We start from the raw sequence: 52,483 nt of genomic DNA, 5'->3' as shown, positions 1-52,483 counted from the left end.
CTTTCCAATATCGGGAATTTCAGGTATGTGAATATATCCTATGAAATGGCAGATACTGTCCTAAGAGAAGATGGTACCTATCCATTAAATGCCAGAATATTACTTTCCCCTCTCAATAAAAGGGCCGTCAGGGCAGAACTTCAGGGGGTAACTAAGTCTAACAGTTTTGTTGGGCCGGCACTCATTTTGAATTACCAAAACAGGAATATCTTCAGGGGAGGGGAGATTTTCAATTTAACAGGGAAGTTTGGTTATGAAACCCAGGTAGCTTCCGGTACCAGAGAGGCTTTGCAATCAATAGAGTTTGGGTTGACTGGTTCATTGGTATTTCCCCGTGTCATTTTCCCCGGGCCATGGTCGGACCGATTCAGGTTTTCCATACCCAAAACCAGGATTAGCTTGGGTTATGAATACCAAAATAGGACAGATCTGTATCTGCTGTATTCTTACAATGCTTCATTTGGATACTTCTGGAATGTGAACAGGTATGTTTACCATGAATTCAATCCAGTCAGTTTAAGTATCGTCAATTTGGCCAGGACTACACCTCAGTTTGACGAGATATTAAATGCCAACCCCTTTTTGAGACGGAGTTTTGAGCAACAGTTTATCTCTGGGATTAATTATACCTTTAACTTTAATCAACTGGTTGATCAGGATAGGAAGAATGCCATATTTTTCGGGGCCACTGTTGATTTTGCAGGAAATTTATTTAAAGGTTTAAATACCGCATTGGGATCGGAAAATCCCAATTCGATTTTCGGTTTGGAATTTGCCCAATACATTAAGGGAGATATAGATTTGAGGTATTACCGAAGATTCAGCCAAGAGAACATTTTGGTCAGCCGGGTTTTTGCAGGGTACGGAGCGCCACTTGGCAATTCCCTTTCTTTGCCGTTTGTTAAGCAGTATTTTTCGGGTGGGCCGAGGAGTGTCAGGGCATTTAGGATCAGGTCATTAGGTCCTGGAACATTTGTGCCCCAAAGCATTGGCACAGGAGGCTTTTTTGATCAGGCAGGCGATATCAGGCTGGAGGCTAACTTGGAGTACCGCTTCCCTTTCAATAAATATTTGAAGGGTGCTCTTTTTATTGATGCCGGTAACGTATGGTTATACAATGAAAATGAGGCCCTTCCCGGAGGTAAATTCACCAATTCTTGGGCAGAGGAATTGGCTGTAGGTGCCGGATATGGCATCAGGGTAGATGTTCAGTTTTTTGTTTTGAGGTTGGATATTGCTGTTCCAGTCAGGAAGCCCTGGCTTTTGGAAGAAGGTCCATGGCAGGACCGGCTCAGGCTGGGGGATAGGGATTGGAGAAGGGATAATCTGGTCTTGAATTTTGCGATTGGGTATCCTTTTTAAATTTCTCATTTTCCGACAATTCGCTTCAAAGTTTCTCCATGGATTTGTTTTTCATTGTCTTGCAAAGTTTCTTGCATAGGTAAGTTGAAATCTATATTCCTCGAAACTCCGGATGCATGATGAACAGTTTTTTAAGAAATACAGCCCAGGATATTTTAAAAAATCACAAGACATTACAAGATCTTGTCATAGTGCTTCCCAACCGCCGAGCGGGCCTATTTTTCAAACAGCATTTGGGCAGCTTGATCGATTCGCCCATTTGGATGCCCGAGATCAAAACTATAGAAGATGTTTTTTATCAGTTGGCTGCACAGCGTCCTGCAGATGAACTTAGCTTGATTTTTGAATTGTATAAAACCTATCAAAACCTAAACCCCGTAGCAGAAAGCTTTGATCAATTCTATTTTTGGGGGGAGATGATTTTAAAGGATTTCAACGACGTGGACCAGTTCATGGCCAATGCCGAAAAGCTTTACCTTCATCTGTCTGAGATCAAAGAAATTGAATCAGACCTTAGCTTTCTTTCCCCTTCCCAAATTGAACTGATCAAGCAATTTTGGAATGCCTTTCAAAGGCAAGACAGAAGGCATCAGGAAAAATTTCTCAGGTTTTGGCAGTTGCTAGGCCCATTATATAAAAATTATCAGGTAGCCTTGGACGTTTCAGAGCTGTCCTATCCCGGAAAAATTTACCGCAAGGTGGCCATGGGGCTAGAGTTACAAGCAGTGCCAGAGAAAAAGTATATTTTTGTTGGGTTTAATGCCTTTACCACCACAGAGGAAAAACTGGTCAAATATTTTATTTCTGAATTCGGTGCAGAGATTTATTGGGATATTGACGCTTATTATCTTGAGGATAGGCATCAGGAGGCGGGTATGTTTTTTAGGGAGTATCAAAAGGATAAAATCTTCGGACCCACATTTCCTGAAATTATTCCCAATCATATAGAGGTCAGGCAGGCCAATATAAAGACCTATGCCACCCCATTGAAGAGCAATCAGGCCAACCTTGTGGGGGCGATCTTGGAAAAGGTGGATCCTCAGGAAAATTGGGAGGAGACGGTTGTCATCCTGCCGGACGAGCAGTTGCTTTTTCCTGTTTTGCATGTACTGCCAGATCGTATCAGCAAGGTTAACGTAACTATGGGTTACCCCATACGAAATGCCCCCGTTTATGCTTTTTTGGAAGCGGTTTTAGAAATGCAGCGCTTTGTCAAAATGGATGGGGAAAATGTCCTCTTTTATCACCAACAAATTAAGAATCTGCTTTCCACGATCTATCTGAAAACTGCAGCACCAGAATTTGCCACGAAGCTGCTTCAGATAGTTCAGGATCAAAACATGATTCATATTCCGCTTCCCATGTTACAGGAAGGTGGGGGATTGTATCAACTGGTATTTCAGAAAGTAGAGGCAGCAAATCTCTTTTCCTATTTGGCAGATCTTATTCGGGCATTGGCCGAACATTTGGAAGAAGAACCTTTACAGCGTACCTATCTTTTTCAATGCTTCAAACAATTGATCAGATTCAGGGAAGTCTTGGAAAAACAAGAAATTCAGCGCTTGGATATGGAGTTTATGATCCGGCTTTTCAGACAGATTTTCAGGGAAGTAAAGCTTCCCTTTGAAGGAGAGCCTTTGCAGGGACTGCAGCTGATGGGGGTTTTGGAATCCCGTAACCTGGATTTCAGAAGGGTGATCATCTGTAACATGAATGAGGACAGTTTTCCTCCATCAGGGGGACTGAATTCTATGATTCCTTTCAATATCCGAAGGGCTTTTGGACTACCGGTACAGGAGCAAAATGATGCCATTTACGCTTACACTTTTTATCGACTGCTGCACAGTGCAGAAGAAGTACACATGATTTATGCTACAGCTTCAGATCAGGGCAAAGCAGGGGAAAAAAGCAGGTATATTCAGCAAATGCAGATAGAAATGGGATTGGACCAAAAGGACGAGGTGGTTTTTGTCCCTATCGATCTTAAAGCTACAGGAGAAATCAATATAGAAAAAACACCTGAAGTTTTGGCCCAATTGGAGCGGTATATAGTTCGGAATGATGGTAGCTCGGTTACATCATTTTCCCCTTCCGCCATCAATATGTTCATTGATTGTCGTTTGAAGTTTTACCTCAGATACTTGGCAGGATTGGAGGAAAAAGAAGAGGTGAAAGAAGAAGTAGATGCAGCTGTTTTTGGAAATATTGCCCATTACAGTATGGAATTTCTTTATCAAGGGTGTATTGAAAGGAAAAAAAGACAGGTTTTAGTCCATGAGGATTTTGATGACCTCAAGAAAAACTGGGTATACCCAGCAATTGAAAAGGGAGTAAGGAAATTTTATAAACTGGAAGACGATAAAGATACCCGTCTTAACGGTCAAATCGCTATCGTGAGGGATGTTTTACATCGGTACATAATTCGCTTATTGGACATTGATCAAGCCTCTGCACCAATTCAAATCTTGTCTATGGAGAAAGAACACCGGGCGAGTTTTGAGGTAAAGGCAGCTTATGGTGACTTCAAAGTTGCATTGAAAGGCTTTATAGACCGTGTGGACCTGCAGCAGGGCAGTATACGTCTGATAGACTATAAGTCAGGAGCAGACAAGAAAGATTTTGCCCAGGTAGAGGATCTTTTTGATGCTAACCTGAAAAAGAGAAACAAAGCAGCCATGCAGACCTTGTTTTATGGATTGCTCTATCAATCCATGTATCCGGAAAACACCCTTCCCCTAAAGCCAGCACTATTCAATTTCAAAGAAGTTTTTAAGGAAGATTTTAACCCATACCTTCAGGAGAAACAAGCCCGTAAAACAGGGGTTGAAGTAAATGATTACAAAGATTATCAGGAAAATTTTGAATACCATCTCAGTGAAAAGCTTTCAGAAATCTTTAACCCTTCCCTTCTTTTTGATCAGACGGAAGATTTGGATAAATGTAAAAATTGTCCCTATAAAGAAATTTGCGGGAGGTAGAGATCCTAACTAAAAATCAGTTTTCTGAATTTCAAGCCTTTCTTCCTGACTATATTCACTGACCCGTTCACGGGCAAGCAAGAAGGCAATGACGTAGGTTTTCATCCCACAGTCATCGGCGCCTAGTTCTTCAGCCAACTTAGGGTCAAATAGTGATGTATCTTGGGGAAACCCAGCTAAGGAAAGCAAAAAAAGAGCAAATGATAAAACTGTTTTTTTCCTGTCGAGGAATAAGGTGTTTGAGGCGATATATATGGGGATATTTTAGCCGCCGGACCTTTTTCTTCTGCCTGTATTTTCTTGTTCGACCTGTACAAACTGGTAATCGTCCTCTGCAAGTATCTGTCGCGCACCTTGGTCAAAAACGATACTCTTGTAATAAATCGGGAGCAAGTAGTCCCCATTTTCATCCATGAGCCCATATTTATCACCCACTCTTACAAGTATCCGATTTAAATCCTCCCTTCTAAGTTCCTCATATTTTGGGGAAACGATTTCTTTTCCGTCAGGGGCTATCAAACCGAATTTACCGTTATCCTCTGAAATAAAATAATTATCTGTCCCTAGGGAAATCCGCTCGTATCCATTTTCCAAAAGTAAGGAACCTTGCCTATCCAAAATATTCTGCCTGTTGCCAAGTCTGACCACCGCAAGTCCCCTTCTGAAATCAGAAACAGAGTTAAATTGAGCAGGGGAAATGATTTGCCCCTGTCTGTCTAATATTCCCCATTGCCCATTGAGGCGATAGGAAGCCAATCCCTCATTGAATTTCTTCACCTCGTCAAATTGGGCCGGAACTACCCATTTTCCAGATTTGTCAATAAAACCGTATTTACCACCTTTCAAAGCAGGATAAAGGCCTTCATTACCGGGTAGGATCTTTTCCACATCTGCAACAGGGTTGACTTCCCAACCTTGCTGACCCAATAGTCCTAATTTATTGTCGCGCATCCATACGTTGTAATGCTTTTCCCCCACACCTTTTACCTTTTCCATGCCCACTTGGTCCAGAAGGATGCCATCATTTTTCATTACCCTTCTGAGCTTCCCATGTATGTATTCCAGCATTACCCCATCTTCAAGTGTAATTTTATGGTAGGAAGAGTAGCTGATATTGGCCTTACCTTCCCGTCCTTTGATCAGCATGTATTGATTGCCATCATAGGCATAAAAGTAATCCTCTTCCAGATGGACAATGTGGTCAATGACCGGTTGAAGTACATAATTTCCCTCCCTATTAATCATGCCATAGCCTGTCGATTCCTTGGAAATTATAAAATTCTCATTGATTTGCTCCAATTTGTCATAAAGCTTGTCAGGATTATCGGATAAGGGTAAAAAATAGCCTTGGGCTGTCTGTGCGATTACTTGGCCATTGATGGCAAGGGTTGCCTTTTCAAAGGTTCCAAGAAAGATTGTTTCTCTGTTGGAATGGTCATATATCCAGTACTGATTTCCTTTTCTTCCCAGTAATCGGGTAAAGAAAGTCTGAATTTCATCATATTCTCCCAGAAGTATTTCTTCTCCATATTCATGGAATGCTCCGAGTCCATCGCGCCCTTTGACAATAATCCAGGGCTGATCGTAGAAATATACTTTTTCTCCATTTAGGTCTATGAAGGGCTTATATTCCTTGCTCAGCAATTTCACCTCATTGTTGGCTGTACTTATCCTCACAGATTCGCTTAGGATGGCAATCTGATCAAACTCCAAGCGTGATTTGAGTTTTAGGTTTTGATCGTATACTTCGTATGTCTGTCCAACTGTTTGGGTGTTAACGCTAATTGACAAGGCTGCTAGAAGGGCAGCACCCACGCACCATTTCTGCTTCATAGTAATTTAATTCTGGCATAAATTAAATGGATTGTTGACGGATTTCAAGGTTGGATTACATTTTATTTTAATATTGTTGGCTGAAATCCAATTTCACTAAGCACTTGTCGAAAAAAAACTTTCCTTTCGCCGATTTTACCTTGGCACTCCTGTTTTTTTTGGGAATAGTAACCATTGGCTACTTATTTCCAAGGGAGGCTTTTTTCTACAATCTTTCAGCCATTGTCCTTTGTTTTACCATCTATTGGTTGCTTTATCAAAAAGTGAAAAATAAGCTTTTCACTTTTAAGAATGTTTTAGCTATGGCCATTGGGTCCAGGTTGATCTTACTTTTTGCTGTTCCTTCACTTTCGGATGATTTTTATCGGTTTCTTTTTGATGGGCATTTGTTAATCCAGGGTTTTAACCCTTATGTTCAGCTTCCTGCCACATGGGTACAAGAACAAGGGTTGGAATCAGGAGCGTATTTATACGGTTTGTGTGAAGGGATGAATTCACCCAATTATTTCTCAGTTTATCCTCCTATGCACCAGATTTTTTTTGGATTGGCAGCATTATCAGGAGAATCTTTGATTGCCAATTTGATTGTATTAAGGCTGGTGTTAATAGCCTTTGACCTAATAAATATATTCCTGATCTATCAATTGCTTCAGCTTTGGAATTTGCCAAAACAAAGGGTACTGCTTTATGCCTTAAATCCTTTGGTGATTTTGGAATTGACTGGCAACCTTCATTTTGAAGGAATGGTTTTAACGGGGCTTTTGGCAACAGTGTATTTCTTTGAAAAACAGAGGATTGGTAAAGCCTCAGGTGCATGGGCTTGGGCAGTAGGTATCAAATTGACACCGCTGATGATGGGGCCAATCTTACTGAGACAAGCTTTTAAACAAAGGTTTGCCATCTCTTTCATAGCTTTGTCGGCTTTGTTTATATTTTTGGCCTTAGGCCTATTGTTGATAAATAAAAGTTATCTGAATTTCTGGCAGAGTTTAAGGCTATATTCCAGTAGTTTTGAGTTCAATGCCTCCATTTATTACCTGATCCGCTGGGTATCCGGATTTTTTATGGATTATAACCCCATTGTTTATGTGGGACCTTTCCTTACTGTATTGGCTGCTTTATTGATCTTAGCCTTGAGTTTTCTTTTCAGGTTGGAAAATGCTAAGGATTTGGCTGTGGGGATGGTTTGGATTTATCTGCTTTACTTGTTGCTTCAGACTGTGGTGCATCCCTGGTATCTGATTCCGGCCTTTGGCTTGAGCGTGCTGACAGGAAACCGGGTGTTTTTGGTCTGGAGTGGATTGGTGTTTTTGTCTTATGGGGCATACCAGTATAAAGAGGTAATAGAGTCTATTTATCTCCTAATAGTTCAATATGGTTTGCTGTTTTTCACAGTTATTTTGGAGGCGAAAAGAATTTTAGCCTTTAAAAACTGATTTGAATGGAAGTAAAGCTTAGTATATTTGTGAGCAAAATCATCCAAAAATGAAAATCCCAAGGACATTAACCCTTTATTTAGCATTTCTTATTTTATCAATTTCCTGCTCCACTCGGGACAAGCAGGCCGTTAACATTATAGAAAAGTCTATCGAAGCCCATGGAGGGATGAAGGCGTGGGAAGAAGTACAGTCCATTGCCATGGTAAGGGATATATGGATGTTTGATGAAGCCGGCAATACCGAATCTTATGTAAGGCAGGAAAATGAATTTAGACTCCAACCCTTTTTTGAAGCAAAAATGAACTGGGAAAGGGACAGTATACCCCATCGCGTTCATTTTGACGGGGTTACAACCCGCTATGTTATGGGTGAAAATGAGATCCTCAATGAGGGGTTTCTTCAGAGTAAGAAGAGAGATCTGGATGCTGCTTTTTATGTGCTGAGCAAACCTTTTGACCTCTTGGAAAAAGGAAAACATCTGGAATATCAAGGCAGAGAAGAGTTGGCAGGAGGGATTCCTGTAGAGACGGTGAAGGTAATTGATGGGGACCCTTCTGATCCCAGGACAGATATTTGGTGGTATTACTTTGATCCAAAAACCTTCGAAATTGTGGCTTACAAAGTAAAAACCTCGGACCATTACAGCTTGGTCTACAATCAAGGTTGGGATAAATCTACCGGGCTGCTGCTTCCCGCTAGAAGGGAAAGTTACCGGGTGGATATAGAAGGGAACCATTTGTATCAAAGGGCCATTTATGGATATGGAAAGTATGAAGTGGTCAGGTAAAAACATCTTTTATATCAAATATTTTCACAGCTAAAAGCATCTCTTTACATGAAAAAAATACCGTTGTTTATAGTTTTGGCTTTTATTTTGATCTCTTGCAATCAGGTAGATAAAGAAGCTCAGCGAATTGTGGATGCCGCAATTGCTGCACATGGAGGAGATCGATTTGAAAAAGCCCAGATAAGTTTTGATTTCAGGGAAAGACACTATCAGATATTCAAGAACCCCAATAGGTTTGAATACAGCCGTGAGTTTACGGATTCTACAGGTTTTGTCAGGGATGTACTAAACAATGATGGCTTTGTCAGGACGGTCAATGGTGTAGAAGTGGATTTGCCAGAGGACAGGGTTAGTGCTTTTAGCAATTCCGTCAATTCAGTGGCTTACTTTGCCTTTTTGCCTTATGGGCTGAATGATGCTGCGGTCATTAAAACTTATTTGGGTGAAACCGAGATTGCTGGAAAAGTCTATCACTTGGTACAGGTAACTTTTAAGGAAGAAGGGGGAGGAGAGGATTATGATGATGTTTTCCTGTATTGGTTTGATAAGGACTCCTATCAGCTGGATTATATGGCATACTCTTACCATACCGATGGAGGTGGGGTCAGGTTCAGGAAGGCCATTCATCAACATCAAGTCAATGGTTTGATTCTATTGGATTATGAGAATTACAAACCAAAGGAAAAAAACACGCCAATTGAAGAAATGGAATCACTTTTCAAATCCGGAGAATTGGAATTGCTTTCTGAAATTCTCCTTGAAAATATTGAGGTAAAGTATTGAAAATTTTAGGATTAATTTTTTGTTAATCTTCTGAATTGCAGGCAAACCCAAAAAGGTTTGCCTTTTTTATGTAAATTTTTACCCATACAAAATAATAATGATGGAAAATCAATATTTTCACCTTTTCTTGTACTGATTAACCCAATCAAAATTAAACACTTTACCCATGAAGAATAACCGCAGAGATTTCATCAAACTGGCAGGACTGGGCCTGGTAGGAGCAAGCATCCCTCATTTATCCCAAGCTGAAAAACCAGAAGAAGTATGGAGATTAAGCCAGAGAAACCATCAGCAAAAATTCAATATGTGCGGCTATGCAGCACCCAAGCTGCAAACAGTCAGGGTAGGAGTGATAGGTTTGGGCATGCGTGGTCCTGGTGCAGTGGATAGACTGAGCAAGATTGAGGGAGTGGAAATCAAGGCACTTTGTGACCTGATACCGGAGCGGGTGGATAAAATGAAGGCCAAACTTTCAGGGACTTCGCATAATCCAGAAGGGTATTCAGGCTCAGTTTATGCTTGGAAGAAAATGGTGGACCGTAATGATTTGGATTTGATATACATTGCCACACCTTGGGATTGGCACACACCAATGGCAGTTTATGCCATGGAGGCAGGAAAGCATGCAGCCGTAGAAGTTCCTGCAGCCAAAAATTTGGAGGAATGCTGGCAATTGGTAGAAACTTCAGAAAGGACCAAAAAGCATTGCATGATGCTGGAAAATTGTTGTTATGACTTTTTTGAATTAATGACCTTAAGTATGAAACGTGACGGTTTCTTTGGAGAAATCATCCATACAGAAGGTGCCTATATCCACGATTTGTTATGGCTCAATTTTATGAAAGATACGGAAGGGGGATATCAGGACATGTGGCGTTTGAGAGAGAATTTTAGAGATGGAAACTTATATGCTACCCATGGTTTGGGACCAATATGTCAGATCATGGATATCAACCGGGGAGATCAGATGGATTACCTGACTTCCTTGTCTTCCAATGATTTTCATATGGCAGCCAAAGCCAGAGAATTGGCAGAAAAAGATAATTTCTTTGGGCCCTATGCAGAGAAAAAGTATGGGGGAAACATGAACACCACCATCGTAAAGACCAAGAATGGCCGTTCTATCATGATCCAGCATGATGTAACCTCTCCAAGACCCTATTCGAGATTGCATACGGTAAGTGGTACTGAAGGATATGCCCAGAAATACCCCAATCCAAAAGTTGCAAAAGGTCATAGCTGGATGAAGGAAGAAGAAATGAAAGCCTTAGAAGAAAAATACACGCCGGAAATTGTAAAGAAAGTAGGGGAGCTGGCCAAGCAGATAGGCGGCCATGGTGGCATGGATTTTATGATGGATTGGCGTTTGATCGATTGCCTTAGGAATGGATTACCTTTGGATCAGGATGTATATGATGCAGCCCTTTGGTCTGCCGTTTCACCATTGAGTGAGTGGTCTGTGGCCCATAGGTCCAATTCTATAGATATTCCTGATTTTACAGGTGGAAGCTGGAAAACCAATAAGCCCGTAGAAATCACTTTAAAAGGAGGGGGAACTACTAAGGTGATTGTGTAAGTGTTTTGACCTTTGGGGTTTCCAGAACCCCGAAAGTCTTTCAGATAAGAATAAACTTTTGAAAATATTTTGACTTTACTTATTGAAAGGAAAACCTTTGAGGTCTTTTTCTGGCCTCAAAGGTTTTACAACTCCTCAAAAGCCGGTTTCATATTGCTCCAAAAGGCGTCCAAAGCAATGATCCTTGGCTTTAGAAAGGAAATGATATCTGGCCAGTCATTTGGTTCCATGACGTTTACCCCGGCTTTTACTTTTTCTATGTAGGAAATGGTTTTTCCAAATTCATCTTGACCATGCAACTTCCAATTCCAGATTTCTCCCAACTCGGCCTCTAAAATCACTTTAAATTCTTCAAACTGCTCATAAAACAATTGCTGGAGCTCCTCATCCGCATGGGTGATTTCTATACCTATAGCGGCACATTCCCGCTCTGCTTTCATCCTGAAATAAATATCTTTCACACCAGTTTTGTAATTCTGCCAATTGGTCCTAAGGCCCTCCGCGTTGGGAACGGGCTTCATGTATTGTCCAAAAGTCGTCCAGAAATCTTTTCTTATTTTTGATTTTTCTGCCCTGCTGTACATGCAATTGAATCAATAACTTTTAGGACCATCCAAGGGGGTAACCACAATGTAGTCTGCTGTACCAAGATACTTTTCTTCCAATTCATGCACATTTTCCTGTTCTACGGTATTGATGGTCATTAGGGGCAATTCAGGGAATTTTTGCCTGATGTACCAAACAAAACAATTCCTTCGTAATTATTGGAATGGTAGGAGCCATTGATGTGCAGTATAGGTAGCCCTTTTTGTATGGGCTCAAAAAGAGAGTAGGCCATAGTGGCGTCTTTGATGGCCTGTGCCTCTACCATAAAATCCATATTCATAGTGGAGCCATGCATCATATCAGCCATGGCTTTGTAGCCAGGAAGGTCTTTGTCAACCGTTACAGGCAAAGGCGCAATAAATTTTTTGGCCTCATTGGACAAAGTCTCCAGTCCTTCAAGTCCTTCTCTACTGACAATGGATGCATATTTTCTCGGGATATTTGAAGCAATAAAGGGTATTCCATTAGATTTGGCAAAAAGCATAAGTGGCTTATAATCTGTCTGATAATTATTCCAAAGCTTGGCTTCTGCCTCAAAATTTCTATCGGTAATTCTTCCGGCAAACCACTCGTCAATTGTCAATTGATCATCCCGCTCAAAAAACTCACTGGCCAGAACCATGCGATCTTTTACTAGATGCATTTCCTTCAAAAGTCTAAGTTGGAGCCAATGGGCCAAGCCATTGTTATGCAGCTCTCCAAAGAACACAAGTTGGTGCTGAGTGGCTATTTGCGCCATAGCTTCAAATCTCACGGCTCTACCTTCTTTATCAAAAATTTTAAAAGCAGCTGTTTGTGAATATGCTGAAAAACTGATGAATGAACTTAATAAAAAAGCATACAATATTTTAATCATAATCTTCAGGATATTTGACTGTCACCACAGAATAATTGACTACCCCCCCAAGGGCAGGGTTATGCTTTTTGATGATGATTTTTACTGACTTAATGGATGGATATGCAATGAGGATATCCTTGATCATTAAGTGGGCTAAATGTTCCAATAGCTTGACTGGTTCCTGCATATGGGATTGGGCAATTTTATAAAGGCCTACATAATCTACCGTATCCTCCAAAACATCTTCCAGCATGGCTTTTTTGAAATCAGTTTCGACATGTATATCAACCGTAAACCTATTGCCTAATTTTGTTTCTTCGGAATATACACCATGATAGGCATGAAATTCAATCCCTTCTAATGATACTTTTCCCATCAGTCTAGCTGGTCAAAAAAAGACCCTTCTTTTTTATTTTTTTGATTATTATCTTCTTCTTCATCTTTCTTCCCTTCGACCTCCTCTGTATTTCCATCTTCGATGGTATCTTTGGGTTTAGAAGTTGGTTCATTTTCTGCTTGGGCTACTGCTTGCTCCGTTTCAGTTGGCCCTACAGCTTCAACAGCTGACTCTTCAGATACGTCTTCAGTGTTGTCGGCTTCTTGTTCCATTTCAATAGGAGTAATGGTGGTAGAAGACACCTCTACAGATTCTGTTTGACTCTCTTGGGAAAAAGAGGAAAGTTTGCTGACTGGGTTGCCATCCAAGTTTTCCAATAAAGCATTGATGCTGTCCAGAGCGGATAATTCCAAACCTTGTTCCGCATTACCTACTGTTTCCTCCAGTTCATTTGTAATGCGTTTTAGATTTTTGATGACCAGAAGCCTGTTATTTACCAAAGCTTCATAATCTCTAACAGCACTTTTGATGTTTTTCTTCAATGCGGCCAAGGTCTCTTCTGCCTTCATTTCTGCATTTTCCAACATTTTCTGTGCTTGCACCTTGGCCGCATTTACCATGCTATCAGCATTCTGATGGGCGTCTTTGAGCATATCTTCCGCCGCTTTATTGGCTTCCTCAATGATGGCAGCACCTGTATCTTCTGCTGTTTTTAAAGTTCTGAAAAGGGAACCTTCTACATCTTTTAGTTTTTTGGCTTCCTTTTCAACAGTCTCTAACCTTCTTTCCAATTCATTTTTTTCCTGGATAAGGTGATCCCATTCATCGGACAGACTTTTTAAAAATTCGGTAACTTCTTCTTGATTATATCCCCTGAAGTTTTTTTCAAAGGATTTTTCCCGGATATCATTAGCTGTATATTTCATGCTCATTAAAGTTCAATTTGCCAAATAGAAATATTTCTGTCGTCACTCACTGATACAATCTGCTGGTTGTAGCTGCTCCAAAGTACCTTGTTGATGGAGGTCCCATGTCCCGCGTGCCTTGCCTTATCGATTACTTTTAAAAGCTTAAGAGAGTTACTGTCCCAAACTTTGATCGATTTATCCATGCTGCAGGTCACAAAATAGTCGCCGTCTTCCCGAAAGGAGAGGTAATTAATGGCAAACATGTGCGCTACAATGGACTCCTGAAGTGAGTAATTTTTGGTTTCCCAAACATTTAAATGTGCATCTCTTCCTCCAGACACCATAATGGATTTATTAGGCGAATAACTCAGGGCAAAAACAGAATTGTTGTGGGCTTCAAGGTTATGGATGGGGCTATGGTCCGAAAGGTTGAAGATTTTGATGGAGTGATCGCTAAGGCCCGCAGCCAGTTGCCTCTTACTGGGGTCAATGGCAAATACCCGTACACTTTTCTTTCCGATTTTGATGTGCTTTTTTACGGATTGCTGTTCAATATCAATCACAATGATAATCCCATCTCCTGTACCTACATACAATTCATTTCCGATAGCTTTAATGTCAAATATAGATTGATCTGTTATTTTAAGAGACCATATTTCTTTAGATTTTTCCAGATCTATGACATGAATTCCTTCAAAGTTGTGTCCAATGAAGAGTAGGTTCCTTTCTTTATCCACCTCTAAGGCATAAACCGAATGGTCAACTTTGGCAATGAGTCTCCCGTCCTTGGGTTTGTCCAAATCCCATTCCACCACCATGCCATCTCCCGAACCCGTATAAAAAAAACGCGGATCAGGCCCTTCGACCAGTGCGTAAATGCAATCGTTGTGGCCTGATAAGGTATGCAGTTTATTAACTTGTATTTTTGACATAAATTGCTGTGATTAGCGCTCAAACCCATATGGGCCTATGCAAACAAAAATAGAAAAAATAAGTCCTTTATCAGCCTTAGCGGTTAATAATATTCAAGAAGTATCCCAAAATGGCGTTGATTTTTTGAGCTTTAGGGAGAAATTATCCTTTGCCAATATTTCCAGAATGGATAAAAAGGTAGAATGGAAAGGCGCTAGAGTAGCCATTAAATCAGCTCTGGATTGTATTTCAATCCCTTATCCGGGCTTTTTTAAGGATGAACATGGTAAATCCCATCCCATGGATGGCTTTGGTTATGTTTCCCTATCTCATACCCGTGGTATTGCAGCGGCAATCTTCCACAAGGAAATGCCAGTAGGCATTGATTTGGATTATATCAGAGAAAAAGTAATCCGTTTGGGGCCAAAGTTCCTTGATCCAGTTGAGATGGATTTTCTTAATAATGATCCTGAACTTTATACTGTAGCATGGTCTGCAAAAGAATCTATTTTCAAGTGCCAAGGAAGACGGGGAATTAGCCTAAAGTCCAATATTCTACTGGAACCATTTTCATTGCAGGATAAAGTGATTAAAGGTAAAGTATACCAATCCGAACATTCAGATCATTTCTATCAGGTAAAAGTGGAAAAAGAAAACGATATTGTATTGACTTATACCATTTGGTAGGGTCTTTGTAATAAAGAAGAACAGCATTCAATCTCAATCATGAAAAAATTGACCATAACCCTTTTATTTGCCCTCTTGACAGGCTTTCAGGTATCGGCCCAAAGGGCGGAAAATTTTCGGCTGAAAGATGCCATATCCGGATCAGAGTTTGAATTAAGTAGCCATGAGGAAGCCAAGGCAGTTGTTTTGATTTTTACTTCCCTGAATTGTCCTTTTTCAAAACTCTACGAAGAGCGCTTGGTGGCCTTGCATCAGCAGTTTGCCGATCAAGGTTTTGTGTTTGCATTGATTAACCCACATGTCAGGGTAGAGGAAGAAGAGACCGTTGAAAATATGAAGTTGAGGGCTGCAGAAAGAAAAATGAATCTCCCTTTTTTGATGGATGGGGATCAAACCGTTACCCGACAGTTTGGTATCACCAAATTACCTGAAGTTGTTGTTGTTAACCCAAGCCCAACAGGTTTTGCTATAGCTTATAGAGGCGCTATAGATAATAACCCACAAGTAGCCGCAAACGCCAGTTTAAAATACTTGGAGGGGGCACTTACTTCCATCATTAACAGGAGAAATCCAAGCCCTGCATCCACAAGGCCTGTGGGTTGTAATGTGCGTTTTTTGAGGCCTTGAAATTAGGGACTTACAATAGCCAATAGCTCCTTTACTTCTTCCACCTTTTCCACTTCTCCCAGTTTTTCAAAGGCAACTACCATATTTCTTAAAAAACGGGCCACAATATCTTCACTGGAACAAGGCTCAAAGTATTCTTCTCTAGATTCAATTTTCAGGTGTTCCAAGTAATTACTGATGTCTTGCCTACTGAAAACCAATCCTTTGTTGAATGCATTGATGTAAAAGGTGATGTCCTTGGATTTATAGGTGAGGACAAATAGATTGGGAAGATTGACGCCGTAAATTGGGAGGCCAAGTTTTTTACCCACTAGGAGGTAGATGGCTGCCAGGCTTATCGGGTTTCCTCTTTTCGTATCAATGACATTGCTCAGCATGCTGTTTCCCGGTGAATGGAAATTCTTGGTATTTGCTGAAAACCTGAGCTGATTAAACAATACACCGTTGATGATACGTACCTGTTCGTGGGGTTGAAGGTCATTTCTGAAAGCCGTCCATACTTCGAAATAGATTTGATGCATATCGGCATTCAATTTCTCAAATTCCAAGTCAGGATATTGGTAGGTATTTAAAATCCATAGCCCTGTTAGTAGGTCTTGGTCCGGTGATTTTTTCCAATCCTTTAATCTATGCTTTACCAAATCAAACTGAAGAAAATGCACCAATTCCTCAATTTCTTTTTGGATTTCCGGGTTAAAACTATCTTCCCATTTTTTCTCCAGGAGCGGAATAATGTCACTCCCCAAAGCAATGATTCTGTCCCGGACATGGCTTTTTACTTCCATATCCGTGTCATCCAATAAAGAAATCAGGGCATTCAGCTCCTTTGCTGTTAATTTTTCCATACCTCGCAGTGTCACTTAATTTACAAAAATAACAGGACAAGACAGCTGCTTTGTTCCTTATTTTTTTCAAGTTTGAATGATTCCAACATTGAACTTCTCTGTGATGGGGGAGTGATTGGCCGCTTCGATTCCTGTGCTGATTACCTTTCTGGTTTCCAATGGATCGATCACACCATCCACCCATAGTCTTGCGGCTGCATAATAAGGGCTTAATTCTTCGTTGTATTTATCTGTGATTTCCTGCAACAATTTATTTTCCTCTTCCGGGCTGATTTCTTTACCTGACTTTTTGAGGGATGACACTTTGATCTGTAAAAGTGTTTTGGCAGCAGATGCCCCGCTCATCACAGCCATTTGCGCAGTAGGCCAGGAGAAAATCAGTCTAGGGTCATAGGCTTTTCCGCACATGGCATAGTTGCCGGCGCCATATGAGTTGCCTAGTATTATGGTGAATTTTGGCACTACAGAATTGGCCATGGCATTGACCATTTTAGCACCATCTTTGATAATACCCCCATGTTCAGCTTTACTTCCGACCATAAAACCTGAAACATCCTGTAAAAAGACCAAAGGTATTTTTCTTTGATTGCAGTTCATGATAAATCGTGCCGCTTTATCGGCTGAATCGGAGTAAATGACGCCTCCCATTTGCATTTCTCCTTTTTTGGTCTTCACAATTTTCCTTTGGTTGGCAATGATGCCTACTGCCCAACCATCAATTCTTGCGGTGGCGCAAATGAGTGTTTTGCCATAATCCTTTTTGTATTCTTCATACTCAGAGTTGTCTACCAGACGGCTGATGACATCAAGCATATCGTAAGGTTTTACCCTATCTGAAGGAAAAATACCATAAAGCTCTTCTTCATTTTTGAGTGGCTTCTTTGGTTCAGCCCTATCAAACCCGGCCTTTTCAAAACTTCCAATTTTGTCAAAAATATTACGGATGGCATCCAGACACTCTTGGTCTGTTTCGTACTTATTGTCTGTCACCCCAGAGATTTCACAATGTGTCGTTGCCCCTCCTAAAGTTTCATTGTCCACATTTTCACCTATGGCTGCCTTTACCAAATATGATCCGGCCAAAAAGATAGACCCGGTTTTGTCCACAATCATGGCTTCATCGGACATGATGGGAAGGTAGGCACCGCCTGCCACACAACTGCCCATGATGGCAGCTACTTGAATGATGCCCATAGATGACATTTTCGCATTGTTGCGGAACTGTCTTCCAAAATGTTCTTTATCAGGGAATATTTCATTTTGCATGGGAAGAAATACACCGGCACTGTCCACCAAATAGATGATGGGCAACCTGTTTTCCATGGCTATTTCCTGTGCTCTGAGGTTTTTTTTGGCGGTCATGGGGAACCAGGCGCCAGCTTTTACCGTCGCATCATTGGCTACAATCATGCACATTTTTCCGGAAACATGGCCTATTCCTGTCACCACACCAGCAGAAGGACAGCCACCTTCTTCCTGGTACATGCCATCTGCGGTTAAGGTACCAATTTCCAAAAAATCAGATTGGGAATCTATCAAATATTGAATTCTTTCTCTTGCGGTCAATTTGCCTTTTTCATGTTCTTTGGCAATCCTTGCCTTTCCGCCTCCTAATTTGATTGTTTCCAATTTTTTGTGGAGCTGAAAAAGTAATTGTTTGTTTTGGTCTTCGTTCTTGTTGAATTCAATGTCCATAAAGTTATTTGGGTCTAGTTTTCGGTGATGCTAAAATAAGTCTTTTAGGGGAAGGTAAAAACACAAAATTAATGGATGGGATTTTTTGTGAAAAACCTTTCCTTGATGCTTTTCATGATAAAATACCCCAGTACTGCACTTAAGATGCCTACCATTGCCCCAACAAGAATATCTCCGGGGTAATGCACGCCCAGATATATTCTGGTGTAAGAAAAAAATACAGCCCAGGCAAATAACCATTTCAGCCAAGGATATCTGAAGGCCAGGGTAAGTGTCATGATGGTGGCCACCCCGAAGCTGTTGGAAGCATGGGAAGAAGCAAAGCCAAACTTTCCACCACCACAGTAACCATAATTGTGCACCATACCTTCCAATAATGGTTCATGACAAGGCCTCAATCGCTCAAAAAATGGCTTCATTAGGCCAGAAGCCGTTTGGTCAGCAAATAAAATGGTTAGCCCGACAGCCATAAAAACCCACCAGGCATCTTTTTTATAGGTTTTCAAAATAAGATAGGAAAGAAAAATATACAGGGGGATCCATGGTCCTGTCTTGGTTAACAAAAACATGATTGGATCAAAGAAATCTGAATGGAAGTTATTATTTAAATATAGAAATATCTGCTGATCTATTTGACCAATTTTTTCCAACATAACTCAATCTAATTAAAGGTTGATCCAGTCAATTTCTTTTTTCAAATAATCCAGGGTTTGGGCCTCTTTGGAACCTAATTCAGGAAGATGCATATATTCCCAATTGGCCATAGGCGGCATACTCATCAAGATACTTTCTGTTCTGCCGTTGGTATCCAAACCGAATTTTGTGCCTGCATCCCAAACCAGGTTGAATTCCACATACCTGCCACGTCTCAACGCTTGCCATTTCTTTTCTCTCTCTCCATATGGCAAGGTTTTATTTTTGGCCATAAAATGCCGGTAAATTTTTGGAAACAGGTAACCTACTGATTTAACAAACTCATAGATATTTTGCATTTCCTGAGGGTCTTCGCTTACCAATCTGTCAAAGAAAATTCCTCCGATTCCTCTGGTTTCATTGCGGTGTTTGATGAAAAAGTAGTCATCTGCCCACTTCTTAAATTTGGGATAATAAACAGGATTAAATTGATCGCAGGTATTTTTTACTTCCCCATGAAAAAATTTGGCATCTTCTACATTGACATAATGAGGAGTCAGGTCTATACCCCCACCAAACCATTTGACGCCTGTACTCATTTCAAAATACCTGATGTTCATGTGAATGATAGGCACCATAGGACTTTCGGGGTGCAGGACTATGGATACGCCTGTGGCAAAAAAGTCAGCTTTCTCCAGCTTAAGTTTGTTCAGGATTTTTTCAGGAGTGGGGCCAGAAACTGCTGAAAATGCTACTCCGCCTTTTTCAATGATATTTCCATTTTGAATGATTCGTGTCCGCCCACCACCTCCCTCAAGCCTGTCCCATTTGTCTTCCCTGAATTTGCCTGTCCCATCTTCCATCTCCAATTCCTGACATATATGGTCCTGAATGGCCATAAAATCTTCACTGATTTTAATTTTATCCATTTGTCTCAATCTTTATCCGGTTGCGGTTTAATCTTCAATCTCCAAAGCTTCCAAAATCTCAGCCAGTTCGTCAAAATCCTTTAGTCCAGGTTTGATTTCATCACCCCCTTCCATGGCGATTCCTTTGACCCCGGTGTACGCTACCAATTCCAAAACGTTTCTGGATTCAAGACCAAAGCCTAACAGCAATTCACATTTTTCTGCAAGTGTTTTGATTTTGTCCTTTATTGCCTCGTCGATTTTTAAGTTGTCCGAGGTCAATAATAAAGTGACGTTGAAATTACTGTAACTGTCGGCTTTGGCAATCAGGGCATCCAATTGCGCCACATCTTGGATCTTTTCTTTCAAAATGATGCCATATCCTGAATTAACCAGCATTTTGAGATGCATTTCCTCTTCAATTTGTATATAATCAATTCCTTCATAGGATTTGATTTTTTCTAGTATGTTCTGTGGATGGGAGAATTCAAATTCAGCGACAAAAGCAACTCCTGAAAGCCAATCTGTGATCTCTTTGAATTTTTGTGCTGAAGTAAAATTTTTGTTTTCTTCTTCCAGGCTGAAACCCATCAGGTTGACCTGCATGCCTGAGCAATATCTGGCATCGGAGAGGTTGTTTACTGAAGATATTTTGACAAAAGTTTTAAGCGCCATAGTAAAGATTATTGATTTTGTGAGCGCTAAGGTAAAAGATTTCAATCTAAAAACGTATTTTTAGCCCTTAGTAAGGCAATGCTTATGCGCTATCAATTATCATTCAGTATTTTTCTTTTTATCTGTTTATTTGTTTCGTGTAGGGAGGTAGAAAACCCGAGGACAGATTTTGGAAGGGATTATCAACCACTTGAAGTCGGACTTTTCTGGATTTATGAGGTGGAGGAGACCATTGTTTTTGGCGAAAATGACAGTCAAACAGAGGAATATTTTATCCGGGATGTCATCGAATACAGTTTTTTTAATGTGCAGGAAGAAGAGGTTTTTGTTGTCAGGAGGGAAAGGTCGCAGGACAGGAGCAGCTGGGAACAGTTTTCGGGATATTCCCTTCATTTCAGGGGAAATGCATTGATCAGGAACTTGAGTAATCAGAAAATAGTTAATCTTGTGCTTCCTGTTCAGGTGGGCAGGAATTGGGATGCCATGGTGTATAATAATCTCCCCTCTGATATTTTTGAAATAGCATTTATGGGTGATGCCACCGTTGGGGAGCAATTTTTCCAGAGGTCTGTAAAAGTACTTCAGGAGGAAGATGATGATGAAATTACCTTTAGGGACAACCGCTATGAAATTTATGCCAGAGGTGTAGGTATGATAGAGCATTATTATGAGGTTTTTACTTATTGTAGTCGGAATGATTGTTTGGGGCAAATGATCAAAGATTCTGGACGGAAGACCCATCTCAAACTATCAACTTATGGTAGGATTTAAATTGAAGCTTCTTGTATGGGTATTTCTTTTTTGTTTGCCTTTTAGCGGCCAAGCGCAGGACAGGTATGCCGTTCATTATAAATACAAACCACAGACTTTTCACAGTTTAGAAGCTCCCCAAACCTTCTTGTCCCAATCATCCATAGATAGAAGGATGCGCTATGGTATAGCTTTGGACAGTTTGGATCTGCCTGTATCTGAGCAATACATAACCATGATTCAACCCCTGGTGCAGGAAGTACTTTATCACAGCCATTGGTTGAATGCTTCAGTCGTGGTAGCCAATCAGGAAGCTGTTTTGGCACTGCAAGGTTTTGATTTTGTAGAATCTGTGGTATTAGCGGCGCAGGGCTTTGTTGCTGAAGGAAGATTAAGAAATCCATTAAATGAAAAGGCAGGGCTCAGGTTCAATTTGAGGAATAAATTAAATAAAGAGGAAACGCTATTTGAATTTCAGAATGCATTATTAGGTGTCCAGGAAATGCATGAGGCAGGATATACAGGAAAAGGCCTGACTATTGCGGTTTTTGATGCAGGTTTCCCTGGTGTAGATAGGATTGCCGCTTTTTCCCACCTGTTTGACAACAATCAGATCATTGGCACCAAGGATTTTGTCCATGTATGGAATGATAATGTATATTCCAAAAATCAGCATGGAACCAATGTGCTTTCGCTCATGGCCGCTAATGACCCCGGTCTATTGCAGGCTGCTGCACCGGATGCACAGTATATATTGTGTATTACGGAGGAAGTGCCTACGGAATTTCGGGTAGAGGAATACAACTGGGTCAAGGCTGCGGAGTATGCCGATAGTCTCGGCGTGGATATCATCAACAGTTCCTTGGGTTATTGGGATTTTGATGATCCCGAAATGGATTATTCCTTAGAAGACATGGATGGGGAGACAGCCTTGATCAGTAGGGGAGCGACAATTGCAGGTCAAAAGGGTATAATGGTGGTGACCAGTGCTGGAAATTATGGAAATAGAGGCCTGTCAAGTATTACGGCCCCTGCTGATGCCAAAGGCATATTGAGTGTGGGCGCTACCAATATGGGAATGTCCAGGGCATCTTTCAGTTCACAAGGTCCAACAGTGGATGGACGGATCAAACCTGAACTGGTGACTTTTGGACAGCAGGTTTGGCTCTTGCGTAACTCAGGGAATTTATCCACTGCCAGTGGCACTTCTTTTTCAGCGCCACAAATTGCTGCTTTAGCTGCAGGATTATGGCAAGCCAAGCCGGAACTCAATAAGGATCAGTTGATCGAATTACTTATAAAAAGTGCCACCCAGGCCAATCAGCCTGATAATTTTCTAGGCTATGGCATCCCCAATTTTGTCAGGGCTTATTATGGTCCAATATTGAATATTCAACATCCTCAGGAAATGGGTGAGTGGAAGGTTTATCCTAACCCCATAGCAGGTACCCGACTCAACGTAAAGTTTGGTAATCATAAATCAGGCGATTTTTCTCTGATGGATTTACAAGGTAAACTTCTCCAAAAAGTGCAGGTGGATAGAATTAATAGCCAAGAGCCATTTGAAATCCTAATCCCATCGCTGCCCTCCGGAGTTTATTTGGTAGAAATGCAATCCGGATCAGAAATAAAGCGGACAAAGTTGATGAAAAGATAGGCTTCGAAATCTATTTTCTTTTTTTTGCATGCAAATTCAATAGCTACCCTCATGTCAGTCAAAATAGCGCCTTCCATTTTAGCGGCAGACTTTGCGAATCTTCAGAAAGAAGTCGAAATGCTTAACACATCATCGGCAGATTATATACATGTTGATATCATGGACGGGATGTTTGTTCCCAATATTTCTTTTGGATTGCCGGTAACAGAGGCCATTCACCGTCATGCAGCAAAGCTCTTGGATGTGCATTTGATGATTTTGGATCCGGACAGATACCTTCCGGCGTTTAGAAAGGCTGGTGCAGAAGTACTCACTGTACATATAGAAGCTTGTAATCACCTCCATCGTACGGTTCAATATATCAAGGATCTAGGGGCGAAAGCTGGCGTAGCCCTGAATCCTCATACCCCTGTAGCAGCATTAGAAAATATTTTAGACGATTTGGATTTGGTATGTCTGATGTCTGTGAACCCTGGGTTTGGAGGTCAGAAGTTCATTCAAGGGACCTACGATAAAATAAGGAAGTTAAGACAAATGGTGAATGAAAGAGGGCTATCCACCATGATTGAAATTGATGGAGGCGTCAATCAGACCAATGCTCCGCTACTCATGGAAGCAGGTGCGGATGTATTGGTAGCCGGAAGCTTTGTGTTCACTTCCCCGGATCCTATCCATACCATTAAAAATTTAAAAGGGTTGTAAAGCTATCTGAGCGCATCAATCCGGAAGCTTCTTGAAATGTGGATTAAGGAATTGAAAGGCTCTTGCCTATTTTTTATTAGAATGTCATTCTGAATCCCATTCCTCCAGGTCCCATGCTGAGTCCTTCCAAAAGGCCGGGTAATTTCTTGCCATGCTTGTTATGGACCATGAATTTGATCAGATCAAAACTCATCAAAAACGCACCCTGTAAAATCACGGATTGTCCAAAACCACTAAGCCTGGGGTTGTCGGTTCTCCTTCCCCGTTCCAGCATATAAAGTCCTCCTGCCATGTAAGCCACATCCAAGGCAGCATTCACTAATAGAATTTTTTCAATGGATTGTTGGCTTTGAATGGTTCCCCAAAAATCTGTGCCGGGCTCTTCTTTCAAGGCTGAATAATACCCAACGCCTGCAATCAGCAAGTTTACAGTGTTCCAGTAAGCATTCATTTGATGGAACCCTTGAATTTCTCCGGTCGTTCTTCCGGCCATGACACCTCCCCAGACTATGTTGCCAATTGCCCAAGAGCCCAAAATGACCATTCCCTGCTTATTGTATTGAATTCGAGTCTGATTGAAATTCCTAATTAAATCTTCTTTGGATTGGGCATAAAGGCCGTTTGTGCACAGGATCAATAAAAGTAAAAAAAGGGGTGATTTTGGGAGAAGGTTTTTCATTTTTTTGGAGTTTAAACTAGTAACTTTAAAAATAGGATACCTGTTTCTTATACGTTATAATTTCAGTTTTTTGCTTGCTTATCAATGAGTTGAAATTTATATGGCTTAAACTTTAGCTTTTAAGAATAAGGTGACAATTCGGCTCCTAAAATCAAAATTGACTCCACTTAATATAGGGTATAGTAGTCAAGTGGATGATTTAAAAAAAGATTATGCTTTAAACCTAAAATAATAAAATTAAATTTAGGGTCGGGTGAATTGATCTAGCCACTTTTCTAGATAAATTGCCTTTTAACAAGTTTTAAGGTGTATTTTTTGTCATTTTTCTTGTGAAATTGAAGTATTGGTTATTTATTGGAAATTAAACTTTAACTAATTATAGATTTAAACCAATTATTGCAATGAAAAAATTGTTCTTACTTGCCTTCCTGATGTTGGGAATGATCAGCGTACAGAGTTATGCCCAGGACGAAAGCGAAGAATTAACTGAGGAAGAGATGGTAAAGTATGCCGCTATGGAAGCCAAAGTACAGGCATTCATCAAGGAGAAGCAGACTACCATGGAAGAAATGATTAAAGAAAATGAAACCCTTGGTGGTGGTGCCCGCTACAATGAAATCAAAGGAGCCTGGGGAAATGATGAAAAATTAGCAGAGATTGAAGCTACTGAAGAAGAAAAAGAAGCATTTGCTGAGATCCAGGCGTATATTGATGCTATAGGAGATGAGGTGAAAGAGTACATGACAGGTTTGATCATGGATGCTGAGGTGTTAGGCGCTGCGACTTATAATAAAGTGAGAAGAGCAATGAATGCTGATCCAGCTGTAAAAGAGCAAATCAACAATTTGGTAGCTGAGTTACAGAACCAAGAGGAAGGTGATGAAGCGGAAAGTGAGGAGAAATAATATTTGACTGGTAAAAATGAAAGGTCTCAAGTATTTGAGGCCTTTTTTGTTTTTTAATCTATATAATTTTTAATTTCGATATCGTTTATAATGTGATATGAAAAAACCGATTTTATTTTTGATCATTTTTGCTTGCTGGAGTACTGCATTTGCACAAGAGGATATTTTTGGTATTGACACCAAAGCAAGAACTAAAAACAGGAAATCTCAAAGCGACCTTGGCAATGTTACCCGCAATCTTATCAGCAATATTAGCTTTGAGTTTTCAGGCGGTGGTGCTTATCATACACCACTTATTAACTTTAACTCTGAATTTCCCAACCAATATCCTATCAGTCAATATCAAAACCTAGAAAATCCACAAGAGCTTACAGCTGAAGATACATTGAGGTTTAGAGGTGGGGCTATGGCTTTCCCCTTGAATTTGGGAGTAAAAATCAATGTGTTTAACACCTTGACATTAGGAGGAGGATATGGCAGGGAGTTTGGAAGCATGTCAAGTCTGAAGTCAGGCGATTATGAATGGACTTTTCAGGAAAATAATTATGTTTTTGATCGGGTTTATGGTAATGTGGGACTTGTTTTATATGATGCCAGAAAGCGGGCCAAATTCCTCAATTGGCGGTACAAAAGGTATGCATCTTCCAATTTTTACATGCAATCTGAAAAAAACCAAAGGATCAGACAGGGATATCCTTGGCGGTTTATCCTGGAAGGAGAATTTGGGAATATCTTAATCAGAAGGTCTTTTGATGAAAATTTATTGAACAATGATCAGGCATTCTACAGTGTAGGTTTAAGAATTGAACGTGAGTTTTCAGAGTATACCCGTATGTTTGTAAAAGCAGGTGCAGAATTTAGAAATTTTGCATTTCAAACAGAAAATTTGTCTGAATTTCAGGATTTAAAACAAATCTTATATGTAGCCCAAGTTGGCTTTTCAATTAATCTGCCCGGTACCAAACGGTGTAAAGTCCAAGGTTGTGGGGTGGTAATGAAGCATTTACACGATGGTGTAGAGTATAGGGGCAGTTCCATTTTTAATTTGCAAAACAGAAAGGTGGGGCAATGGTATTGATTTGCCTTCAATAAGCTACCGAAGACCAAATAATCTGTTTTAAAAGCGTTTTCTTTTTATTAACTTGCCAGCTTATTGAGTATGTAATAACTATATGGCGCAAGGAGAAAACGAGAACATTATACCTATTAACATTGAGGATGAAATGCGTGGTGCTTACATCGATTATTCGATGTCAGTAATTGTTTCCAGAGCACTTCCAGATGTCCGGGACGGACTAAAACCAGTTCATAGGAGGATACTTTTTGGTATGCAGGAATTGGGAGTTTTACACAATAAGCCATTTAAAAAATCTGCAAGAATAGTAGGGGAGGTTTTAGGTAAATACCACCCGCATGGTGACTCGGCTGTGTATGAAACCATGGTGCGTATGGCACAGCCTTGGTCATTAAGGTATCCTTTGGTGGATGGTCAGGGTAACTTTGGTTCCATTGACGGTGATAACCCTGCAGCCATGCGATACACAGAAGCGAGGTTGAAGCGGATTGCTGAGGAGTTATTGATTGATATCAATAAGGAAACCGTTGATTTCCAGCTTAATTTTGATGATTCCCTAAAAGAACCCGTAGTACTTCCCGCTAAAATACCCGCTTTATTATTAAATGGAGCTTCGGGTATTGCAGTAGGTATGGCTACCAATATGGCGCCCCACAACCTTGGGGAGGTAGTAGATGGCATTATCGCATTCATAGACAATAGAGACATTACCATATCAGAATTGATGGAGTATATTGTTGCGCCGGATTTTCCCACGGGTGGTATCATTTATGGGTATAACGGTGTGAAAGCCGCTTTTGAGACTGGTAGAGGAAGGATCATATTAAGAGGAAAGGCAGATATTGAAACCAAGGATAGTGGTAAAGAATCCATTATCATCTCAGAAATACCATATTTGGTCAATAAGGCCAATATGATTGAAAAAACGGCCCAGCTTATTACTGAGAAAAAAATTGAGGGCATTTCAGCCATTAGAGATGAATCTGACCGTCAAGGTATGCGGATTGTATATGAACTGAAAAGGGATGCCATTCCCAATGTGGTTCTCAACAATTTATATAAACAAACTCAGCTACAAACCTCATTTTCAGTGAATAATGTGGCTTTGGTTAAAGGAAGACCACAGACCTTAAACCTGAAAGATATGATCTTCCACTATGTCAATCACAGACATGAAGTGGTAGTCAGGAGAACCGAGTATGAGTTAAAAGAAGCAGAGAAAAGGGCACATATTCTTGAAGGCTACTTGATTGCTTTGGATAACCTTGATGAGGTCATTGCTTTAATCCGTGGTTCAAGGGATCCGGAAACAGCTAGGAATGGCTTGATTGAAAGGTTTGGCCTAAGTGAGATTCAGGCTAGGGCAATCCTTGACATGAGGTTGCAGCGCTTGACAGGTATGGAGCGTGAGAAGATCCAAGAAGAATACAAGGAGATCATGGCTTTCATCGAAGACTGTAAGGATATTTTAAGCAGTGAGGAACGAAGGATGCAGATCATTAAGGATGAATTGGCCGAAATTAAAGATCGCTACAACGATTCCCGTAGGACGGTTATTGAGCATAATGCAGAAGACTTCAGTTATGAAGACATGATTCCAAATGAGGAGGTGGTAATTACCGTTTCCCATCAGGGATATGTTAAAAGAACACTTTTGGCAGAGTATCGTACACAAAGTAGGGGTGGAGTAGGCTCTAGAGGAGCTACGACTAAGGATGATGATTGGACAGAATACCTCTTTACGGCGTCTACACACAATTATTTATTGATCTTTACAGATCACGGAAAACTGTTCTGGCTAAAAACATATGCCATTCCAGAAGGCTCCAAGACTTCAAAGGGTAGGCCTATTCAAAATCTCATCAATATTGAAGCAGATGACAAAATCAGGTCAATCATTCAAGTGGGAGATTTAAATGATGAAGATTACATCAATAACAATTATCTCGTAATGGTGACCCGTCAGGGTATCATCAAAAAAACTACCCTTGAGCAATACTCCAGACCTAGGTCTAATGGCATTATTGCCCTGAATATCAGAGAAGATGACCAATTGCTGAGAGTGGATATGACCAATGGTGATTCCCATATTATCATCGCAGCAAAGTCTGGAAGGGCGATACATTTCCATGAATCGACAGTAAGGCCAATGGGCCGTACTGCCACAGGGGTGAAGGCCATAACGTTAAGTAATGTTAATGATAGCGTTGTTGGCATGGTATGTGCAGCCAGAGAAGATGCCAGCTTATTGGTTGTTTCAGAAAAAGGTTACGGCAAAAGGTCTCCTTTGGATGAATATAGAATTACCAACAGGGGTGGAAAAGGCGTAAAAGCCATGAATATTACCGAAAAGACAGGTGATTTGGTAGCCATCAAAGAGGTGGTAGATTCTGACGATTTGATGATTATCAATAAGTCAGGCATCACCATTAGAACTCCGGTGTCAGATCTTCGGGTGATGGGCAGGGCTACACAAGGTGTCCGTCTTATCAAATTGAATGAAGGTGATGCCATTTCATCGGTGGAGAAAATAGAAAAAGACGAGGAAGTGGAGGAATCCTCTGATTCACAAACAGAATAGAACTTAAACAGTACCCAAACAATTAGCAAAATAATAAACAAATGAAAAAGTTGTTCTTATCCATAGCATTGGTCGGTATAGCGACTTTTGCTTTCGCCCAGAAAAAAGTAGTTAGGTCTGCTGAAAGAAATTTCAAGAAAGGTGAGCTTGAAGTAGCACTTGAAGAAATTGAAAGCGCCTTGCAAGATGCAGAGACCAAAGATGATCCAAATACTTCTTTGGTTAAAGCCAAAATTCAAACCAAAAGATTTGAGTTGGATGAAGATTATGCTGCTTCAACTGTCAATATTGGTCGCTCTGCTTTAGAATATTTCAACAAGACATTGGATATGGTTGATGGAGACCTTTCCAGCAAAATCGGGAAAGAAATCGTAAAGGAAGACATCCCTGGTATGCCTGATAATTTACGACCTTTTTCAAGAGAGACGCTAAAAATAGCTGCTTTTAACAAAGCCATTCAGACATATGAGGATGATGATTTCCTCATGTCTTATGAGTTCTTTAATTTGGTGTCTGATATTGACCCTTCTGATACAACGGCCAATTTCAATGCGGGTTATTTGGCTTATCAAGAAGTAGGTAATGTGGAGGCTGCTAAAAAACATTTCAAAAGATTATTGGAAGTGGAGGAGTACAATAAGCTGAACACTTATTATTTCCTTATTCAGATTGCAAGTTCAGAAGATCAAGATCCTGAGCAGGCTTTGAAGTACACTTTAGCTGCAAGAGAAGATTTTCCAGAAGACAAAACCTTGTCTGAGTTTGAAGTACAGTTGCTACTCCAGTTAAACAGAATGGATGAAGCCATGGCTTCTGTTAAAAATGCATTGGCGGATGATCCAAATAACTCTGGATTGCTGTTGAGATATGGTTATCTTTTGGAACAGTCCGGTGACTTGGAAGGTGCTTTGGTACAATACAAAAAGGCCGTGGAAGCTGATCCTGATTTCTTTGAAGGCAATTATTACACTGGTGCGATCTACTTAGATAGAGCAAGGGCTATTTTGGCAGAAGTCAACAATCTTTCCGATGAAGAGTGGGAAAAGAGAGCCCCTGAAATGGGTGCTGAAGCAGATGGCTTATACAAAGATGCTGTCCCTTACTTTGCAAGAGCATCGGAAATCAGACCTGATAATACAGAAATCCTTGAGATTCTTTTCCAGATTCATACCCGATTGAAAAATACGGATGAGGCGGAAAAATACAATCAGAAATTGATTGCCATTTTAGGCCCAGATTGGATGGAGCGTTAAGTAATACTATGATAATAAAAAGAAGCCGGGCCAAATGGTCCGGCTTTTTTTGTATAGCAAAGGGAGATTATAAAATATTAGGTGTCAATTGAAATGAAACAAAACCCATTGATATAAAAATGAGTTTTAATTCTTATTGCATTACCGTAGATTTCCCCAAATTGACAAATTATGAAAAACCCAAAATGGTGGCTCTTTAGCTTTTGCTATTTCCTTTCATGTTATCTATTTGCTCAGACTTCCCCGTCTTCTGTTTTGTACCATGATCTTTTGAGGTTTCAGGAGACCAAAAGGATACTTTATGTAGCTGCTCACCCGGATGATGAGAATACCAGATTGATCGCTTATATGGCCAATGCGGAACATGCCGATATTGCTTATCTTTCCTTGACCAGAGGGGATGGTGGCCAGAATCTTATAGGAAAAGAGTTGGGTATTGAATTGGGATTGATCAGGACACATGAACTTTTGAAAGCTAGGGAAACTGATGGAGGAAGGCAATTTTTCAGCAGGGCCCTGGATTTTGGCTTTAGTAAAAACCCTGATGAAACCTTTAACAATTGGGACAGGGAAAAATTACTTTCAGATGTGATATGGATAGTCAGGAATTTCCAACCTGATATTATCATCAATCGCTTCAATACCATTCCGGGTACCACCCATGGGCATCATACTTCTTCGGCCATGCTCAGTGTGGAAGCTTTTACAAAGGCTGCAGATCCGAATATTTTTCCAGAGCAATTGCAACATACCCGACCTTGGCAGGCCAAAAGGATATTTTGGAATGCTTATAGCTGGGGCGGGCAGTACGAACCGAAGGAAGGGAAATTGTACCACAATTTCCCGGTAGGAGACTTTAACCCATTATTAGGGACTACCTACTCCCAAATTGCAGCAGATAGCCGAACCATGCACAAATCCCAGGGATTTGGTTCAACTTCCCAGATAGGGCAGGGCATAGACTTTATAGAGATGATTGAAGGGAGTACTTTTGAAAAGAGCCCTTTTGAAGGGATTGATTCCCGTTGGGGAATGTTGGCTAATGGCAAAGAAGTGGAGGCAGCTATTGAAAAGGCGCTTCAGCACTTTGATTTTGTTCGGCCAGAAAACAATATACATCAGCTCCTGGAAATCCATCGCTTACTATCAGAAGAAAAACTAGAAGACCAATGGTTTTTAGATAAAAAAGCCCATTTGGATCAGCTGATTTTGGATGTTTTGGGAATAAAATCTGAGTTTATCATTCGGAAAGAAATCGGCTATCCGGGAGAGCGGATCAATGTGGAAATGGTTTTCAACAACCCAAGTAGTTTTCCACTGACGCTGACTTCATTTAAAGGCAAATTGTTTAATCAGGAAATTCAAGCGGTGGCTGCAAATAACCGTCCTGTAGGTAAAAGCTTTGAAATAAATGTTCCTAAGGACTTTCCGGTTTCCCAGCCCTTTTGGTTGGTTGACCCGATAAAGAACAGTCTATTTGGCATTGAAGACCCCAGTTTAATAGGTCCGCCCATCAATGGTTCCACCATTTCAGGCACGGTTTATCTGCAAACAAATGGTCAAGAGCTAAGTTTGACTTTGCCTTTAAAGTACAAATACAATGATCAGGTGGATGGGGAGATCAATCAGCCCTTTACTTTGGTGCCGGAAGTAAATTTGAGTTTAGATAAATCCAACTTATTCATTATTCCGGGTGCAGATGATGTGCTTAGGGTCCAAGTCTCTTTCAGAGACCGTATTTTAGAAGGAGAGATTGGTATTGAGGGAATAGGCAAACATCAGTTTGAGATTTTGGATGAGCAGGTAGACGAGCGGAGAAACAGGATAGATTACCGTATTCGTTTTTTAGATGCTGACCGGGAAAAAACTGAAGTGATGGTTGTTTTTGAAACTCAAGATGGTAGAAAATTCCATCAGGACACAAAGAGGATTATTTATAAGCATATTCCAAACTTGACTTATTTTACCAATACCAGTCTCAATCTGGTCAAAATGGATATTGAGACCAACAGGCTTAAGGTAGGTTATATTCCAGGTGCAGGTGATGATGTTCCAAGTGTTTTGAGAAGCTTGGGCTATCAGGTATCTATTTTAGATGATGCTGATCTGAGGAAAAGTAGGCTTCAGGATTTTCACACCATCATAGTGGGGATCAGGGCTTTCAATGTTAACCAGTCTCTTGCTAACAACGTGGAAGAATTGATGGAATATGTGAAAGATGGCGGTAATCTGATCGTGCAATACAACACCTCTTCTCCGCTTTTGACAAGAGAATTAGGTCCTTTTCCTTTCAGCATTTCCAGAGACAGGGTGACGGTGGAAGAGTCACCGGTTAAAGCTGACTTTTCTCATTCGATTTTGAGCACACCCAATCAAATTGAACTGAGAGACTTTGAGGGATGGGTACAGGAAAGGGGGCTTTATTTCACCAGCAACTGGGATGCTCAGTATACTACGCCCTTAATCATGCAAGACCCGGGTGAAGAAGCGACAGCAGGGGCCTTATTGCATGCCAAATATGGTAAAGGAACTTATACCTATTCAGGGATATCCTGGTTCAGGCAATTGCCGGCAGGAGTTCCGGGAGCAATTAAAATTTTTGTCAACCTTATCGAGCAAGGACGTGAAAGATAACATCAATTGGAAAAAGTGGTATATCGCCCAGATGGTTGTTTTGGGTATTTTGGTCCTTTTGTTCTATTGGCTTAAAACCAGTTTTTCATGAGTACTATAGATTGGTTGGTGCTTTTTGGGACCCTTTTGACTATTGTGGGTTTTGGAGTATATAAAACCTACGGTATAAGGGATATGGATTCCTATATCCGGGGAACAGGGAATATGAACTGGTGGACCATCGGACTTTCCATCATGGCAACTCAGGCTTCTGCAATTACTTTCTTAAGCACACCTGGGCAAGCCTATGAAGATGGGATGCGCTTCATTCAGTTTTACTTCGGGCTTCCTTTGGCCATGATTATACTTTCGGTCACCTTTCTTCCCATGTATTACAAACTCAAGGTATATACAGCTTATGAATTCTTGGAAGATCGATTTGACCTTAAAACCAGGACGTTGGCAGCATTTCTTTTTTTGATTCAAAGAGGATTGGCAGCAGGCATTACCATTTATGCTCCTTCCATTATTCTATCAACTTTGCTGGGCTGGAACTTGACCTTTACTAATATTTTTATTGGCATTTTGGTGATCATTTACACCGTATCTGGTGGGACCAAAGCGGTTAGCATTACCCAAAAGCAACAAATGGGCATCATGATGGGAGGGATGATTTTGGCTGGAATTCTGGTCATTCAAATGCTTCCTATCCAATTTAACGAGGCTTTGCACGTGGCTGGGAAAATGGAAAAACTCAATATTGTGAATTTTGAGCTGGATCTAGGAGACCGTTATAACTTCTGGTCAGGGATGACAGCTGCTGTTTTCCTATTCATGTCATATTTTGGGACAGACCAATCCCAGGTTCAGCGCTACCTTACAGGAAGCTCCTTGACGCAAAGCAGGATGGGTTTGATGATGAATGGGCTTTTAAAGGTACCTATGCAGTTTATCATCCTGTTTATTGGGGTGATGGTTTTTGTGTTTTATCAGTATTTCCAACCACCTGTGGTTTTCAATAAGGTGCAGGTGGAGCAGTTGGAACAATCTGCTTTCAGGGAAGATTATTTGTTACTTCAGGAGGAATTCACGCAGGCATTTAAGGAGAAAAACCAACAGTTGGGTAATTTATTGCAGGCGGTAGAAGCCGATGATGCGGCTGCTATTGCCACTGCTAAAACACAAATTCAAGCTCAGGCGGCTTATCAGGAACAGGTGCGGAAAGAGGTGAAAGAACTGATTGTCAAAAACAATCCGGGTGCAGAGACCAGGGATACAGATTACGTCTTCATGCGTTTTGTGATGGATTATTTACCTACTGGGGTGGTGGGATTGTTGTTTGCGGTAATTTTCAGTGCTGCCATGTCCTCTACTGCCTCCGAACTTAATGCCTTGGGTTCAACCACCACCATTGACTTGTATAGACGCTCCATTGTGAAAAAGGCCGATCAGTACCATTACTTGATTTCTTCCAAGCTGTTTACCGCTTTTTGGGGGATTTTTGCCATTCTATTTGCCACTTATGCGACTTTATTCGAAAACCTGATTCAAGCGGTCAACTTACTGGGTTCCCTTTTTTATGGTACCATTTTAGGGATCTTTGTGGTAGGGTTTTACATGAAATGGGTCAAAGGAAATGCGGTATTCATTGCGGCATTTTTGGCAGAAGCTTTGATTTTACTGATTCATTACAATAATGGAGGTAGTATCCTCGGCATTCCTATTGATATCGGCTTTTTATGGTACAATGCCATTGGTTGTATTGCTGTGATGGTTTTTGCCGCTTTGATACAATTCTCATGGAGGGATTAAAAATCCGCTTTATTGCTTCTCGAAATTGCAAATTTCGAGAAGCTTTAACGTGTAATTAACGTGTAATAGGCTGAGGAAAAACTGCCATGCTTTCATGCCCTCCTTCACCCACAGACTGAACGGCAAAGAAATAATTGTCCTTGGAATAGGGAATAGTCAGGCTGGTATCTTCCGTATAGAACTTTTTTTGCCACATAGAAGCATCGGTTTCTCTCATTAGCACATAGTAACCTTTTGCTTTTCCTTTTTCAGGAGCTTCCCATCTCAATGTTGAGGTATTGCTTAATCTTCTGACATCTATGCCAACTGCTGTCGGTTCGGATGGTGCCGTAGCCATCGAAGCCAAAGATGCCAAATTGATACCGGTAACCTTTCTCATGTATTCATAGTCCACAAATTCAGGTAAATCACCGTATTGTATGCCGTTTTCTACGCGAACATCCTCATGCTGCTGGTAGTAGTTTTCATTCATTTCACACACACGGATGGCAGTAAAACCTTGCTGGGCAAATGGCGTGTGGTCTCCTCCTCTAAGGAATCGATCATTTCTGTAAAGCAATTTTACTTCCAATTGGTCGACATACCTTTCACCCACTTCCTTCATGTAGCGGGCTAGCTGACGGGATTTACTGTCATTTTCTCCATTGGTGTACCTGCGGATAGCAGCCATTCTTTCTGTTTCCGCTACCGGAACACCCTCTGAAAAAATCCTGACACGCGTATTGTCATTGATGTTGGTTTCCGATGAAAAACTATTGCCGATCATGTCATTGTTCAGCATGGCTACCAGATTCCAATTTTCATTTTTTGCTTTCTCAGCAAGGTAAGCAGCGCCTTTTAGACCCTGCTCTTCCCCTGAGACGATGACAAAAATGATGGTGGCGGGGAAGCTCTTTTTGGACATGATACGTGCGAGTTCAATTACCGCTGCTACGCCTGATCCATCATCATTAGCACCAGGAGCATCGATTTTAGCGTCCATTACATCGGAAGCCCTACTGTCGATATGCGCTGAAATGATAAAAATCCTATCATCCTGAGGATCTGTACCTTTTAGTGTTGCCATGACATTGCCCAATTCGCTGTCCTCGGGTATCCTTCTTCCGTCTGCAGGAATGATAAATGTATCGATATAGGAGCTCAAACGTCCTCCTGATTGGCCTTCAAAGGATTTGAAAAGATCCAAGACATATTTCTGGGAAGCATAGATTCCTTCATTGGGTTTATTATCACTGAGGGTGTGGCGGGTTCTGAATGCAGACAGATCCCTAACATATTTTTCCAGGTTTTCTGCTGAAATTTCCCTTACCATACTTTCAATCTTACCATCCCTATGGATGATTTGTGTTTGTGCATGGGTGAGCTGAGTAAGGGTTAGAAGAGCGATCAGTGTTAAAATTTTTCTCATACTTTCTTAAATCTTATGTCATTCGCTTAAATTTACATGGATCTACCAATGATTTAAATATATATTACATGAGCGCATTATCTGAGCCACAAGCAGGGGAATACAATCCATATTACGAGTCTTATGTTTCTTTTGTAAAAGGGAAAAATATAGCCGATGTTTTACGCAATCAAATTGACGATGTCAGGCAAGCTTTCGGTCAATTGGGTGAAGAAGGGAGTCAAAAAGCATATGCTGCCGGTAAATGGACGGGCAAAGAACTTTTAGGACATATAACAGATACGGACAGGATCATGGCATATAGGGCATTGTGTATCGCCAGGGGCGAACAGGCAGCCTTGCCGGGTTATGATGAAAATGCCTATGCATCAAATGGATTTTTCAATGGCCTTTCTTTGGGTAGTTTACTGGATGAGTTTGAAGCATCGCGGTATGCTTTACTCGCTTTACTGAAAAACCTGCCTGAAGCCACACACACAATTAAAGGCAATGCCAATAACAGTCCAGTTTCGGTAAGGGCTTTATTTTACATCATTGCCGGACATACAGAGCATCATCTGAACATATTGAAAACCAGGTATTTTTAGGTCTTTTTTTGGTATTTATGAAGGATTTAATAAAAGTTTAATCCTTCAGATTCGGCTTTTTTGCTTAATTTTGCAGAATTTATCTATTACAAAATGATTTTATAAACTATGAAAAGAACGAGAGCACAGGAATCCAGAGCGGCGATTGAGAAGCTATATATCACCATGCGGCACCTTTTTATGAGAGGTTCTTATAAGCCGATGGGCGTTTCAGGAGAGTCTTTGGTGGATTCACTTTTGGTGTTAAGTCCTGAGATTTATGGCCTTTTGGCCCAGGATGAAAAAATAGAATTGGATGGCCTTTTGTATGTCATGGAAAGGCTTCCCAGAGGCATCGAAGAATGTCGTTATATACGATTGATCAGTAGGGAAGGGTATGAAAACTCCACCTTTCCTGCCATTGTGCCTGCCAAGCGCAGAAGAAACTGTTACAGGGTAGATGAGGATCAGATGTATGTTGAAATGACACGAGGAAGGTCTGATATTTATGATATTTTGACCCATTTGACTTTTTTATATGTAGAGTCTGAAAAAATCAGAAGCAATAGTACCGATCCCAAAGGGCGGATTGACTTGAATTGGGAGATGCTTGGTAAGATTGTGGCCAAGGAAGAAAATGGTGAGGATTTTGACAAAGAGGTGGCCTGTTCTTATCTCAGTCATGTGATTGGAAGAACCTTTGATGAAACCCATGATGCTGTACAGAAGTTTGAAGTTTCCCCACATACCAATAGTCTTTTCAGAATTGTTTACCATTTGGGAAAATTGGCTATGGATGAGACTTTTGAAGGAAGGGACAGGGAAATATCTTTTTCTTCCACATTACGCTTAAGGGTAGGTCATCACGTTTATGGGGAGTTATGGGCCAATAAAATCAAGAAAGTCTTATTTGATCACGGATTGATAGATAGGCCCTTACATATTGTATCTGCTAATTTGCATAGTTTTCTTAATACCATTTATGGCCATCAGGCATTGGGGTTGAGTACCTTTGAAGAAATTGAAAAGGTGGCCATGGACATCAGTGTTGGCGCAAAACAAAACAAAGCCAAAGAAATTTATAATTATGCTCAGGAAAACGGTTTCATTGAAATATTTGATGAATCCGGAACCAATATACATGTGCAGCTTTTTGACACTGCGGCCATGTCAGCCAAAACCTTGCTTTCAGGTTGTGAATTGCCTGAGGACCCCAATAAAAGGCCTGTAATTCTTGTGATGGATTATGCTTTTGGAGAACAGGCTTATGAGTGTTTTGATGAATTATTGAAGCCTTATGAATTAGAAAATGGCAAATCTTTTCCCCTTAATGTACTTTCAGCCTCTATTATGGGAAAGGCAGGTATTTTAACCGGTAGGAAAGGGGATATTATGATCCCTGATAGCCATGTTTTTGAAGGAACGGCGGACAATTATCCATTCAAAAATGAGCTGAACAAAAAAGACTTTGAAGGCCACGGTCTTGGCGTTTTCCAAGGCACAATGTTTACAGTCTTAGGTACTTCTCTCCAAAATAAGGATGTACTCAGTTACCTGATGGAATCATCATGGAAAGCCATAGGGCTTGAAATGGAAGGTGCGCATTATCAAAAAGCCATTCAATCAGAAAGCCGGATCAGACAGAGTATTAAAAAGAATGTCAAAGTCATGTATGCCTATTATGCTTCGGATAATCCTTTGGAGACAGGAAGTACCCTAGCTTCTGGTGCATTGGGTATGGATGGGGTGAAACCTACTTATCTGATTACTTATAAAATTTTACAAAAGTTGTTTATATAAAGAATTTATACAAAAAATTCTTTTGCAAGAATAATAATTTAAAAAACCTCCTTCTGATTTCAGAAGGAGGTTTTTCTGTTTATATCGCTATTTTATGACTTTTTTAGTTGTGCCTTTAATCATAGTGGAATATGATTTTCGTCATGATGTATTAGGCTCTTTGTTTCCAAATTTGTGCTATCAATTAACCGGATAAGATTATGAAATTTACAAAAACCTTAATACCCGTTTTGATCCTTACGCTGATGTTTGGTCTTATAGAAGTTGCAAAAGCTCAAACAAAATATGTATTGGGACCATCCCCTGAACTGAAAGTAGAAGGAGGTTCCTCACTTCATGATTGGGACATGACTTCCAATACAGCCAAAGGCGAAGGAGAGTTTTTAATGGAAGGTAACCAATTCAAAGGCATCAAAAATCTTCAAGTTACCATGGAAGCTGAAAGCTTAAAAAGTGGAACCAGAGGATTGGATTCCAATGCTTACAAAGCCTTGGATACTAAAAAGAACAAGGAGGTCAAATTCACACTGAAGGAATTGACTGGCAATGGATCAAATTATCAGGCAAAAGGTGACTTTACCATTGCTGGGGTGACTAAACCAGCCAGTTTTCCAGTGAAAGTTTCTCAAAGTGGTAAAAACATCATATTTGAAGGAAACTATGATACAAAATTGACAACATTCTCGATTGATCCACCAACAGCGCTTTTAGGTACTGTCAAGACAAGAGATGAAATCACTATAAAATTTAAAACAACATTTCAACCAAATAATTAAAATCCCATAACTATGAAAAAGATAATTTTTACCGCGATTGCCTTAATCGGATTTGTTGTATCCGGTATGGCTCAGGGACTTCAGAGAGACATGCAATTCTGGAGACCTTATGACCAAAGAGGTTTGAATATTTTCGAAACCGGAAAAGAAGATACCGTTGCTTTTGATGGTATGCGGGTAAGGATTGGTGGCCATTTTGCCCAGCAATGGCAAAACCTAAGCCACTCTAATACAGCTTCACCCAATTTAAATCCCAATGGTGTTAACCTGAATCAATTGATGGAAATTGGAGCAGGAACTAACTTGGCTACCGCTAACCTAAATATTGATGTGGCCCTGGCAGATGGTGTGCGCTTGAACTTAATTACTTACCTTTCTTCCCGTCACCATCCTGAAGCATGGGTTAAAGGAGGTTTTATTCAAGTAGATAAATTGGACTTCCTTGGTTTAGGTGAGCAAGATTGGTTCAATAAATATTTAACCCTTCGTGTGGGGCACATGGAAATCAACTACGGTGATGCCCACTTTAGAAGATCAGATAATGGCAATGCCATGTGGAATCCATTTGTAGGTAACTATATCATGGACGCCTTTACCACAGAAGTTGGGGGTGAATTATTCTTCCAAAATAAGGGCTGGTTGGCTATGGTGGCTGTTACCGGTGGTGAAATCCAGGGCGGTGTAACCAATCCGGCCAATAGAAATCCCAATTTTATTGGTAAATTTGGTTATGACAACATGGTTGCGGATGACCTCAGGGTTAGGTTGACAGGTTCTATCTATACCACTTCAGGTTCTCAGAGAAATACCCTATGGGGAGGTGACAGGGCAGGTTCCAGGTACTACATGGTGATGGAAAACACCTTGGCTTCTACAGCAGGTAATTTTACTTCAGGTAGGTTTAACCCGAATCAGACAGATAATATCACAGCTTGGGTAATCAATCCCTTCGTGAAATTCCATGGTTTGGAATTCTTCGGTAACTTTGAAAGAACAACCGGTTCAGCAAGAGGTGAGGCAGACAATAGAACCTGGAATCAAATCGGAACAGACCTGGTGTATAGATTTGGAACCCATGAAAAATTCTATGTGGCAGGAAGATACAATAAGGTTGAAGGAACACTTTTTGGCTCAGGTCTTGAAGCAAGTATTGACCGAGTGCAAGTAGGTGGTGGATGGTTTGTTACCAAAAATATCTTGGCTAAATTAGAGTACGTGAGCCAAAACTACAATGGCTTTGCCGCAAGTGATATCAGAAATGGTGGCAAATTCAATGGCTTGATGATTGAAGGTGTGATAGGCTTCTAAAATAATGATCATATGCGTGTCCTTTTAGCGCTTTTCCTGGTCCTTTTGAATCCTTATAAAGAAGAAAGGGAGGTCGTAGTAACCAAAAAAATGATCACCGTCAGTGGTCAGACCTCTATTGGTGGATTCGATTGTGACTATGCAAAAAATAGCTTGAAGGACACGCTTATTATTGACTCTCCCTTAAAGTCCAAAGAACTTGTTTTTGATATACCAGTCCAAGAATTTTCCTGCGGTAATTTTTTGTTGAACCGTGATTTCCGGAAAACCATCAAAGCGGAGGATTATCCTCATGCAAGGGTAAGAGTGAAGAACCTTAAATCCAATTACGGACATTATTCCTGTGACCTTTCCGTAGACATAGTTGGTAAAAAACTCCATTATAAAGACCTGCCGCTAAAAAGAGTGGCAGATGGTATTCGTGCCAATCTTGTACTCAGCTTTAATGAACTTGAATTGGAAGCGCCAAAGAAACTTGGCGGCCTCGTTAAGGTAGAAGAGGAATTGAAGCTGGAGTTCAATCTGTCATTCTGAGAATTCAACATTTAGGAAAATGTTCAGAAAAAGAAATGACAGTTATTGAAACGTCATGCTGAGCGGAGCTTGCGGAGTCGAAGTATCTCCCATAAAATAGGAGACCCCCCGAAAGCATCGGGGCAGGCTTTCGCTTCACTCAGGGTGACGGTTACTCCTATCTGTCAATGGGCGAGAAGTCCCTCGATTTTTTTGGAAACTTTATTAAAATCAAACTGGTCCAGTGCAACCTGCATTTTTCCTTTAATTTCTTCCAAACAAAGGTTGCCAATACTTCCTTCGTGGCTGTGGTTAACTTTGCTTTGGTCGGGCTGGAAATTTCCGGCTTCAATATCCAATCCTACTTTTTTGTAGGCATCTCTGAACGGCATGCCCTGCAAAACCAAATCATTGACCACTTCCACACTGAAGACATACTGATACATGTCGTCTTTGAGGATATTTTCTTTGATTTTTATTTCTTTCAACATGAAAGTACTCATCCGTAGGCAATCCAAAAGGCTATCTATTCCAGGGAAAATAGACTCTTTGAGCAATTGCAGGTCCCTGTGATACCCTGTGGTCATGTTAGTCAAAAGTAAGGTAGCCTGATTGGGAATGGCCTGTATCTGATTGGTTTTAGCCCTAATCAATTCAAATACATCCGGGTTCTTCTTATGGGGCATGATGCTACTTCCTGTGGTCAGATTGTCCGGGAAGCTGATGAAACCGAAATGCTGATTCATGAAAATACAGACATCTGCTGCCAGTTTGTTTAAGGTTCCAGCTATGCCTGCCATGGCAAAAGCAAGGTTTTTTTCTGTTTTTCCCCGACTGTTTTGTGCGTTGATCACGTTGTGGTGCAGGTCCTCAAAGCCCAATAGTTGGGTGGTCAAGGTCCTGTTCAGGGGAAAGGAAGAACCATAGCCTGCGGCGGAACCTAAGGGGTTTTTATTGGACAACTTGTAAGCAGCGTACAGGAGATCCATGTCTTCGGCTAAGCTCTCCGCAAAAGAAGCGAACCATAATCCAAATGATGAAGGCATAGCCAATTGGGTATGGGTGTATCCAGGCATCAGATCTGCTTTGTGCTTATCGGCCAATTCAGTTAATAACGTAAATAATTCTATGCTTGCTTCTGTGATTTCCCTTATGGCAGCCCTGTAAAATAGTTTCAGATCTACCAGGACCTGATCGTTTCTAGACCTGCCGCTGTGTAGCTTTTTCCCTACTTCACCCAATCTTTGTGTCAATAAAAATTCAACTTGAGAATGTACATCCTCCACACCCTCTTCGATGGTAAACTGACCTTTTTCAATTTCAAAGTAAATGTCCTTTAAGCCTTTGAGCAAAAGCTCCCGTTCTCCTTGTGTCAAAAGTCCGATTTTCTTAAGCATGATGGCATGGGCCATGGATCCCAAAACATCGAAAGGGGCTAAAATGATATCAAATTCAGGATCCCTTCCAATGGTGAATTGTTCGACTTCTTTCTTTGCACTTGTGTTTTTTTGCCAGAGCTTCATGCTTGAATTATTCTTTTTAATTGTCTAGGGTTACTTTTATTTTACCAATTCTGCGTAGGTTTCCAATAAGCGAATATAGCCAATGATTCCATTTTTAATTTCATTGATATAAATGAATTCGTCAGCGGTATGTGACCTGGCAGAATCTCCCGGGCCGATTTTTATAGATGGAAAGGGGATAAGTGCCTGATCAGATAGGGTAGGACTCCCATATTTTTCAAGGTTTAAGATTTCCCCTACTTTTAGTATAGGGTGTCCATCAGGAACTTTTGAAGAGTTCAGCCGCAAAGATCTGGGATGAAGTTCTGCCTTGAGAACAATTCTCAATTCCTCCATAGCCTCTTCTAAGGTGTATGCATCTGTCACCCTTACGTCCAAGGTGTAGGTACAAAGATCAGGCACGACATTGTGCTGATCACCTGATTGAATGATGGTGGCTGTAACTTTACTTTTCCCTAAATAGGGTGAAATCCTTTTGAATTGATAATCTCTGATAGCATTTAGGTCATCTAAAGCTTTGTAAAGGGCATTTTCTCCTTCTTCCCTTGCTGCATGCCCCGCTTTGCCAGTAACTCTGGCGTCAATTACCAATAATCCTTTTTCGGCAACGGCCATCTGCATAAGCGTAGGTTCCCCTACAATGGCCAGTTTCAGATCCGGAAGTTCAGAAAGGATGCTTTCAATTCCATTTTTCCCGGAAATTTCTTCTTCGGCCGTAGCGGCCATGATCAGATTAAAGGGGAGTTCTTTTTCATAAAAATAGAGGAAGGTGGCCAAAAGACTTACCAGACAACCTCCGGCATCATTACTGCCCAGGCCAAAGAGTTTACCATCATCTATAATGGCCTTAAATGGGTCTTTGGTATATCCTAAATTGGGCTTAACGGTATCGTGGTGCGAATTGAGTAAAATGTAGGGCTTGTTTTCCCACTTTCTTTTCGAGAAAGCCCAGACATTGTTTCCTTTCCTAAAGCAAACAGCGCCATGCTCCGTCAAGAAAGCCTCAATCAGGTCAGCGGTAAGATGTTCCTCTTTACTCAGTGAAGGTGTTTCAATGAGGGATTGGAGTAAGGCAATGGCCTTATCTGTCAGTTCCTGCACCAAATTGTCCATAAATTTCAATACAAGTCGTACTTGTGCCTCTCAATGCTTGTACCTGAAAGTTTTCCCTTTGCGGCCAGTAATAAATTCTCTGCTTTACCTATCCAAACATGGTTGACACCTTTGTGAAGTGCGGTAAATGCATTATCTAATTTAGGGATCATGCCGGAGTGAATCACGTTTTCTTTTCTCAGCTCTGCGTAGATATCCTCATTGATGAGTGGTATGATGGAACTTTCATTTTTTTCATCGATCAAAACGCCTGCTTTGTTGAAGCAATAATAGAGGTTCACGTTAAGCTTTTTGGATAGATTGGTCGCCAACTCTGAAGCAATGCTGTCTGCATTGGTATTGAGTAACTGTCCTTTTTTATCATGGGTAATGGCACTGACTACAGGGATGATGTCAGCATCCAGCAAGGTTTTGATGAGGTCAACATTAACTTCCTTAATATCTCCTACAAAACCATAATCAATGGTTTTGACAGGTCTTTTGATGGAACGGATCAGGTTGCCGTCAGCTCCGGTCATTCCCAAGGCATTTTGTTTCAAACCCTGCAATTTGGCTACGATCTGTTTGTTGATGAGTCCGGCATAAACCATGGTGACGATATCTAGCGTGTCTTTGTCGGTGATTCTTCTGCCGTCTACCATTTCAGGCATGACACCAAGGCTTTCCCCAAATTTGGATGCCATAATTCCCCCTCCGTGAACCAGGATTTTTTTGCCTGGAAACCTAGCGAAAAGGTAAAGGAATTCATCCAACTTTTCAGGAAAGTCGATGACATTGCCTCCGATTTTAATGATGCTTACATTCATGGGTAGTGTAGTTGGTTTATTAGTAGTTAAAGTTGTTGTATTAGCCTAAAATTTGGCTAATGACCGCTTGCGCGGCATAAATTCTATTTTCGGCCTGTTGCTGTATGATGCTTCTCTTTCCGTCCAGTATTTCATCAGATAGTTCTAAGTTTCTTCGTACTGGCAGACAGTGCATAACCTTGGCATTTTTAGCATGTTTTAGGTGCTTTTCTGTCAGCATCCATGCACTGTCAGTCGTGACTATTTTCCCATAATCATTAAAACCTGACCAGTTTTTCACATAGACGAAATCAGCATCTTCCAAAGCTTTATGTTGGTCGAGTTCAATTTTTGCACCTTTTGTGAATTGTGGGTCAAGATGATAGTCTTGGGGATGCGTTATGGTCAGTTCATGCCCACAGCCTAATGCCCATTCTGTGAAAGAGTTGGCCACGGCATGGGGTATGGCCTTGATATGGGGTGCCCAAGTCAAGACTACCTTTGGTTTTTTAGTGCCCTTCCATTGCTCTTGAATGGTGATCATATCTGCAAGGCTTTGCAGGGGATGCCTGATGGCACTTTCCAAGCTGATGACAGGTACTCCGGAATATTTGACAAACTGGTTGAAAATAAAATCTTCAATATCTTCTTGCTTATTGGTTAGGCTGGGAAATGCCCTGATTGCCAAAATGTCGAAATACGAACCAAGTACTGCTGCAGCATCTTTGATATGCTCCACGGTACCCTTATTCATCACTGCACCTTCTTTCATCTCCAAAGCCCATCCTTCTTTGTCCATATTCATGACAATGGGTTCCATTCCCAAGTTCAGCGCAGCAATTTGGGTACTGGCCCGCGTCCTTAAGGATGGGTTTAAGAAAATACAACCGATCCTTTTTCCGGAACCTTTGTTCAGGTCCACACGGCTGTTGGTCTTGTAAAACAATGCTTTTTCTATGAGTAGATCGGCAACTGCCTTGGAATCAAATTTTGTAAAATACTTCATAATTCTGATAGGTTGTCCCCATACTGGAAGGGGCAGTCTCAGTTTAATATTTTCTTTAAACTTTCCAAAAACGAATATAGTTCATTTGTTTTAATAGTTAAAGGAGGCAGCAAACGAATGGTCTGTTTACCTGATGAACTGCCAGTAAAAATTTTGTATTTTTTTACTAATTCAGAACGTACTGGAGCAGCGTCTCTGTCCAGATCTATTCCTATCATCAATCCGATTCCACGCACCTCTCTGATGCCGGGAATTTCCTTTAAAGCTTGGATGAGATAATCGCCCATTTTCAGTGCATGCGGCATCAGATTTTCTTGTTCTATTACCTCCAAGACTGCCAAACCTGCGGCACAGGCAAGGTGGTTGCCTCCAAAGGTGGTGCCCAAAAGCCCATAAGAGGCTTTTATATCCGGGTGGATCAACACTCCCCCAATGGGAAAGCCATTGCCCATGCCTTTTGCCATTGTAATCAGGTCTGGTGCTAAGCCTTCTACCCATTGGTGCGCAAAAAACTTGCCAGTACGGCCATAACCGGATTGAACTTCGTCAAGGATGAGTTTGGTGCCGTAACTTTTGGATAAGACAGCCAGTTGCTTCAGAAATTGAGCGTCCGGTACATGGATGCCTCCGACCCCTTGAATACCTTCAATGATGATTCCAGCAATATTTCCCTTCTTCAACTGACTTTCTACAGCGTGAAGGTCATTCCAGGGCAAAATGTGGGCATCAGCCCTTTCATTGGAAGGTGCAATGATTTTGGGATTGTCCGTTAATACCACCGCACCGGCTGTTCTTCCATGGAAAGCACCTGAAAAACTGATAAAGCCGGATTTTCCTGTAGCAAAAGATGCGAGCTTCAAAGCGTTTTCATTGGCCTCGGCACCGGAATTGCATAAAAAAAGCTGGTAATCAGGGTAACCGGAAAGTTCTCCAAGTTTTTCTGCCAACGCTTTCTGAATAGGGATTTGAACAGAATTGGAATAAAAGCAGATTTTATCCAATTGCTCCTTGATCCTTTGATTAAAATGGGGATGGCTGTGTCCTATTGAGATCACCGCATGCCCTCCATAAAGGTCCAGATATTCCTCTCCTTTATTGTCCCAGATTGTTGCTCCTTGCGCTTTTTCAGGAGTAACATCCATTAATGGATATACGTCAAACAAGTTCATAGCTAATGGGTTAGAATGCGATACTTTTTAGGTTGAGTCCAAGTCTTTCTTCCAATCCAAATGCCAGGTTGAAATTCTGTACAGCTTGTCCCGAAGCACCTTTCAAAAGGTTGTCTATGGCAGCATAAATTATCAGGTTTCCTTTTTCCTTTTTCAAATGGAGCAGGCATTTATTGGTGTTAACCACCTGTTTTAGATCAATATCAGCTTCAGATACCCAAGTAAATGGGGCTTCCTGATAAAAAGAACGGTAGCTGTTTGTGGCTTCGTCTAAAGTACCCTCAAATGGAAAATAAGCAGTAATCCAAATGCCTCGGGTAAAATTTCCTCTATAAGGTACAAAGAGCAATTCCTGCTGGAAGTCTGACTCTATCTGTCTAAAAGTCTGCCCGATTTCTTTTAAGTGCTGGTGATTGAAAAGCTTATAAACCGATATGTTATTTGTTCTGTAACTGAAGTGGGTGGTTTCACTTAAGGCTTTTCCTGCACCGGTACTTCCCGTGATTCCTGTGATGTGAATGCTGTCTTTTGTCCATCCCGCTGCTACTGCAGGCGCTAGGGCCAATTGAATACCTGTAGCGAAACAACCGGGATTGGCTATTTTTTTTGCCTGTTTAATTTTGTCTTTGTTCACTTCAGGAAGACCGTAGGTAAAACCATTGCTTTCATCCCTGAAATCTGTACTTAGGTCTATGATGACCGTATCTTTGGGAAACGCATGTTTTTCCAAAAATCCTTTGGTCTGTCCATGCGGAAGGCCCAGAAACAAGGCTTCTATGCCTTCCGTCTGTACTTCATCTGTAAATACCAACTCTGTTTCTCCAATCAGATCTGGATGTACTTTGGTGACTTTTTTCCCTTTTTGACTATTGCTATGTACGTATATCAGCTCGCAGGCAGGATGATGAACGAGGAGCCTGAGCAATTCTCCTCCTGTATATCCGGCTGCACCGATAATGGCTGTTTTAATTTTCTTCATGGTGGTTGACTTGGTGGAAAATGGCTGTTTGGTTACCTAAAATTCTGGTAAAGCCTTTGACGTCTTCTGCGGTATATCCTTTGTTCATTTCCCCATAACTTCCAAACTTAGAAGCCATAAGGTCATGAGAGGATTCAATGCCCACCATTTGGAAGCGGTAGGGGTGGAGCAATACTTTTACCTTACCACTGACAAATTCTTGGGTGCTTTCCAAAAAGGCTTCCAGGTCCCTCATTACTGGATCCAGGTAATGCCCTTCATGGAGATGGTTACCGTAAAATTCTGAAATTTGGTTTTTCCAAAAGGTTTGCCATTTGGTCAAACAGTGTTTTTCCAAAAGTTGGTGGGCCTTAATGATAATCAAGGGGGCTGCCGCTTCAAAACCAACCCTGCCTTTAATGCCTATGATGGTATCCCCTACATGGATATCCCTGCCTATGCCAAATGGGGCTGCAATTTCTTGGATTTTTTGAATGGCTTCTACTGGGTTGTCATAGATGATCCCATTTACAGCTTTGGTTTCCCCTTTTTCAAATACTATGGTCATCTCTTCTGTTGCTGTTTTGCTGACTTGGGTAGGCCAGGCAGCTTCAGGCAAAGTTTGGTTGGAAGTAAGGGTTTCTTTTCCCCCCACAGAGGTTCCCCAAATGCCTTTGTTGATGGAATAGGCAGCTTTTTCAAAATTCATGGATACCCCATGTTTTTTGAGGTAGTCTATTTCTTCTTCCCTGCTTAATTTCAAGTCCCGAATAGGGGTGATGATTTCTATATCCGGGATAATGGTCTGGAAAATCATGTCAAAACGTACCTGGTCATTCCCTGCCCCGGTACTGCCATGGGCCACTGATTTGGCGCCGATTTTTTTGACATACTCGGCCAAGGTTTTGGCTTGCAAGATCCTTTCTGCACTCACAGAAAGGGGGTAGGTTTGGTTTTTAAGGACATTTCCAAAGATCAGGAATTTGATGACTTCCTGGTAATAGGTTTTGGTCACATCCAAGATGACAAAGGAGGCGATACCGAGTCCATTGGCCCTAATTTCTATATCCTTCAACTCATCTGGAGAAAAACCGCCTGTATTGATCAGGACGGCATGTACTTCGTACCCGAGGTCTTTGGAAAGGTGCAATGCACAAAAGGTGGTATCCAAACCTCCACTGTACGCTAATACGACTTTTTTCATTTTTTTAAAGGTTGTAGGGAAAGCCAGGAATAGCTTTCGGGTTTAAAATATGCTTAAGGTTTTGTTCTTGGTTTTTTTGATATTCAGCATGATGGCCTTTTTCAGCCTGGTCCACCTTTCAAATAATTTCAGGTTCTTTTTGAAATCATTGCGTAAGGCTACCTCTTCGGTCTTGGCTTTTCTGGAGGGATCGTAAAGCATAGCCGTGCAAAGGCAGTTTTGCCGGCTTTTTGACTTTAGTATTTCTACATTGATACAGCTGTTGCACCCTTTCCAGAATTCTTCATCTTCCGTAAGGTCTGAGTAAGAAACAGGAACGTAGCCTAAATCTGAATTGATCTTCATGACTGCAGCACCGGTGGTCAGACCAAATATTTTTGCATCAGGATATTTTAAACGGCTGAGCTTAAATACTTCACTTTTGATCTGACGTGCCAAGCCGTATTTTCGGAATTCAGGTGCTACAATAAGGCCTGAATTGGCCACAAATTTACCATGGCCCCAAGCCTCAATATAACAAAATCCAGCCCAAACGCCATCTTTGGTTAAAGCAATCACTGCCTTACCTTCCTGCATCTTGGTTTTGATGTATTCGGGGGAACGCTTGGCAATGCCAGTGCCTCTAGCTTTAGCAGATTGTTCCATCTCCTGGGTTATGGTTTCCGCGTAATTCAGATGTTTTTCTGTTGCGGGTTGTATGATAAAGGAATGATTTTCCATTTAATTCAATTTGGAATAAATAGATGCTTTGCTCAGTGAGCGTTTGGGTTAAATAGAATGATATGGGGAATTATGCTATTGTCGGCCTTCCACGTAGGACACCATAATATATTACAGGGACGTCGCCCTGAAGCTGTTCCTAAATCTCCTCAAAGGAGCCAAAAATAACATAGACACAACAACAGCATATGCTGAAGTGGGCAGTAAATATTGCGCTATGTTGTTTAGGTTTTGCATTTAATTCAAAATACGATGTAAAGGTTGCAAGGTTTGAAATAAAATGCAAGTATTGGTAAGGATTATTTAGCAGAGTTATGGATTTATCCTTTTTATGGCAGTAAGGTACTGTCAGGATGCCCCTGAAGCCATTTCTTTTATGGCTTCGACAAATACATCCAGTTCTTCTGGAGTGGTATAAATATTTGGGGTAATCCTACATCCATATACGCCAGCGTATTTAATTCCAACGGTATAAATGCCGTATTTGTCCAATAAAATTTTGGCCATTTCATTAGGTTCCAATCCCTTAATGCCCACATTGGCAATGCCACAACTTCTGCTGGGATCAGCGGGGGTATTGAGCAAGACCCCGGGAATGTCCCTTACTTGATCGGACCAATATAATTGCAGGTAGCGCAACCTTTCCTCTTTGCGTTTGGCACCGATTTTCTCAAAATAATCGATTGCGTTGTTTACTGCCAGGTCAGTTGCCACTGGATGGGTCCCGGTATGGTTAAGGTTTTTGATATTGGGATGATCCAATTCATAAGGAGCCATCAGGGGCCAGATTTTATTGATTTTGTCTTTTTTGACATACAATAACCCTGCACCTAATGGTACACTTAGCCATTTGTGCAGGCTGCAGGCATAGTAGTCACAACCCAAATCATCTATTTTAAAATCAAAATGGGCGATACAGTGTGCGCCGTCCAACATGACTTCTACGCCTTTGCTATGGGCCATGTCACAGATTTTTTTTACCGGGAGGATCTGACCGGTGATATTGATCATATGGCTGACCATGATCAGTTTGGTGTTGGGCGTGATGGCCTCTTCGTAGATTTTTACAATTTCCTCATCAGATTGGGGGTGGAGGGGGATGTCCACAATTTTGTTGACCATGCCATAGCGCCTGGACACCAGTTCAAACATGTTTTTGATACTTCCGTAATCTTGGTGTGCAAAAACCGCCTCATCTCCTTTTTCCCAAGGGTATCCTGAGATAATGATGTCCAGAGATTCTGTGGCATTTCGGGTAATGGCTACTTCATCTTCAGTTCCACCAAATTGGGCAGCCAATCTTGCAGCCGCTTTGTCTTTGTTGTCCCATTGGACGGTTCTGAAATACCAAGAGCCTTGGTAGTTGATTTCCCTGATCCAGTCTATGTATCCTTCCAGCGTTTCTTGGGGAATAAAACAATAATAGCCGTTTTCCAAATTGATATAATCCGGTTTGAGTTTATAGCCACCTCTGATTTCAGCCCAAAAGTTCTCATCCTTTGCCAGCCTTGCTGGAGGAATATGGGCATAAGCCTCAATTGTTTTGGATAAGGCCTGGAATGATGCGGAAGAGGCAAAGCTTGTAAATGCCAGACTTTTAAGAAATGCTCTTTTGTTCATGGGGTATCCGGGGTTTGCTTTCCAATTTGTGGAAAAAAAATGGTAAAAAAAATTAAAAACACGAATTTTGTTGATTAAATTTGTCAACAATAAAAATGTCTACAAAAATGAAGACTTTAGCAAAAGCTTTGACCGAAAGAAGATTTCAAAAGGGTTGGGTGGTAAGACAGCTTGCCTTTGAAGCCAAAATAGATCCGGCCTTGGTTTCAAAATTTGAAAAAGGGGTAAGGAGGCCTACAGAGGAGAATCTCAAGGCCTTGGCTTTGGCTTTGGATCTTCCTTTTGACGCATTAAGAAAGCTATGGTTGGTAGACAAGATCTATCAGCTACTTGAGGACGAGAAAGATGCGGTAGAGATTTTAGCATTAGTTGAGTCCAGGCTGGAGTATTTGAGTAGCCACAAAGCCCTACAAATGCAGGGCTTGAGTGCCGGGATTCAGGAAAAATTAAAGCAGATTGATACTTTAAAGGAGGAATGGCTCTCCAAAAAGCCTTTGGCAGGTACCCAATTACGAAAGTTGCAGGAATATTTCATGTTGGCGTATACCTTTGAGAGCAATAGAATCGAAGGCAATACCCTTACCTTACAAGAGACCCATTTGGTGGTCAATGAGGGGATTACCATAGGAGGGAAGTCCATGCGAGAGCACTTGGAGGCCATCAATCACGCAGAAGCAGTGGCCTACTTGGAGCAGTTGGTGAGTGATCAGATGGACTATGGTCCCAGGGTTCTGATGGAATTGCACTATTTGATCCTAAAGGGTATAGATCGAGATAATGCGGGCCGATACAGGAGTGTGCCTGTTCGTATTTCGGGCAGTGCCCATGAGCCACCTCAGCCGTATTTATTGGATAAGTTGATGGAGGAATATTTCATCCACTATGATGCTCAGAAGAAAATCCTCCATCCGGTCATTTTGGCGGCAGAGATGCATGAGCGTTTGGTTAGTATCCATCCCTTTATTGATGGAAATGGCCGGACCAGCAGGTTGGTGATGAACCTGATTTTGCTGAAGCATGGCCTGACCATTGCTAATCTGAAGGGAGATCTGGACTCCAGGTTGGCTTATTACAAGGCCTTGGAGGCCGTTCAGGTCGATAATAATCCAGAGGTGTTTTATCATCTGGTGGCGGACACCGTCATTGATTCTTTAAGGCATCACTTGGAATTGGTGTAGGGGCCAGGATGAAGTGTGGGAACAAGAGCCAAGGCAAAAGCGATGCACTGCGATTTGGTGAGCATGTCGAAGTGACAAAAGGCAAAAGTGGTTTGAAATGACTTAAGTAGCGTCATTCTGAGATTTTAGCATTTGGCATATACAGAAAGGATATGACAAATTAAAAACCAAACCTTCCGGCCCCTGAGCCTGCCGAGGGGGAGATTATATATCCGTCAATGGTAGAATTCAACAATTAAGAAAATGTTCAAAAAAAGAAATGACAGTCATTGAAGATTTATCCCTCTCTACCTCAGAGGGACATTTCTGGCAGATTTTTTTTTAACCACATAGGAGAAGATAGCACACATAGCTTCCCCTGTATCAACCGGTTGATTTTA

At 41.1% G+C, this 52,483-nt stretch carries 45 protein-coding genes; 23 read left to right on the top strand and 22 right to left on the bottom strand.

Going from position 1 to position 52,483, the window contains the following annotated elements:
* Together tamL and B879_RS09845 are read left to right on the top strand one after the other, a co-directional pair.
* A partial coding sequence (gene tamL, locus B879_RS09850; RefSeq protein WP_040400414.1) for a translocation and assembly module lipoprotein TamL occupies window positions 1-1,362 on the top strand: 1,362 nt, incomplete at its 5' end.
* Window positions 1,363-1,481: 119 nt separating this feature from the next.
* Entirely contained in the window at window positions 1,482-4,340 is a 2,859-nt protein-coding gene (locus B879_RS09845) for a PD-(D/E)XK nuclease family protein (RefSeq protein WP_040400412.1), read from the top strand.
* 264 nt (window positions 4,341-4,604) lie between these two features.
* Here B879_RS09845 and B879_RS09835 read toward each other — a convergent pair whose 3' ends face one another.
* Entirely contained in the window at window positions 4,605-6,173 is a 1,569-nt protein-coding gene (locus B879_RS09835) for a WG repeat-containing protein (RefSeq protein WP_009185024.1), read from the bottom strand.
* Window positions 6,174-6,277: 104 nt separating this feature from the next.
* Between B879_RS09835 and B879_RS09830 the strand changes: the two genes are divergently transcribed.
* The 4 genes from B879_RS09830 (at window position 6,278) to B879_RS09815 (ending at window position 10,758) form a co-directional block, all read left to right on the top strand.
* Window positions 6,278-7,609, top strand: a complete 1,332-nt coding sequence (locus B879_RS09830; RefSeq protein ID WP_009185023.1) for an MptA/MptB family glycosyltransferase — start codon at window positions 6,278-6,280, stop codon at window positions 7,607-7,609.
* A 49-nt stretch (window positions 7,610-7,658) separates the two neighbouring features.
* Window positions 7,659-8,399 (top strand): hypothetical protein, encoded by a 741-nt coding sequence (locus tag B879_RS09825; RefSeq protein WP_009185022.1) that lies wholly within the window; start codon window positions 7,659-7,661, stop codon window positions 8,397-8,399.
* A gap of 48 nt (window positions 8,400-8,447) precedes the next feature.
* On the top strand, window positions 8,448-9,182 hold the full coding sequence (locus B879_RS09820; RefSeq protein ID WP_009185021.1) for a DUF6503 family protein: 735 nt from the start codon (window positions 8,448-8,450) through the stop codon (window positions 9,180-9,182).
* 166 nt (window positions 9,183-9,348) lie between these two features.
* Complete coding sequence (locus B879_RS09815) at window positions 9,349-10,758, top strand: Gfo/Idh/MocA family protein (RefSeq protein WP_009185020.1); 1,410 nt, start codon at window positions 9,349-9,351, stop codon at window positions 10,756-10,758.
* Window positions 10,759-10,883: 125 nt separating this feature from the next.
* Here B879_RS09815 and B879_RS09810 read toward each other — a convergent pair whose 3' ends face one another.
* The 5 genes from B879_RS09810 to B879_RS09790 form a co-directional block, all read right to left on the bottom strand.
* On the bottom strand, window positions 10,884-11,342 hold the full coding sequence (locus tag B879_RS09810) for a DUF4268 domain-containing protein (protein WP_009185019.1): 459 nt from the start codon (window positions 11,340-11,342) through the stop codon (window positions 10,884-10,886).
* 119 nt (window positions 11,343-11,461) lie between these two features.
* The gene (locus B879_RS09805) at window positions 11,462-12,220 is read right to left on the bottom strand and encodes a ChaN family lipoprotein (RefSeq protein ID WP_009185017.1); all 759 of its coding nucleotides are present in this window, start codon (window positions 12,218-12,220) and stop codon (window positions 11,462-11,464) included.
* The gene (gene folB / locus B879_RS09800) at window positions 12,213-12,578 is read right to left on the bottom strand and encodes a dihydroneopterin aldolase (RefSeq protein ID WP_009185016.1); all 366 of its coding nucleotides are present in this window, start codon (window positions 12,576-12,578) and stop codon (window positions 12,213-12,215) included. The genes B879_RS09805 and folB overlap by 8 nt, the downstream gene beginning before the upstream one ends.
* On the bottom strand, window positions 12,578-13,465 hold the full coding sequence (locus B879_RS09795) for a DivIVA domain-containing protein (protein WP_009185015.1): 888 nt from the start codon (window positions 13,463-13,465) through the stop codon (window positions 12,578-12,580). Before B879_RS09795 ends, folB begins: the two co-directional genes overlap by 1 nt.
* Window positions 13,466-13,470: 5 nt before the next feature.
* Window positions 13,471-14,379, bottom strand: coding sequence for a WD40 repeat domain-containing protein (locus B879_RS09790; RefSeq protein ID WP_009185014.1), 909 nt, complete (start codon window positions 14,377-14,379; stop codon window positions 13,471-13,473).
* Between the two features lie 37 nt (window positions 14,380-14,416).
* On the opposite strand from B879_RS09790, the gene B879_RS09785 reads away from it, so the two are divergent.
* Together B879_RS09785 and B879_RS09780 are read left to right on the top strand one after the other, a co-directional pair.
* A complete protein-coding gene (locus B879_RS09785) occupies window positions 14,417-15,046 on the top strand; it encodes a 4'-phosphopantetheinyl transferase family protein (RefSeq protein ID WP_009185013.1) in 630 nt (209 codons plus the stop codon).
* A gap of 39 nt (window positions 15,047-15,085) precedes the next feature.
* Window positions 15,086-15,673 carry a redoxin domain-containing protein gene (locus B879_RS09780; protein ID WP_009185012.1) on the top strand — a complete coding sequence of 196 codons (588 nt, stop codon included), beginning with the start codon at window positions 15,086-15,088 and terminating at the stop codon, window positions 15,671-15,673.
* Between the two features lie 2 nt (window positions 15,674-15,675).
* On the opposite strand, the gene B879_RS09775 is transcribed toward B879_RS09780, so the two are convergent.
* The 5 genes from B879_RS09775 to trpF form a co-directional block, all read right to left on the bottom strand.
* Entirely contained in the window at window positions 15,676-16,518 is an 843-nt protein-coding gene (locus B879_RS09775) for a transglutaminase-like domain-containing protein (protein WP_009185011.1), read from the bottom strand.
* Window positions 16,519-16,584: 66 nt separating this feature from the next.
* Window positions 16,585-18,213: an acyl-CoA carboxylase subunit beta gene (locus tag B879_RS09770; RefSeq protein WP_009185010.1), complete on the bottom strand. Its 1,629-nt coding sequence runs from the start codon at window positions 18,211-18,213 to the stop codon at window positions 16,585-16,587.
* Between the two features lie 68 nt (window positions 18,214-18,281).
* Window positions 18,282-18,866, bottom strand: a complete 585-nt coding sequence (locus B879_RS09765) for a phosphatase PAP2 family protein (protein ID WP_009185009.1) — start codon at window positions 18,864-18,866, stop codon at window positions 18,282-18,284.
* A 12-nt stretch (window positions 18,867-18,878) separates the two neighbouring features.
* A complete protein-coding gene (hemF, locus tag B879_RS09760) occupies window positions 18,879-19,775 on the bottom strand; it encodes an oxygen-dependent coproporphyrinogen oxidase (protein WP_009185008.1) in 897 nt (298 codons plus the stop codon).
* Window positions 19,776-19,802: 27 nt separating this feature from the next.
* Entirely contained in the window at window positions 19,803-20,429 is a 627-nt protein-coding gene (trpF, locus tag B879_RS09755; RefSeq protein ID WP_009185007.1) for a phosphoribosylanthranilate isomerase, read from the bottom strand.
* An 84-nt stretch (window positions 20,430-20,513) separates the two neighbouring features.
* Between trpF and B879_RS09750 the strand changes: the two genes are divergently transcribed.
* Genes B879_RS09750 through rpe form a run of 3 tightly spaced genes read left to right on the top strand, consistent with a single transcriptional unit; the run spans window position 20,514 to window position 23,538 of the window.
* Window positions 20,514-21,200 (top strand): hypothetical protein, encoded by a 687-nt coding sequence (locus B879_RS09750; RefSeq protein ID WP_009185006.1) that lies wholly within the window; start codon window positions 20,514-20,516, stop codon window positions 21,198-21,200.
* Window positions 21,187-22,836, top strand: a complete 1,650-nt coding sequence (locus tag B879_RS09745) for a S8 family serine peptidase (RefSeq protein ID WP_009185005.1) — start codon at window positions 21,187-21,189, stop codon at window positions 22,834-22,836. The genes B879_RS09750 and B879_RS09745 overlap by 14 nt, the downstream gene beginning before the upstream one ends.
* Before the next feature lie 51 nt (window positions 22,837-22,887).
* Entirely contained in the window at window positions 22,888-23,538 is a 651-nt protein-coding gene (gene rpe, locus B879_RS09740; RefSeq protein ID WP_009185004.1) for a ribulose-phosphate 3-epimerase, read from the top strand.
* A 76-nt stretch (window positions 23,539-23,614) separates the two neighbouring features.
* Here the strand turns inward: rpe and B879_RS09735 are convergent, their stop codons facing one another.
* Window positions 23,615-24,217, bottom strand: coding sequence for a DUF6992 family protein (locus B879_RS09735; protein ID WP_009185003.1), 603 nt, complete (start codon window positions 24,215-24,217; stop codon window positions 23,615-23,617).
* A 401-nt stretch (window positions 24,218-24,618) separates the two neighbouring features.
* Between B879_RS09735 and B879_RS09730 the strand changes: the two genes are divergently transcribed.
* From B879_RS09730 to B879_RS09705, 6 genes are all read left to right on the top strand, one after another.
* The gene (locus tag B879_RS09730; RefSeq protein ID WP_009185002.1) at window positions 24,619-25,122 is read left to right on the top strand and encodes a hypothetical protein; all 504 of its coding nucleotides are present in this window, start codon (window positions 24,619-24,621) and stop codon (window positions 25,120-25,122) included.
* Window positions 25,123-25,219: 97 nt separating this feature from the next.
* Window positions 25,220-26,200 (top strand): hypothetical protein, encoded by a 981-nt coding sequence (locus tag B879_RS09725; protein WP_009185001.1) that lies wholly within the window; start codon window positions 25,220-25,222, stop codon window positions 26,198-26,200.
* Between the two features lie 94 nt (window positions 26,201-26,294).
* Window positions 26,295-28,778 carry a DNA gyrase subunit A gene (gene gyrA / locus B879_RS09720; RefSeq protein ID WP_009185000.1) on the top strand — a complete coding sequence of 828 codons (2,484 nt, stop codon included), beginning with the start codon at window positions 26,295-26,297 and terminating at the stop codon, window positions 28,776-28,778.
* 41 nt (window positions 28,779-28,819) lie between these two features.
* The gene (locus B879_RS09715) at window positions 28,820-30,031 is read left to right on the top strand and encodes a tetratricopeptide repeat protein (RefSeq protein WP_009184999.1); all 1,212 of its coding nucleotides are present in this window, start codon (window positions 28,820-28,822) and stop codon (window positions 30,029-30,031) included.
* Window positions 30,032-30,202: 171 nt separating this feature from the next.
* Entirely contained in the window at window positions 30,203-32,665 is a 2,463-nt protein-coding gene (locus B879_RS09710; protein ID WP_009184998.1) for a PIG-L family deacetylase, read from the top strand.
* 87 nt (window positions 32,666-32,752) lie between these two features.
* A complete protein-coding gene (locus B879_RS09705) occupies window positions 32,753-34,456 on the top strand; it encodes a sodium:solute symporter family protein (RefSeq protein ID WP_009184997.1) in 1,704 nt (567 codons plus the stop codon).
* A 55-nt stretch (window positions 34,457-34,511) separates the two neighbouring features.
* Here the strand turns inward: B879_RS09705 and B879_RS09700 are convergent, their stop codons facing one another.
* A complete protein-coding gene (locus B879_RS09700; RefSeq protein ID WP_009184996.1) occupies window positions 34,512-35,864 on the bottom strand; it encodes a M28 family metallopeptidase in 1,353 nt (450 codons plus the stop codon).
* 68 nt (window positions 35,865-35,932) lie between these two features.
* On the opposite strand from B879_RS09700, the gene B879_RS09695 reads away from it, so the two are divergent.
* From B879_RS09695 to B879_RS09675, 5 genes are all read left to right on the top strand, one after another.
* Complete coding sequence (locus B879_RS09695) at window positions 35,933-36,451, top strand: DinB family protein (RefSeq protein ID WP_009184995.1); 519 nt, start codon at window positions 35,933-35,935, stop codon at window positions 36,449-36,451.
* Between the two features lie 108 nt (window positions 36,452-36,559).
* Entirely contained in the window at window positions 36,560-38,230 is a 1,671-nt protein-coding gene (locus B879_RS09690) for a DUF6909 family protein (RefSeq protein ID WP_009184994.1), read from the top strand.
* 200 nt (window positions 38,231-38,430) lie between these two features.
* Entirely contained in the window at window positions 38,431-39,006 is a 576-nt protein-coding gene (locus B879_RS09685; RefSeq protein ID WP_009184993.1) for a YceI family protein, read from the top strand.
* Window positions 39,007-39,018: 12 nt separating this feature from the next.
* Window positions 39,019-40,314 carry a hypothetical protein gene (locus B879_RS09680; protein ID WP_009184992.1) on the top strand — a complete coding sequence of 432 codons (1,296 nt, stop codon included), beginning with the start codon at window positions 39,019-39,021 and terminating at the stop codon, window positions 40,312-40,314.
* A gap of 12 nt (window positions 40,315-40,326) precedes the next feature.
* The gene (locus B879_RS09675; protein ID WP_009184991.1) at window positions 40,327-40,848 is read left to right on the top strand and encodes a hypothetical protein; all 522 of its coding nucleotides are present in this window, start codon (window positions 40,327-40,329) and stop codon (window positions 40,846-40,848) included.
* 164 nt (window positions 40,849-41,012) lie between these two features.
* Here B879_RS09675 and argH read toward each other — a convergent pair whose 3' ends face one another.
* The 9 genes from argH to B879_RS09630 all read right to left on the bottom strand — a co-directional run bounded on the left by argH (window position 41,013) and on the right by B879_RS09630 (window position 50,925).
* The gene (gene argH / locus B879_RS09670) at window positions 41,013-42,350 is read right to left on the bottom strand and encodes an argininosuccinate lyase (protein WP_009184990.1); all 1,338 of its coding nucleotides are present in this window, start codon (window positions 42,348-42,350) and stop codon (window positions 41,013-41,015) included.
* Between the two features lie 36 nt (window positions 42,351-42,386).
* Window positions 42,387-43,463, bottom strand: coding sequence for a M20 family metallo-hydrolase (locus B879_RS09665; RefSeq protein ID WP_009184989.1), 1,077 nt, complete (start codon window positions 43,461-43,463; stop codon window positions 42,387-42,389).
* Between the two features lie 5 nt (window positions 43,464-43,468).
* The gene (gene argB / locus B879_RS09660) at window positions 43,469-44,269 is read right to left on the bottom strand and encodes an acetylglutamate kinase (RefSeq protein WP_009184988.1); all 801 of its coding nucleotides are present in this window, start codon (window positions 44,267-44,269) and stop codon (window positions 43,469-43,471) included.
* Window positions 44,270-44,309: 40 nt separating this feature from the next.
* A complete protein-coding gene (locus B879_RS09655; RefSeq protein ID WP_009184987.1) occupies window positions 44,310-45,254 on the bottom strand; it encodes a Rossmann-fold NAD(P)-binding domain-containing protein in 945 nt (314 codons plus the stop codon).
* A 38-nt stretch (window positions 45,255-45,292) separates the two neighbouring features.
* A complete protein-coding gene (locus B879_RS09650; RefSeq protein WP_009184986.1) occupies window positions 45,293-46,423 on the bottom strand; it encodes an aspartate aminotransferase family protein in 1,131 nt (376 codons plus the stop codon).
* Window positions 46,424-46,433: 10 nt separating this feature from the next.
* Entirely contained in the window at window positions 46,434-47,402 is a 969-nt protein-coding gene (gene argC / locus B879_RS09645; RefSeq protein WP_009184985.1) for an N-acetyl-gamma-glutamyl-phosphate reductase, read from the bottom strand.
* Complete coding sequence (locus tag B879_RS09640) at window positions 47,389-48,585, bottom strand: argininosuccinate synthase (RefSeq protein ID WP_009184984.1); 1,197 nt, start codon at window positions 48,583-48,585, stop codon at window positions 47,389-47,391. The genes argC and B879_RS09640 overlap by 14 nt, the downstream gene beginning before the upstream one ends.
* A gap of 42 nt (window positions 48,586-48,627) precedes the next feature.
* A complete protein-coding gene (locus B879_RS09635) occupies window positions 48,628-49,305 on the bottom strand; it encodes a GNAT family N-acetyltransferase (RefSeq protein ID WP_009184983.1) in 678 nt (225 codons plus the stop codon).
* 348 nt (window positions 49,306-49,653) lie between these two features.
* A complete protein-coding gene (locus B879_RS09630) occupies window positions 49,654-50,925 on the bottom strand; it encodes an aminotransferase class V-fold PLP-dependent enzyme (RefSeq protein WP_009184982.1) in 1,272 nt (423 codons plus the stop codon).
* 107 nt (window positions 50,926-51,032) lie between these two features.
* Here B879_RS09630 and B879_RS09625 point away from each other — a divergent pair, with 107 nt between their 5' ends.
* Window positions 51,033-52,103, top strand: a complete 1,071-nt coding sequence (locus B879_RS09625) for a Fic family protein (protein WP_009184981.1) — start codon at window positions 51,033-51,035, stop codon at window positions 52,101-52,103.
* Window positions 52,104-52,483 lie beyond the last annotated feature (380 nt).

It is taken from the genome of Cecembia lonarensis LW9, from assembly GCF_000298295.1.
Classification (GTDB): domain Bacteria; phylum Bacteroidota; class Bacteroidia; order Cytophagales; family Cyclobacteriaceae; genus Cecembia; species Cecembia lonarensis.
This window is presented reverse-complemented; position numbering and strand designations above follow the sequence as displayed.

Excerpts from the sequence above, each read along its gene's own strand:
- B879_RS09845 (WP_040400412.1), top strand. The coding sequence starts at position 1,482 with ATGAACAGTTTTTTAAGAAATACAGCCCAGGATATTTTAAAAAATCAC.
- B879_RS09835 (WP_009185024.1), bottom strand. The coding sequence starts at position 6,173 with ATGAAGCAGAAATGGTGCGTGGGTGCTGCCCTTCTAGCAGCCTTGTCA.
- B879_RS09825 (WP_009185022.1), top strand. The coding sequence starts at position 7,659 with ATGAAAATCCCAAGGACATTAACCCTTTATTTAGCATTTCTTATTTTA.
- B879_RS09820 (WP_009185021.1), top strand. The coding sequence starts at position 8,448 with ATGAAAAAAATACCGTTGTTTATAGTTTTGGCTTTTATTTTGATCTCT.
- B879_RS09815 (WP_009185020.1), top strand. The coding sequence starts at position 9,349 with ATGAAGAATAACCGCAGAGATTTCATCAAACTGGCAGGACTGGGCCTG.
- B879_RS09810 (WP_009185019.1), bottom strand. The coding sequence starts at position 11,342 with ATGTACAGCAGGGCAGAAAAATCAAAAATAAGAAAAGATTTCTGGACG.
- B879_RS09805 (WP_009185017.1), bottom strand. The coding sequence starts at position 12,220 with ATGATTAAAATATTGTATGCTTTTTTATTAAGTTCATTCATCAGTTTT.
- folB (WP_009185016.1), bottom strand. The coding sequence starts at position 12,578 with ATGGGAAAAGTATCATTAGAAGGGATTGAATTTCATGCCTATCATGGT.
- B879_RS09795 (WP_009185015.1), bottom strand. The coding sequence starts at position 13,465 with ATGAAATATACAGCTAATGATATCCGGGAAAAATCCTTTGAAAAAAAC.
- B879_RS09790 (WP_009185014.1), bottom strand. The coding sequence starts at position 14,379 with ATGTCAAAAATACAAGTTAATAAACTGCATACCTTATCAGGCCACAAC.
- B879_RS09785 (WP_009185013.1), top strand. The coding sequence starts at position 14,417 with ATGCAAACAAAAATAGAAAAAATAAGTCCTTTATCAGCCTTAGCGGTT.
- B879_RS09780 (WP_009185012.1), top strand. The coding sequence starts at position 15,086 with ATGAAAAAATTGACCATAACCCTTTTATTTGCCCTCTTGACAGGCTTT.
- B879_RS09775 (WP_009185011.1), bottom strand. The coding sequence starts at position 16,518 with ATGGAAAAATTAACAGCAAAGGAGCTGAATGCCCTGATTTCTTTATTG.
- B879_RS09770 (WP_009185010.1), bottom strand. The coding sequence starts at position 18,213 with ATGGACATTGAATTCAACAAGAACGAAGACCAAAACAAACAATTACTT.
- B879_RS09765 (WP_009185009.1), bottom strand. The coding sequence starts at position 18,866 with ATGTTGGAAAAAATTGGTCAAATAGATCAGCAGATATTTCTATATTTA.
- hemF (WP_009185008.1), bottom strand. The coding sequence starts at position 19,775 with ATGGATAAAATTAAAATCAGTGAAGATTTTATGGCCATTCAGGACCAT.
- trpF (WP_009185007.1), bottom strand. The coding sequence starts at position 20,429 with ATGGCGCTTAAAACTTTTGTCAAAATATCTTCAGTAAACAACCTCTCC.
- B879_RS09750 (WP_009185006.1), top strand. The coding sequence starts at position 20,514 with ATGCGCTATCAATTATCATTCAGTATTTTTCTTTTTATCTGTTTATTT.
- B879_RS09745 (WP_009185005.1), top strand. The coding sequence starts at position 21,187 with ATGGTAGGATTTAAATTGAAGCTTCTTGTATGGGTATTTCTTTTTTGT.
- rpe (WP_009185004.1), top strand. The coding sequence starts at position 22,888 with ATGTCAGTCAAAATAGCGCCTTCCATTTTAGCGGCAGACTTTGCGAAT.
- B879_RS09735 (WP_009185003.1), bottom strand. The coding sequence starts at position 24,217 with ATGAAAAACCTTCTCCCAAAATCACCCCTTTTTTTACTTTTATTGATC.
- B879_RS09730 (WP_009185002.1), top strand. The coding sequence starts at position 24,619 with ATGAAAAAATTGTTCTTACTTGCCTTCCTGATGTTGGGAATGATCAGC.
- B879_RS09725 (WP_009185001.1), top strand. The coding sequence starts at position 25,220 with ATGAAAAAACCGATTTTATTTTTGATCATTTTTGCTTGCTGGAGTACT.
- gyrA (WP_009185000.1), top strand. The coding sequence starts at position 26,295 with ATGGCGCAAGGAGAAAACGAGAACATTATACCTATTAACATTGAGGAT.
- B879_RS09715 (WP_009184999.1), top strand. The coding sequence starts at position 28,820 with ATGAAAAAGTTGTTCTTATCCATAGCATTGGTCGGTATAGCGACTTTT.
- B879_RS09710 (WP_009184998.1), top strand. The coding sequence starts at position 30,203 with ATGAAAAACCCAAAATGGTGGCTCTTTAGCTTTTGCTATTTCCTTTCA.
- B879_RS09705 (WP_009184997.1), top strand. The coding sequence starts at position 32,753 with ATGAGTACTATAGATTGGTTGGTGCTTTTTGGGACCCTTTTGACTATT.
- B879_RS09700 (WP_009184996.1), bottom strand. The coding sequence starts at position 35,864 with ATGAGAAAAATTTTAACACTGATCGCTCTTCTAACCCTTACTCAGCTC.
- B879_RS09695 (WP_009184995.1), top strand. The coding sequence starts at position 35,933 with ATGAGCGCATTATCTGAGCCACAAGCAGGGGAATACAATCCATATTAC.
- B879_RS09690 (WP_009184994.1), top strand. The coding sequence starts at position 36,560 with ATGAAAAGAACGAGAGCACAGGAATCCAGAGCGGCGATTGAGAAGCTA.
- B879_RS09685 (WP_009184993.1), top strand. The coding sequence starts at position 38,431 with ATGAAATTTACAAAAACCTTAATACCCGTTTTGATCCTTACGCTGATG.
- B879_RS09680 (WP_009184992.1), top strand. The coding sequence starts at position 39,019 with ATGAAAAAGATAATTTTTACCGCGATTGCCTTAATCGGATTTGTTGTA.
- B879_RS09675 (WP_009184991.1), top strand. The coding sequence starts at position 40,327 with ATGCGTGTCCTTTTAGCGCTTTTCCTGGTCCTTTTGAATCCTTATAAA.
- argH (WP_009184990.1), bottom strand. The coding sequence starts at position 42,350 with ATGAAGCTCTGGCAAAAAAACACAAGTGCAAAGAAAGAAGTCGAACAA.
- B879_RS09665 (WP_009184989.1), bottom strand. The coding sequence starts at position 43,463 with ATGGACAATTTGGTGCAGGAACTGACAGATAAGGCCATTGCCTTACTC.
- argB (WP_009184988.1), bottom strand. The coding sequence starts at position 44,269 with ATGAATGTAAGCATCATTAAAATCGGAGGCAATGTCATCGACTTTCCT.
- B879_RS09655 (WP_009184987.1), bottom strand. The coding sequence starts at position 45,254 with ATGAAGTATTTTACAAAATTTGATTCCAAGGCAGTTGCCGATCTACTC.
- B879_RS09650 (WP_009184986.1), bottom strand. The coding sequence starts at position 46,423 with ATGAACTTGTTTGACGTATATCCATTAATGGATGTTACTCCTGAAAAA.
- argC (WP_009184985.1), bottom strand. The coding sequence starts at position 47,402 with ATGAAGAAAATTAAAACAGCCATTATCGGTGCAGCCGGATATACAGGA.
- B879_RS09640 (WP_009184984.1), bottom strand. The coding sequence starts at position 48,585 with ATGAAAAAAGTCGTATTAGCGTACAGTGGAGGTTTGGATACCACCTTT.
- B879_RS09635 (WP_009184983.1), bottom strand. The coding sequence starts at position 49,305 with ATGGAAAATCATTCCTTTATCATACAACCCGCAACAGAAAAACATCTG.
- B879_RS09630 (WP_009184982.1), bottom strand. The coding sequence starts at position 50,925 with ATGAACAAAAGAGCATTTCTTAAAAGTCTGGCATTTACAAGCTTTGCC.
- B879_RS09625 (WP_009184981.1), top strand. The coding sequence starts at position 51,033 with ATGAAGACTTTAGCAAAAGCTTTGACCGAAAGAAGATTTCAAAAGGGT.